This window comes from Allobosea sp. 05T422_2 (genome assembly GCF_056396265.1).
Genome location: NZ_JBFTLD010000007.1, coordinates 1 through 57,671, shown reverse-complemented (window position 1 = coordinate 57,671; position 57,671 = coordinate 1). Strand labels below are relative to the sequence as shown.

48 protein-coding genes and 1 tRNA gene (1 of these 49 running past the window's edge) are annotated in these 57,671 nt (G+C 65.1%); 27 read left to right on the top strand and 22 right to left on the bottom strand.

Going from position 1 to position 57,671, the window contains the following annotated elements; translation table 11 throughout:
* The 3 genes from AC1DJT_RS02710 to amaB all read right to left on the bottom strand — a co-directional run.
* Positions 1–1,007 carry the 5' portion of a CaiB/BaiF CoA transferase family protein gene (locus AC1DJT_RS02710; RefSeq protein WP_476833478.1) on the bottom strand. 181 nt of this gene lie to the left of the window's left edge, so only the first 1,007 of its 1,188 coding nucleotides appear in the window; it begins with the start codon at positions 1,005–1,007; the stop codon falls past the left edge of the window.
* Between the two features lie 114 nt (positions 1,008–1,121).
* On the bottom strand, positions 1,122–2,339 hold the full coding sequence (locus tag AC1DJT_RS02705; RefSeq protein ID WP_113515131.1) for an acyl-CoA dehydrogenase: 1,218 nt from the start codon (positions 2,337–2,339) through the stop codon (positions 1,122–1,124).
* An 18-nt stretch (positions 2,340–2,357) separates the two neighbouring features.
* Positions 2,358–3,878, bottom strand: a complete 1,521-nt coding sequence (gene amaB, locus AC1DJT_RS02700; protein ID WP_441490108.1) for an L-piperidine-6-carboxylate dehydrogenase — start codon at positions 3,876–3,878, stop codon at positions 2,358–2,360.
* 136 nt (positions 3,879–4,014) lie between these two features.
* Here amaB and AC1DJT_RS02695 point away from each other — a divergent pair, with 136 nt between their 5' ends.
* From AC1DJT_RS02695 to AC1DJT_RS02685, 3 genes are all read left to right on the top strand, one after another.
* Complete coding sequence (locus AC1DJT_RS02695) at positions 4,015–4,929, top strand: LysR family transcriptional regulator (protein WP_476833477.1); 915 nt, start codon at positions 4,015–4,017, stop codon at positions 4,927–4,929.
* Positions 4,930–5,022: 93 nt separating this feature from the next.
* Positions 5,023–6,243, top strand: a complete 1,221-nt coding sequence (locus AC1DJT_RS02690) for an NAD(P)/FAD-dependent oxidoreductase (RefSeq protein ID WP_476833476.1) — start codon at positions 5,023–5,025, stop codon at positions 6,241–6,243.
* A 10-nt stretch (positions 6,244–6,253) separates the two neighbouring features.
* The gene (locus AC1DJT_RS02685) at positions 6,254–6,760 is read left to right on the top strand and encodes a DinB family protein (RefSeq protein WP_441506052.1); all 507 of its coding nucleotides are present in this window, start codon (positions 6,254–6,256) and stop codon (positions 6,758–6,760) included.
* A gap of 13 nt (positions 6,761–6,773) precedes the next feature.
* Here the strand turns inward: AC1DJT_RS02685 and AC1DJT_RS02680 are convergent, their stop codons facing one another.
* On the bottom strand, positions 6,774–7,292 hold the full coding sequence (locus AC1DJT_RS02680) for a GNAT family acetyltransferase (RefSeq protein WP_476767877.1): 519 nt from the start codon (positions 7,290–7,292) through the stop codon (positions 6,774–6,776).
* Between the two features lie 131 nt (positions 7,293–7,423).
* On the opposite strand from AC1DJT_RS02680, the gene AC1DJT_RS02675 reads away from it, so the two are divergent.
* The 3 genes from AC1DJT_RS02675 (at position 7,424) to AC1DJT_RS02665 (ending at position 10,798) form a co-directional block, all read left to right on the top strand.
* The gene (locus AC1DJT_RS02675) at positions 7,424–8,056 is read left to right on the top strand and encodes a LysE family translocator (RefSeq protein WP_441490103.1); all 633 of its coding nucleotides are present in this window, start codon (positions 7,424–7,426) and stop codon (positions 8,054–8,056) included.
* A 101-nt stretch (positions 8,057–8,157) separates the two neighbouring features.
* Positions 8,158–9,333 carry a pyridoxal-phosphate-dependent aminotransferase family protein gene (locus AC1DJT_RS02670; protein ID WP_441490102.1) on the top strand — a complete coding sequence of 392 codons (1,176 nt, stop codon included), beginning with the start codon at positions 8,158–8,160 and terminating at the stop codon, positions 9,331–9,333.
* 256 nt (positions 9,334–9,589) lie between these two features.
* Positions 9,590–10,798, top strand: a complete 1,209-nt coding sequence (locus AC1DJT_RS02665) for a M20 family metallopeptidase (RefSeq protein ID WP_476833475.1) — start codon at positions 9,590–9,592, stop codon at positions 10,796–10,798.
* 154 nt (positions 10,799–10,952) lie between these two features.
* Here AC1DJT_RS02665 and AC1DJT_RS02660 read toward each other — a convergent pair whose 3' ends face one another.
* Together AC1DJT_RS02660 and otsB are read right to left on the bottom strand one after the other, a co-directional pair.
* The gene (locus AC1DJT_RS02660; protein WP_441490100.1) at positions 10,953–12,794 is read right to left on the bottom strand and encodes a glycoside hydrolase family 15 protein; all 1,842 of its coding nucleotides are present in this window, start codon (positions 12,792–12,794) and stop codon (positions 10,953–10,955) included.
* A 2-nt stretch (positions 12,795–12,796) separates the two neighbouring features.
* Positions 12,797–13,591: a trehalose-phosphatase gene (otsB, locus tag AC1DJT_RS02655; protein WP_476833474.1), complete on the bottom strand. Its 795-nt coding sequence runs from the start codon at positions 13,589–13,591 to the stop codon at positions 12,797–12,799.
* Positions 13,592–13,874: 283 nt separating this feature from the next.
* Here otsB and otsA point away from each other — a divergent pair, with 283 nt between their 5' ends.
* The 6 genes from otsA (at position 13,875) to AC1DJT_RS02625 (ending at position 21,661) form a co-directional block, all read left to right on the top strand.
* Entirely contained in the window at positions 13,875–15,434 is a 1,560-nt protein-coding gene (otsA, locus tag AC1DJT_RS02650) for an alpha,alpha-trehalose-phosphate synthase (UDP-forming) (protein ID WP_441506056.1), read from the top strand.
* 181 nt (positions 15,435–15,615) lie between these two features.
* Positions 15,616–17,883, top strand: coding sequence for a phosphoenolpyruvate--protein phosphotransferase (gene ptsP / locus AC1DJT_RS02645; protein ID WP_441506057.1), 2,268 nt, complete (start codon positions 15,616–15,618; stop codon positions 17,881–17,883).
* A gap of 51 nt (positions 17,884–17,934) precedes the next feature.
* Positions 17,935–19,020 (top strand): peptide chain release factor 1, encoded by a 1,086-nt coding sequence (prfA, locus tag AC1DJT_RS02640; RefSeq protein ID WP_441479668.1) that lies wholly within the window; start codon positions 17,935–17,937, stop codon positions 19,018–19,020.
* Between the two features lie 60 nt (positions 19,021–19,080).
* The gene (locus AC1DJT_RS02635; protein WP_441490096.1) at positions 19,081–19,326 is read left to right on the top strand and encodes a hypothetical protein; all 246 of its coding nucleotides are present in this window, start codon (positions 19,081–19,083) and stop codon (positions 19,324–19,326) included.
* Between the two features lie 82 nt (positions 19,327–19,408).
* Complete coding sequence (prmC, locus tag AC1DJT_RS02630; RefSeq protein ID WP_441506136.1) at positions 19,409–20,242, top strand: peptide chain release factor N(5)-glutamine methyltransferase; 834 nt, start codon at positions 19,409–19,411, stop codon at positions 20,240–20,242.
* A 402-nt stretch (positions 20,243–20,644) separates the two neighbouring features.
* The gene (locus AC1DJT_RS02625; protein ID WP_476833473.1) at positions 20,645–21,661 is read left to right on the top strand and encodes a DUF4167 domain-containing protein; all 1,017 of its coding nucleotides are present in this window, start codon (positions 20,645–20,647) and stop codon (positions 21,659–21,661) included.
* Between the two features lie 57 nt (positions 21,662–21,718).
* Here the strand turns inward: AC1DJT_RS02625 and AC1DJT_RS02620 are convergent, their stop codons facing one another.
* Together AC1DJT_RS02620 and AC1DJT_RS02615 are read right to left on the bottom strand one after the other, a co-directional pair.
* Positions 21,719–22,510, bottom strand: coding sequence for an MOSC domain-containing protein (locus AC1DJT_RS02620; RefSeq protein WP_441506059.1), 792 nt, complete (start codon positions 22,508–22,510; stop codon positions 21,719–21,721).
* A gap of 99 nt (positions 22,511–22,609) precedes the next feature.
* Positions 22,610–22,891, bottom strand: a complete 282-nt coding sequence (locus AC1DJT_RS02615) for a DUF2293 domain-containing protein (RefSeq protein ID WP_476833472.1) — start codon at positions 22,889–22,891, stop codon at positions 22,610–22,612.
* A gap of 212 nt (positions 22,892–23,103) precedes the next feature.
* Between AC1DJT_RS02615 and clpB the strand changes: the two genes are divergently transcribed.
* The gene (gene clpB, locus AC1DJT_RS02610; RefSeq protein ID WP_441506060.1) at positions 23,104–25,725 is read left to right on the top strand and encodes an ATP-dependent chaperone ClpB; all 2,622 of its coding nucleotides are present in this window, start codon (positions 23,104–23,106) and stop codon (positions 25,723–25,725) included.
* Positions 25,726–25,888: 163 nt separating this feature from the next.
* Here the strand turns inward: clpB and metW are convergent, their stop codons facing one another.
* Entirely contained in the window at positions 25,889–26,512 is a 624-nt protein-coding gene (metW, locus tag AC1DJT_RS02605; protein WP_441490093.1) for a methionine biosynthesis protein MetW, read from the bottom strand.
* A gap of 4 nt (positions 26,513–26,516) precedes the next feature.
* On the bottom strand, positions 26,517–27,686 hold the full coding sequence (gene metX / locus AC1DJT_RS02600) for a homoserine O-acetyltransferase MetX (RefSeq protein ID WP_476833471.1): 1,170 nt from the start codon (positions 27,684–27,686) through the stop codon (positions 26,517–26,519).
* A 179-nt stretch (positions 27,687–27,865) separates the two neighbouring features.
* Between metX and AC1DJT_RS02595 the strand changes: the two genes are divergently transcribed.
* From AC1DJT_RS02595 to AC1DJT_RS02580, 4 genes are all read left to right on the top strand, one after another.
* The gene (locus AC1DJT_RS02595; RefSeq protein WP_441490091.1) at positions 27,866–28,699 is read left to right on the top strand and encodes a chorismate mutase; all 834 of its coding nucleotides are present in this window, start codon (positions 27,866–27,868) and stop codon (positions 28,697–28,699) included.
* Between the two features lie 35 nt (positions 28,700–28,734).
* Complete coding sequence (locus AC1DJT_RS02590; protein WP_441506062.1) at positions 28,735–29,844, top strand: pyridoxal phosphate-dependent aminotransferase; 1,110 nt, start codon at positions 28,735–28,737, stop codon at positions 29,842–29,844.
* A complete protein-coding gene (locus AC1DJT_RS02585; protein WP_441506063.1) occupies positions 29,841–30,788 on the top strand; it encodes a prephenate/arogenate dehydrogenase family protein in 948 nt (315 codons plus the stop codon). Before AC1DJT_RS02590 ends, AC1DJT_RS02585 begins: the two co-directional genes overlap by 4 nt.
* A gap of 69 nt (positions 30,789–30,857) precedes the next feature.
* Positions 30,858–30,933, top strand: a tRNA-Thr gene (locus AC1DJT_RS02580).
* Positions 30,934–31,188: 255 nt separating this feature from the next.
* Here the strand turns inward: AC1DJT_RS02580 and AC1DJT_RS02575 are convergent.
* Positions 31,189–31,578, bottom strand: a complete 390-nt coding sequence (locus tag AC1DJT_RS02575; protein ID WP_476833470.1) for a hypothetical protein — start codon at positions 31,576–31,578, stop codon at positions 31,189–31,191.
* A 570-nt stretch (positions 31,579–32,148) separates the two neighbouring features.
* Between AC1DJT_RS02575 and AC1DJT_RS02570 the strand changes: the two genes are divergently transcribed.
* Positions 32,149–32,433: a hypothetical protein gene (locus tag AC1DJT_RS02570; RefSeq protein ID WP_441506065.1), complete on the top strand. Its 285-nt coding sequence runs from the start codon at positions 32,149–32,151 to the stop codon at positions 32,431–32,433.
* 90 nt (positions 32,434–32,523) lie between these two features.
* On the opposite strand, the gene AC1DJT_RS02565 is transcribed toward AC1DJT_RS02570, so the two are convergent.
* The gene (locus tag AC1DJT_RS02565) at positions 32,524–32,736 is read right to left on the bottom strand and encodes a hypothetical protein (RefSeq protein ID WP_476833469.1); all 213 of its coding nucleotides are present in this window, start codon (positions 32,734–32,736) and stop codon (positions 32,524–32,526) included.
* A 282-nt stretch (positions 32,737–33,018) separates the two neighbouring features.
* Between AC1DJT_RS02565 and AC1DJT_RS02560 the strand changes: the two genes are divergently transcribed.
* Together AC1DJT_RS02560 and AC1DJT_RS02555 are read left to right on the top strand one after the other, a co-directional pair.
* Positions 33,019–33,216: a hypothetical protein gene (locus tag AC1DJT_RS02560; protein WP_441490085.1), complete on the top strand. Its 198-nt coding sequence runs from the start codon at positions 33,019–33,021 to the stop codon at positions 33,214–33,216.
* A 295-nt stretch (positions 33,217–33,511) separates the two neighbouring features.
* Positions 33,512–33,925, top strand: a complete 414-nt coding sequence (locus AC1DJT_RS02555) for a hypothetical protein (RefSeq protein WP_476833468.1) — start codon at positions 33,512–33,514, stop codon at positions 33,923–33,925.
* Between the two features lie 76 nt (positions 33,926–34,001).
* On the opposite strand, the gene AC1DJT_RS02550 is transcribed toward AC1DJT_RS02555, so the two are convergent.
* Positions 34,002–35,252 carry an MgtC/SapB family protein gene (locus AC1DJT_RS02550; RefSeq protein ID WP_476833467.1) on the bottom strand — a complete coding sequence of 417 codons (1,251 nt, stop codon included), beginning with the start codon at positions 35,250–35,252 and terminating at the stop codon, positions 34,002–34,004.
* A gap of 193 nt (positions 35,253–35,445) precedes the next feature.
* On the opposite strand from AC1DJT_RS02550, the gene AC1DJT_RS02545 reads away from it, so the two are divergent.
* Positions 35,446–35,604 carry a hypothetical protein gene (locus tag AC1DJT_RS02545; protein ID WP_441490082.1) on the top strand — a complete coding sequence of 53 codons (159 nt, stop codon included), beginning with the start codon at positions 35,446–35,448 and terminating at the stop codon, positions 35,602–35,604.
* A gap of 197 nt (positions 35,605–35,801) precedes the next feature.
* Complete coding sequence (locus AC1DJT_RS02540; protein ID WP_441506069.1) at positions 35,802–37,040, top strand: MFS transporter; 1,239 nt, start codon at positions 35,802–35,804, stop codon at positions 37,038–37,040.
* Between the two features lie 170 nt (positions 37,041–37,210).
* On the opposite strand, the gene fabI is transcribed toward AC1DJT_RS02540, so the two are convergent.
* The 7 genes from fabI to AC1DJT_RS02505 all read right to left on the bottom strand — a co-directional run bounded on the left by fabI (position 37,211) and on the right by AC1DJT_RS02505 (position 47,526).
* Positions 37,211–37,987, bottom strand: coding sequence for an enoyl-ACP reductase FabI (gene fabI / locus AC1DJT_RS02535; RefSeq protein ID WP_441506070.1), 777 nt, complete (start codon positions 37,985–37,987; stop codon positions 37,211–37,213).
* A gap of 4 nt (positions 37,988–37,991) precedes the next feature.
* Positions 37,992–39,176, bottom strand: a complete 1,185-nt coding sequence (locus AC1DJT_RS02530) for an ABC transporter permease (RefSeq protein WP_441506071.1) — start codon at positions 39,174–39,176, stop codon at positions 37,992–37,994.
* A 1-nt stretch (position 39,177) separates the two neighbouring features.
* On the bottom strand, positions 39,178–41,916 hold the full coding sequence (rbbA, locus tag AC1DJT_RS02525) for a ribosome-associated ATPase/putative transporter RbbA (RefSeq protein WP_476833466.1): 2,739 nt from the start codon (positions 41,914–41,916) through the stop codon (positions 39,178–39,180).
* Positions 41,916–42,962, bottom strand: coding sequence for an HlyD family secretion protein (locus AC1DJT_RS02520; protein WP_441490077.1), 1,047 nt, complete (start codon positions 42,960–42,962; stop codon positions 41,916–41,918). Before AC1DJT_RS02520 ends, rbbA begins: the two co-directional genes overlap by 1 nt.
* 62 nt (positions 42,963–43,024) lie before the next feature.
* On the bottom strand, positions 43,025–44,239 hold the full coding sequence (locus AC1DJT_RS02515; RefSeq protein ID WP_441506073.1) for an acetate/propionate family kinase: 1,215 nt from the start codon (positions 44,237–44,239) through the stop codon (positions 43,025–43,027).
* Positions 44,240–44,242: 3 nt separating this feature from the next.
* The gene (locus AC1DJT_RS02510; RefSeq protein WP_441506074.1) at positions 44,243–45,217 is read right to left on the bottom strand and encodes a phosphate acetyltransferase; all 975 of its coding nucleotides are present in this window, start codon (positions 45,215–45,217) and stop codon (positions 44,243–44,245) included.
* An 8-nt stretch (positions 45,218–45,225) separates the two neighbouring features.
* Positions 45,226–47,526, bottom strand: a complete 2,301-nt coding sequence (locus AC1DJT_RS02505; RefSeq protein WP_441506075.1) for a DUF3141 domain-containing protein — start codon at positions 47,524–47,526, stop codon at positions 45,226–45,228.
* A gap of 253 nt (positions 47,527–47,779) precedes the next feature.
* On the opposite strand from AC1DJT_RS02505, the gene AC1DJT_RS02500 reads away from it, so the two are divergent.
* A complete protein-coding gene (locus tag AC1DJT_RS02500; RefSeq protein WP_441506076.1) occupies positions 47,780–48,361 on the top strand; it encodes a hypothetical protein in 582 nt (193 codons plus the stop codon).
* 181 nt (positions 48,362–48,542) lie between these two features.
* Here the strand turns inward: AC1DJT_RS02500 and AC1DJT_RS02495 are convergent, their stop codons facing one another.
* On the bottom strand, positions 48,543–50,534 hold the full coding sequence (locus AC1DJT_RS02495) for an acetyl/propionyl/methylcrotonyl-CoA carboxylase subunit alpha (protein ID WP_476833465.1): 1,992 nt from the start codon (positions 50,532–50,534) through the stop codon (positions 48,543–48,545).
* Between the two features lie 8 nt (positions 50,535–50,542).
* The gene (locus AC1DJT_RS02490; protein ID WP_476833464.1) at positions 50,543–52,126 is read right to left on the bottom strand and encodes an acyl-CoA carboxylase subunit beta; all 1,584 of its coding nucleotides are present in this window, start codon (positions 52,124–52,126) and stop codon (positions 50,543–50,545) included.
* Between the two features lie 106 nt (positions 52,127–52,232).
* On the opposite strand from AC1DJT_RS02490, the gene AC1DJT_RS02485 reads away from it, so the two are divergent.
* From AC1DJT_RS02485 to AC1DJT_RS02470, 4 genes are all read left to right on the top strand, one after another.
* A complete protein-coding gene (locus AC1DJT_RS02485; protein WP_476833463.1) occupies positions 52,233–53,420 on the top strand; it encodes an acyl-CoA dehydrogenase family protein in 1,188 nt (395 codons plus the stop codon).
* Positions 53,417–54,040, top strand: a complete 624-nt coding sequence (locus tag AC1DJT_RS02480) for a TetR/AcrR family transcriptional regulator (protein WP_441506079.1) — start codon at positions 53,417–53,419, stop codon at positions 54,038–54,040. The genes AC1DJT_RS02485 and AC1DJT_RS02480 overlap by 4 nt, the downstream gene beginning before the upstream one ends.
* 68 nt (positions 54,041–54,108) lie before the next feature.
* A complete protein-coding gene (locus AC1DJT_RS02475) occupies positions 54,109–56,445 on the top strand; it encodes a putative bifunctional diguanylate cyclase/phosphodiesterase (protein ID WP_476769003.1) in 2,337 nt (778 codons plus the stop codon).
* 91 nt (positions 56,446–56,536) lie between these two features.
* Positions 56,537–57,580, top strand: a complete 1,044-nt coding sequence (locus AC1DJT_RS02470; protein ID WP_441506081.1) for a histone deacetylase family protein — start codon at positions 56,537–56,539, stop codon at positions 57,578–57,580.
* Positions 57,581–57,671: the final 91 nt, after the last annotated feature.

Genomic DNA, 57,671 nt, shown 5'->3' with positions numbered 1-57,671 from the left:
GCCACCACCTGCGGATCGGCAAAGACCTCGTCGATCGTGTTGATCGGGCCGGCCGGAACGCCGGCTTCTTCCAGCGCAGCCAGAAGTTCGGCCTTGTGGCGGCGGGCGGTCAGCGAAGCCAGCATCGGGATCAGGATTGCGCGGTTGGCGACCCGGCCCTTGTTGTCGGCATAATCGGCATGACTGCCGAGATCGGAGCGGCCAAGCACGTCGCAAAGCCTGCGGTATTGCCCGTCATTGCCGGTCGCGATGATGATGTGCCCGTCTGCGACGGGGAAGACTTCGTAGGGCACGATATTGGGATGGGCGTTGCCGAGCCGGGCCGGGGCTTTTCCTGAGACCAGGTAGTTCAGCGCCTGGTTGCCGAGCACGGCGACCTGCGTGTCCATCAAGGCAAGGTCGAGCGTTGCGCCCTCGCCGGTGRCATCGCGTCGCCGCAGCGCCGCCAGGATGCCGACGGTCGCGTAGAGCCCGGTGAAGATGTCCGTCTTGGCATAGCCGGCCTTGGTCGGCTGGCCGTCGGGCTGGCCGGTGATCGACATCGAGCCGGCCATGCCCTGGATCAGGAAGTCGTACCCGGCGCGCTCGGCATAGGGACCGTCCTGTCCGAAGCCGGTGATCGAGCAATAGATCAGGTTCGGATGAAGCTTGCGCAGCGAGGCGGCGTCGAGCCCGTATTTGGCGAGCCCGCCGACCTTGAAGTTCTCGATCACCACATCGGCATGGCCGGCGAGCTTGCGCACCAGGGCGCGGCCCTCCTCCGTGCGGAAATCGGCCGTGATCGAGCGTTTGCCGCGGTTGGCGCTGTGGAAATAGGCCGCCGAGAGCGTGCCGCCGTCGGTCCCTTCGACGAAGGGAGGACCCMAGTTGCGGGTGTCGTCGCCTTCTGGGCTTTCGACCTTGACGACATCGGCGCCGAGATCGGCCAGCAACTGGCCGATCCAGGGGCCGGCAAGGATGCGCGCGAGTTCGAGGACGCGCAGGCCGGCAAGGGGAGGAGTCGTCATCAGGTCATTCCGGCTTCGAGGCTGCCGTCATGGCCGGGTTTGGCCCAGCCATCCCTTGAAGGGTGCGCGGCAAAAAGACATGCCTGGGGCAAGCCCCAGGCATGAGGTCGCGGCTCAGAAGAACGCCTGCAGCCCGGTGACGGCGCGCCCGAGGATCAGCGCATGAACGTCATGCGTGCCCTCATAGGTGTTGACCGTCTCCAGGTTCGCGGCATGGCGCATGACGTGGAACTCGATCGAGATGCCGTTGCCGCCATGCATGTCGCGGGCCTGGCGGGCGATGTCGAGCGCCTTGCCGCAATTGTTGCGCTTTACCAGCGAGATCATCTCGGGCGCCATCCTGCCGTCGTCGAGCAGGCGGCCGACGCGAAGCGAGCCCTGCAGGCCGAGCGTGATCTCGGTCAGCATGTCGGCGAGCTTCTTCTGGTAGAGCTGGGTCTGGGCCAGAGGCTTGTTGAACTGCTTGCGGTCGAGCCCGTACTGGCGGGCGCGGTGGAAGCAGTCCTCGGCGGCGCCCATCACGCCCCAGGAGATGCCGTAGCGGGCGCGGTTGAGGCAGCCAAACGGCCCCTTCAATCCAGAGACGTTCGGCAGCAGGTTCTCTTCCGGCACGATGACGCCGTCCATGACGACCTCGCCCGTGATCGAGGCGCGCAGGCTGAGCTTGCCGCCGATCTTCGGCGCGCTCAGGCCCTTCATGCCCTTCTCGAGGATGAAGCCGCGGATCTGGTTGTCATGCGCGGCCGACTTCGCCCAGATCACGAACACATCCGCGATCGGCGAATTCGAGATCCACATCTTCGAGCCGGTCAGCTTGTAGCCGTCGGCCACCTTCTCGGCGCGGGTCTTCATGCCGGCCGGGTCGGAGCCGGCGTCGGGCTCGGTCAGGCCGAAGCAGCCGATCCACTCGCCGGAGCCGAGCTTGGGCAGGTACTTCTTGCGCTGGTTCTCGTCGCCATAGGCGTAGATCGGATACATCACGAGCGAGGACTGCACGCTCATCATCGAGCGATAGCCGGAATCGACGCGCTCGACCTCGCGGGCCACCAGCCCATAGGAGACGTAGTTGGCGCCGGCGCAGCCATATTCCTCCGGCACCGTCACGCCGAGCAGGCCGAGTTCGCCCATCTCATTGAAGATGGAGCGGTCGGTCTTCTCCTCGAGATAGGCCTCCGAGACGCGCGGGAGCAGCTTCTCCTGCGCGTATTGGCGGGCCGTGTCGCGGATCAGGCGCTCGTCCTCGTTGAGCTGGTCGTCGAGCAGGAAGGCATCGTCCCACTGGAATTCCGCGAGCTTGTGGCTTGCGGAGTGGCTGCGTGCGGCTTCGGCCATGGTTTCTCTCCCGTTCGCTCAGGCGTCGACGTCGAAGCTGACGCCCTGCGCCAGCGGCAATGTCGTGCCGTAGTTCAGCGTATTGGTAGCGCGGCGCATATAGGCCTTCCACGCGTCCGAACCGGCCTCGCGGCCGCCGCCGGTCTCCTTCTCGCCGCCGAAGGCTCCGCCGATCTCGGCACCCGAAGGGCCGATATTGACGTTGGCGATGCCGCAATCCGAGCCTTCGCCGGAAACGAAGGTCTCGGCCTCGCGCATGTCGAGGGTGAAGATGGACGAGGAGAGACCGGCACCGACCGCGTTCTGCAGCGCGATCGCCTGGTCCAGCGTCTTGTACTTCATGACATAGAGGATCGGCGCAAAGGTCTCGCGCTCGACCGGGCCGGTCTGCTCGGGCATCTCGACCAGCGCCGGACGGACATAGAAGCCACCGCTGCCGACATCGACCTTCTCGCCGCCCTGGACCTTGCCGCCGGCAGCCTTGGCTTCGCCGAGCGCCTTCTGCATGCCCTCATAGGCAGCCTCGTCGATCAGCGGCCCGACCAGCACGCCGGCCTCGCGGGGATCGCCGATCTTGACCGAGCCATAGACCTTGATCAGGCGCGGGATCAGCGCGTCATAGACGCTCTCATGGACGATCAGGCGGCGCAGCGTGGTGCAGCGCTGGCCGGCCGTGCCCATCGCAGCAAAGGCGATGCCGCGGAGCGCGATATCGAGATCGGCGGAAGGCGCCACGATCGCGGCATTGTTGCCGCCGAGTTCGAGAATGGCGCGGGCGAAGCGGGCGGCGAGCTTCTGGCCGACTTCCTTGCCCATCCGGGTCGAGCCGGTGGCGGAGAGAACCGGCACGCGGTGATCCTGCACCAGTGCGTCGCCGATCTCGCGACCGCCGATCAGGACTTCCGACAGGCCGACCGGAGCCTCGGGGCCGAAGCGCTTCATGGTGCGCTCGACGATGGCCTGGACGGCGAGCGCCGTCAGCGGGGTCTTCTCGGAGGGCTTCCAGACGACGCTGTCGCCGCAGACGAATGCAAGCGCCGCATTCCAGGACCAGACGGCGACCGGGAAGTTGAAGGCCGAGATCACGCCGCAGACGCCGAGCGGATGCCAGGTCTCCATCATGCGGTGGCTCGGGCGCTCGGTGGCGATGGTCAGGCCGTAGAGCTGGCGCGAAAGACCGACCGCGAAATCGCAGATGTCGATCATCTCCTGGACTTCGCCGAGCCCCTCGGAGGTGACCTTGCCGGCTTCCAGCGTCACCAGCAGGCCGAGATCGGTCTTGGCGTTGCGCAGCTCCTCGCCGAGCAGGCGGACGAATTCACCACGGCGCGGGGCCGGGACCTTGCGCCAGGCCAGGAAGGCAGACTGCGCGCGGCCGATCGCCGCCTCGGTCTCCGCAACGCTCGTCTCGCGCAGCGTCGCCACCGTCTCGCCAGTGATGGGGGAGCGTGCTGCAAGGCCCGCGGACGCGAAGACGGTGTCCGGCACGCCGAGACGCTTGAGCAGCGCGAGCGCATCCTTCGGCAAAGATGAAGCCATGTCCTGGTTCCGACCTGTCGATTGCTAGTATGTCAAATGGCGCGGGAAAGAGCCGCCGCGCCGGAAGGGCGCAGAATGCCCTCTTCCGGTTGCGCTCGGCAACCGATATGTTCTCACGAGTTGATGAGAATAGCTCATGACCTTTGATCTCGTTCCCGGACGCCTTTCGGTGCCCTCCCTGTCGGCGCTCGCGGCCTTCGAGGCGGCTGCGCGCCATGGCAGTTTCACGCGCGCCGCCGAGGAACTGAACCTGACGCAAGGGGCGATCAGCCGCCAGGTCGCGCATCTCGAGCAGGTGCTCGGCGTCAGTCTGTTCCAGCGCGTCAAGAAACGCGTCAGCCTGACGCCGGCCGGGAGCGCCTATGCGACCKAGATCCGCGATGGGCTCTCGCGCCTTGCGGCCGCGACCGTCTCGGCCATGGCCTTTCGCGGCGCGGCCGGCGTGCTGCATCTCGGTATCCTGCCGACCTTCGGCACACGCTGGCTAATTCCGCGTCTGCCGCGCTTCATCGAGGCCCATCCCGGCGTCACCATCAACTTCACGACCAAGCTGGTGCCCTTTGATTTCGCGCGCGAGCCGATCGATGCCGCCGTGCATTTCGGCGATCCGGTCTGGCCTGGCGCTGTGCTTCATCGCTTGATGGGGGAGGAGGTCGTTCCCGTGGCGGCGCCCTCGCTGGTCGAGCGCCTGGGCTTGAAGGAGCCGGCGGATATGCTGCGCGCGCCGTTGCTGCAGCAGGCGACGCGACCCCGGGCCTGGGCGAACTGGCTGGAAAAACAGGGGCTGCCGCCGGAGCGGGCGCTGATGGGGCCGCGCTTCGAGCAATTTGCCATGGTCTCGCAGGCGGCCGTGGCTGGGTTGGGTCTTGCGATCGTGCCGCGCTTCCTGATCGAGGAGGAATTGCGCTCGGGCGCGCTCGTCGTTCCGGTCGACCGGCCGGTCAGCGGCACGGAGGGCTATTACCTGGTCTATCCCGAGACCCGGGCGGCGCTGCCGGCGGTGATCGCCTTTCGCGACTGGCTGCTCGGCGAATGCGGGCTCACGGCCTGAGCACTCGACAAGCCGGCGCAGTCGCGTCATTCATGCGTGAAATTCACCAACCCCGGCCACAGAGCGTCGTGGCCCGAACTGCGCAGGACTGACATGCCGTCCTTTTCCGAGACCGCCGATGTCGTGATCTGTGGAGGGGCCGCCATCGGTTCCTCCGTCGCCTATCATCTCGCCGCCGACCCAGGCTTCAAGGGCAAGGTGGTGGTCCTGGAGAAGGATCCGACCTACCGCTACTCCGCCTCGGCGCTCTCGGCGGCTTCGATCCGCCAGCAATTCTCGAGTTCGGTGAACATCCGTATCTCGCTCCACGGCATCGAATTTTTGCGCAATATCGGGACGCATCTCGCCGTCGATGGCGAGGTTCCGGCCATCGATCTGCATGAAGGCGGCTACCTCTATGTCGCGAGCGGCGAGGGAGCCCCGGTCCTCGCCTCGAACCAGAAACTGCAGCAGGACGAGGGCGCCGATATTGCGCTCTATGCTGCGGATATGTTGCGCAGCAAATYTAGCTGGCTCAATGTCGAGGATCTCGCCTGCGGCACCTATGGGGTCAGCGGGGAGGGCTGGTTCGACGGTTGGGCGCTGCTCCAGGCCTTTCGCAAGAAGGCGCGCGCGCTCGGTGTCGAGTACCGCCAGGGCGAAGCGGCGCGCTTTATCGTGGAAGGCGGTCGCGTCGTCGGCGTCGAGCTTGGCGATGGCAGCCGCATCGRCTGTGGCGCGGTCGTCAACGCCTCGGGCACGCATGGTGCGCGGCTGGCGGCAACGGCCGGCATCGCGATTCCCGTCAGGTCGATGAAGCGCTACGTCTTCAGCTTCACCTGCAAGGGCGAGGTCGATAACTGCCCGCTTCTGATCGATACCTCCGGTGCCTATTGCCGGCCCGAGGGCAAGCGCGGCAGCGAGGGGCAGATGTTCATTTGCGGCGCCTCCCCGCCGGCCGAACTCGATCGCGAATGGATCGAGACCGATGCCGATGTGGAGGATGTCGACTGGTCCTTTTTTGAGGAGCATGTCTGGGCGCCGCTCGCCCATCGTGTGCCCGCCTTCGAGGCGATCAAGCCCGGTCGCGCCTGGGCCGGCCCCTATGACATGAATGAACTCGACGGCAATGCCATCCTCGGCCCGGCCGTCGGCCTGCCGAATCTCTATCTCGCCAATGGTTTCTCGGGGCACGGCCTGCAGCAGTCCCCGGCTGTGGGAAGGGGGATTGCCGAGCAGATTGTGCATGGCGGCTATCGCACGCTCGATCTTGCCGATCTCGGTCACGAGCGCATCGTTGCGGGGCGGCCGCTGACGGAGGCCAATATCATCTGAGGAGGCACGCATGGTCGATCCGGCTTATGTTCAGACCATGGCGCGCTACAACGCCTGGCAGAACCGGAGCCTGTGCGATGCGGCCGATACGCTTGACGAGGAAGGTCGCCGTCGGGATCGCGGCGCCTTCTTCAAGTCGATCCACGGTACGCTGAACCATATCCTGTGGGCCGACGAAATCTGGCTCCACCGGCTGATCGGGACGCCCAAGCCGCCGATCAGCGGCCGCGATGCACCGATCTATGTCGATGACTGGGCCGAGTTCCGCCGTCGGCGTGCCGAGCGCGACGAGGCGATCCTGGCCTGGGCTGCTACCGTCGACGCCAACTGGCTGCGCGGGACCCTGATCTGGTATTCGGGGGCCGCCGGCCGCGAACTCGGCAAGCCGCGCGCCTTTGCGCTCATGCACATGTTCAACCACCAGACGCATCATCGCGGGCAGGTTCACGCCATGCTGACGGCGGCCGGCACCAGACCCGAGGATACCGATCTCCTCCTCGTCGACGAACCGCGCTGAACGGCCCTCCGGTTCAGGCCTGCTTGGTCCGTTTCGCCCGGGCCAGAGTCTTCACGGGGGCAGGCTTGTCGCTGTCTTCTTTCGCTTCAGGCACGGTTGCCGTCGTGTTCTGGCTCAGCTTCTGGAACAGGCCGAGCCCGACCATCGCCAGCACAGCGAGCAGGACCAGCAGGCCGGGATAGACGACGTCGCTCATCGTGGTCCGCGACGCCTTGGTGATCAGCACCAGCGATTCCAGGCTGAGCGCAATGATGATGATCGTCATGAATTTGGTCAGCGAGCCGCGCGCTTCTGCCGGGCGCCGCAATTCGCGATCGCTGATCACCTCTTCCTCGAACAGGAAGTTGCCGACATCCGCGACCGCGACCGCAATGATCACGAGGCCGATGCCGTCGAGCATGGTCTCAAGTGCGCCGTCGCCGGTTCGGAACCCGGTGAACGTCCGCCAGACCGCAACCACCATCAGCATCACCGAGGCGGCGAGCAGGGAACCCGCAATGGCGGTGTAGAGGATGCGACTGAAGAGCAACATGAGAGGCGCTGTCTGTCCGCAGAAATTCGGGCGGTTGGCGTGAGAAACGGGCATGGCGGCCCACTGTTCCATGCGGCTTGTCGATTGTTCCGGTTCGATGCAGGTTGCCGGCGCTGTTTCGGAGACCCGCCATGCCCGAGCTCTCGAGCCTGCTTGCCTTCGCCCTGATCGCGTTCGGCATGGTGCTGACGCCCGGTCCGAACATGATCTACCTGATCTCGCGCTCGATCTCGCAGGGACATGCTGCCGGGCTGATCTCGCTCATCGGCGTCGTGCTTGGCTTCGTCATCTACATGCTTTGCGCCACTTTCGGCATCACGGCGCTGCTCTTCGCCGTGCCTTATGCCTATGACGCGCTGCGCTTCGGTGGCGCGGCCTATCTCCTGTACCTCGCCTGGCAGGCGCTGCGGCCGGGCGGGCGCTCGCCCTTCCAGGTTCGCGAGCTGGTGCCTGACGGGCCGCGCAAGCTCTTTGCCATGGGCTTCCTGACCAGCCTGCTCAATCCCAAGATCGCGATGTTCTATCTCGCGCTGCTGCCGCAGTTCATCGATCCCGCGGCGGGTAATGTCCTGACGCAGTCGCTGGTGCTCGGCGCGATCCAGATCGTGATCAGCGGCAGCGTCAATGCGCTGATCATCTTTACCGCCGGCAGCATTGCCCTCTTCCTTCGCACACGGCCGTTCTGGGCGGTGGTGCAGCGCTGGCTGATGGGCACGGTGCTTGCCGGCCTCGCGGTGAAGATGGCGACGGAAGCGCAGCGCTAGCTCACATCCCCTTTCCGGATATCGTGCCGGACATCATGCGTCGTAGCCCCGGCCGCAACGGGCATGGACATGCGGCGCAGCAAGGCCAGCAGGAGTTTTTCATGAGTGTCGCCAACGGCCGGGCTTTGCTCGCAATCCCCGGCCCGACCAATATCCCCGATCGCGTGCTGCAGGCGATGATGCGGCCGGCCGAGGAACTCAGCTCCAAGCCGATCCTCGATCTGACCGAGACGCTCCTGACCGATTTCCGGAAGATCTTCCGCACCAAGGGCGAGACCTTCATCTATGCCGCCAACGGGCATGGCGGCTGGGAAGCGGCCCTGACCAATGTGCTCTCCCGCGGCGACAAGGTTCTCGTGCTGGCGAGCGGGCGCTTTGCCGTAGGCTGGGGCGAGATGGCCCGTTTCCTGGGGGCAGATGTCGAGGTCCTCGCCGGGTCATGGCGCGCAGCGGTCGATCCGGTGGCCGTCGAGGAACGCCTGCGGCGCGACACGAACCATGAGATCAAGGCCGTGCTCATGGTGCAGATCGATACGGCATCCGGCGTCGTCAACGACGTGCAGGCCGTGCGCAAGGCGATCGATGCCGCCGGCCACCCGGCCTTGTACATGATCGATGGCGTCGCCTCGCTCGGCTGCATGCGGTTCGAGATGGACGATTGGGGCGTCGACATTGCCATGTCTGCGTCGCAGAAGGGGCTGATGACGCCGCCCGGGCTGGCCTTCGTCGCGGCGAGCGGGAAGGCGCTGCACGCGCATCCGCACGCGACGATGCGGACGGCCTACTGGGACTGGACCTCACGGCTGAGCCCGCTCCTCTACATGAAGCATTTCGGCACTCCGCCCGAGCATCTGATGTTCGGCCTGCGCGCCGCGCTCGACATGATCCTCGAGGAGGGACTGGAGCCTGTCTGGCGCCGTCATGCCCTGCTTGCCGGGGCAACCCATGCTGCCATGTCGCGATGGGCCGAGGGCCAGGTCCTGACCTGCAATATCGAGGAACCATCGCAGCGGGCGCCCTCGGTCACGACAATCCTCGTTCAGGGCGATCCGAGTTCGATCACCGATTATGCGCGGACGGTCTGCGGCGTGACGCTCGGGCTCGCGATCGGCGATCTCGCCGGCAAGGCCTTTCGCATTGCCCATATGGGCCATGTCAATGCGCCGATGGTGCTTGGCAGCCTGAGCGCCGTCGAAATGGCCTTGCAGGCGCAGAATATCCCGCATGGTGCCGGTGGCGTTGCTGCAGCCATCACGCATCTCGCCCAAGGCGCGTAACCGGGCGGTTTGGGAATCGGCCCCAAGGGTGGATTGCAGCTTTCGGGGAAGCCGATGCAAGCACAGAAGGTCAGATCATCGGACCCGATACGATCCGCTGATCTGACGGCTGAGGCTCGCCGCAATGCGGCGGGCGCATTCTCGTGAAGAGGTCTGCTCGGCAAAAGCAGGGCTGTCCGGCGCAAATGCCCGTTCCCAGACTTCGCAGTCCTGCTCTAGCTTCGCGGTCCCATTCGGAACCAAGAGAGCGCAGGCCATGAGTGAGTTGACCCCGGACGAAGCCAAGGTGACGGCGTGGCTTGCCAGCCGCAAGGACGCGATGGTCGCGCTCCTGCGGGAGATGGTCGACACCGACTCCGGCTCCTATGACAAGCCGGGCGTCGACAGGGCAGGGCAGGTGCTCGCCCGGTTCCACGAAGCGAACGGGCTCAGCGTCGAGATCATCCCGGATGCTCGTTATGGCGATGCCGTCAAGGCGCGACTGCCGAATCCGGCCGCCAACGACCAGCGCCCGGTGCTGTTGCTGGGACATCGCGATACCGTCTTCCCGGAAGGCGAGCCGACGCGCCGGCCCTTCACCATCAAGGCCGGCCGGGCTTATGGTCCCGGTGTCGCCGACATGAAGGYTGGTCTCGTCATCGAGGCCTTCGTCGCCGCCGCCTTTGCCGAATGCGGTGGGCTTTCCGCTCCGCTCACCATGCTGACGACGAGCGACGAGGAGATCGCTTCCCCCTCTTCGCGCCCGATCATCGAGGCGGCGGCGCGTGAATCGCGCTGTGTCTTCAATGCCGAGCCGAGCCGGCTGCCGCCTGGCACCGAGTTCCTGCGCGATCACAAGCAGTCGATCACCAGCGGCCGCAAGGGTGGCGTCTTCATGCGTGCCGAATTCGTCGGCAAGGCCGCCCATTCCGGCGCAAATTACGAGAAGGGCGTCTCGGCCATTGTCGACCTCGGCCACAAGATCCCGAAGCTTCAGGGGCTGACCGATCTCGAGCGAGGCGTCACCGTCAATGTCGGGCTGATCGGCGGCGGCCAGACCGTCAATACGGTCGCTCCCCATGCCTGGTGCGAAATCGATCTGCGCTATGTCACGGCCGCGCAGCGCGATGAACTGGTCAGCGCGATCCGCGGCATCATCGAGACCCCCATCGTCGAAGGCTCGAGTGCGAAACTGACCATCAAGGGCGAGTTCGTGCCGCTGGAGAAAACCCCCGAGGCCGCTGCCCTCTACGATACCTATCGTGATGCCGCCGCGAGCTTCGGGATCAGCGTCAGCGCCGAGTTCACCGGTGGTTGTGCGGATTCCGGCTTCACTGCGGCGCAGGGTTGCCCGACGCTGTGCTCTGTCGGCCCGATCGGCGGAATGGCGCACACTCCCGACGAATTCCTCGAAGTCGAGAGCATCGTGCCGGCGGCGCAGGTGCTGGCGCTTGCCGTGATGCGCACGCCTGCGCGCATGGAGTGAGGTCCGGGCGCATTGCCCCGACGCGGATGCGCGGTCGCGCGCCGACCATCCGTCGGCCGAATCGCTGCTGACAGGGCGGCGACGCAAACTGCATCGATGCTCGCTCCCGGGGCGAGCGTCGATGGCGGGAATGGCCCCTTGTTTCAGTGGGCCCTCAGAACGCCTCTTCCCAATTTCGGCTGAGCCGCATCGCCGAATTGATGAGCCCGACCATGGAATAGGTCTGCGGAAAATTGCCCCAGAGCTCGCCGGTTTCGAGATCGGCATCCTCCGAAAGCAGGCCAAAGCTGTTGCGCCGTTTCAGGATGCGGCAGAACAGGTCCTTGGCTTCGTCGCGCCGGCCGATCGCATGCAGCGCGTCGACATACCAGAAGGCGCAGATCAAGAAGCCGGTATGCATGAAGCCGAAATCATCCTGCGTGCCGTAACGCAGCAGGAGGTCGCCGCGGCCGAGCTCGCGGCCGATGGTTTCGACGGTCGCAATATAGCGCGGATCCTCCGCCGTGACGAAGCCGAGCTCCGCAATCAGCAACAGGGTCGCGTCGAGATCGCTGCCGCCAAAGGTCGAGACGAAGGTGCCCTTCTCCTGGTTCCAGATCTGGTCGGTAATGACGCCCTTCAGACGTTTGGCCTCTCCACGCCAATAGTCCTTGCGGTCGGTGCGACCGAGCGTCCCGGCGATGCGTGCGAGCCGGTCGCAGGCCGCCCAGCACATCACGCTGGAGAAGGAATGCACGACCTGCTTCTCGCGCAGCTCCCACGGGCCGGCGTCGGGCTTGTCGAAGACTGCGATCGCGAGCTCGCCCATTCGCTCGAGCTGCCCGAAGAGCGCGTCCTTGCCGGGCTGGATCAGGCGGCGGTCGAAGAAGGAATGCGTCGCCGCGAGCACCACGGCGCCGTAGCCGTCATTCTGGATTTGCGTCGCTGCGCCGTTGCCGACACGCACGGGCTGGTGCCCGCGATAGCCTGACAGGTTTGGCACCTCGAATTCGGTCAGCACGCCGCCGCGCGTGATCGGGTAGAGTGGCGGCAGATGCTCCGCTCCGCTCTCGGAGAAGGTGTCGACGATATTGGTGATGAAGCCGAGGTAATCCTCCATCGTCCGCGTCGTGCCCAACCGATTGAGCGCATGCACCACGAAATAGGCGTCGCGCAGCCAGCAGAAGCGGTAGTCCCAGTTGCGCTGGGTGCCGGGAGCTTCCGGAATCGAGGTGGTCAGCGCGGCGACGATGGCGCCGCTCTCCTCGAAACTGCAAAGCTTCAGCGTGATCGAGGCGCGAATGACCTCCTGCTGCCACTCGAAGGGGATGGAGAGGGAGCGCACCCAGTCGCGCCAGTAATCCGTCGTCTTGTCCAGGAACTCGCGCGCGGTCGTCTCGATCTCGGCGCGCAATGCCTCGTCCGAGCCGATGAAGAAGGAGAAGGTCCGGTCGACCGCGAAAGGGACGCTGTCCATCACATAGGAGATCGGCGCATCCGTCGTCAGCCGGATCGTCTGGTCGGCGCCGACATAGCGGACATGGTTGGAGCCGCGCGTAATCTCGTCCGGCAATTCGCCGAGGCCGAGGCATGGCTTCAGCACGACCCGGATACGCGGCCGGCCAGAAAGCCGGCGCACGCGCCGCACCAGCAGCGGCGGCCGGAAAGAACGCTCGTAGCGCACGAAACGAGGCGCGAAATCGAGAATCTCGATGGCGTTGCCCTGGTCGTCGGACAGGACTGAGGAAAGGATCGCGGTGTTGTCGAGATAGCTTTGTTCGCATCGCGTCATGCCGACGAGTTCGATCGCGAACACGCCCTTCTCGGGCATGGCGTCGCCGTCATCGGGCTTGTTGTCGATCAGCGAACAGAAAACCGGGTCGCGGTCGAAGCGGGGAAAGCAGCCCCAGACGATATGGGCGCGCCGGTCGATCAGTGCGGCGATCGAGCAATTGCCGATCACGCCGAGATCGAGCGAGGCGGAATGCCGCGCCGTGGTGGAGGTTTCTACGGTCATGATCAGCCTTGGCAGAAAGCGTCAGTCGTCAGGCTGCCGCTTTCTGCGGCGGCGAGCAGGATGGTGCGGAGCGCTGTCGGGGAAGCAAGGCGCTGGCCGGCACAGGTTTCGCCCGCACCGATGCGGATCGACAGGCCGCCCAGCGCGTTCACCGTGGCAAAGCCCGCCTCGTCGGTAATGTCGTCGCCGATGAAGACCGGTGTCCGGCCGCTATAGGGTGCTTCCCGCATCAGCCAGGAAATGGCGTTGCCTTTGCTGGCCCCGGCTGGGACCAGCTMGGCGACCGATTTGCCTTCCTGCAAACGCACGGAGGGGCCCATCCCGGCTGCAAGCTTCCTGACCAGCGCGAGGGATTCATCCTGGAGTTGCGGCGCCAGGCGCCAGTGCAGAGCGGCCGAGATCCGTTTGTCCTCGACGAGGATGCCGACATGGCTGTTGGCGAAACGGATGAGCTCCCGCAGCGCCTCGCGCAGGGCTTCGGGAGCGTCCGCCTGGCTGCGGATGGTTCCGCCGAGGCGGATCTGTGCGCCATGAAGGCCGGCGATGTCGAAGTGATAGGGGGCGAGAAACCCGTCGAGGTCGGGGATAGGGCGCCCGGAGACAAGCGCCAGCGCTCCGCCCAGCGTAGAGCGCAGCGTATCGAGCGCCGGCGCGAGCTGCCTGTCGAGTTTGACCTCGTCGGGCATCGGCGCAATTTCGACCAGCGTTCCGTCAAAGTCGAGAAACAGAGCGACCTGCTTCGCCACCTTGGTGAAGTCGCGGGATTCGTTGGTAGATTCCGATTCGATCAGTTCCATCATCTCGTTCTGTTTGCGTGACGAAACGGGCGAAAGAACGACAGGTGAGCTGTCCAATGCCTGAGCGAGGGTTCTTGCATCATCCGCGCTATGGGCGGATGTTAGTGAACTTGCCACATTCTGCTTTCAGTTTGCCACAGTCATCATGATTTCAGCGCGAGCCTGACGCGGCTTCGCCATCTGACATCCGAAGCCCCTCGGAAACATTACGTGCGCCGGCGCGTTCTGTTCCCGCTTCCGGTGTCGAAATTCGGGCAGCCGGCTGATCGGAGTTTTCCCGGACATGCGTCTCGTCATCGTTTCCAATCGCGTCACCATTCCCGACCGCAGCGAGAAGGTCGCCGCCGGCGGTCTTGCCGTCGCGTTACGGGAGGCGTTGGAGAAACATGGCGGGCTCTGGTTCGGCTGGAGCGGGCATGTCAGCGAAGAGAAGACCCGTGCGGTGCGGACGCTCCAGCGCGGCAAGGTGACCTATGCGGTGACCGATCTGAGCGAGGAGGAGCGGCAGACCTATTATCTCGGCTTCTCGAACCGGGCCCTTTGGCCGAACATGCATTACCGGCTCGGTCTGACCGAGTTCTCGCGGGCCGACTATGCGGGCTATCTCGCCGTCAATCGCCGCTTTGCCAGGGCGCTCGTCGCGATGTTGCGGCCGGACGACCTGATCTGGGTTCACGATTACCACCTGATCCCCTTGGCTGCGGAACTTCGGCGGCTCGGGGTGAAGAACCGGATCGGCTATTTCCACCACATCCCCTGGCCGCCCTCCGAGGTCTTTGGCGCTCTGCCCTCGAGCATCACCCTGATGAAGACGGTCGGCGCCTATGACCTCGTTGGACTGCAGACCGAGATCGATGCGCGCAATGTGGTGAGCGGACTGGTCAATCTCTGCGGCGCAAAGGTCGATGGCGACGGGGTCCGCCTCGGTCGGCGTTCGATCCAGGTCAAATCTTTCCCGATCGGCATCGATGTCGAAGGCTTTCGCAAGCTTGCGACGAGTTCTGCGCGCACGACCGCGGTGTCGATCCGGCGCGCGACCGAGGCCTTTGGAGACCGCAAGCTGGTCATCGGCGTCGATCGCCTCGATTACTCCAAGGGAATCGTCCAACGCCTGGAGGCCTTCGAGCGCTTCCTGCTGGAAAATCCCGAGCAGCGCGGCCGTGTCGGTATGCTGCAAATCGCGCCACCCTCCCGCTCAGATGTTCCTGAATATGCGGAACTCGATCGCCAGTCGGACGAGACGGCCGGGCGGATCAACGCAGCGCTGGGCGAATTCGACTGGACGCCGATCCGCGTGGTCAAGAAGGCCTATTCCCGCAATGTCCTGGCCGGCTTCTATCGCCGTGCCCAAGTCGGGCTGGTGACGCCGATGCGCGACGGCATGAACCTGGTCGCCAAGGAATACATTGCGGCGCAGGATCCCGCCGATCCCGGCGTGCTGGTCCTTTCGCGCTTTGCCGGGGCGGCGCGCCAGATGAAGGACGCGCTGATCGTCAATCCCTACGATCTCTCGGAAATGTCGGAGGCGATCCAGCAGGCGCTGGTCATGCCGAAGCCGGAACGAATCCGGCGTTTCGAGAAGCTCTACGCCACCATCGCAGCAACCGATATCGGCTGGTGGACCGAGACCTATCTTGCCGCGCTCTCAGAGGGCGAAGCCGGGTTTCCGGTGACGCTCCCAGCGACCAAGAGAGCGGTTCGCGCCAAGCCGGCGACCGGAGCCAAGCAGCGACCGGCGACTTCGCGCGCTCCGGCCAAATCCGCAAGCGGCGCCGCAACKACCGTTCCGACATTGTCGGATCTGTCACAAATCGCGGCTGGAAACGGGCGCTTGCCACATTAATGAGAAGCGCTGCCGCCGATTTCACCTCGGGGTTGTAACGGCGGCCCTTGCCGAACACTCCTTTCGCTCGCTAGAAGGCGACAAGAACCGGGGCATGCTGCCGACTCATCCGGAGCCAGGTATCAGGTCTGCGAGCGGCATCGGCAACGATGTCTGAGGAGGCGGGCGGAGGGCCGATTTGATGCGAGGCGCTCTCGGAGGTCCGGGCGTTCTGCTGCGCCGTCTCCGCGAGGTCATGGCAGCGCCCGTCAGCCCGCAGGAGCGGCTGGATCGGCTTGTCGTCCTGATCGCCGGCAATCTGGTCGCGGAGGTGTGTTCGGTCTATGTCCTGCTCGAGGACGGTTCGCTTGAACTCTATGCGACCGAGGGCCTGAATCGCGAGGCGGTGCACCTGACCCGGATGCGCGCCGACGAAGGTCTCGTTGGCCTGATCGCGAGCGAAGCCGAGCCTGTAGCCCTGTCCGACGCGCAGTCGCACCCGGCCTTCTCCTATCGTCCGGAGACGGGCGAAGAGATTTATCATTCCTTCCTTGGCGTCCCGATCCTGCGCGGCGGTGCCGTGATGGGCGTCCTCGTCATCCAGAATCGCGCGTCGCGGCTCTACAACGAGGAAGAGATCGAGACACTGCAGACCACCGCCATGATCATGGCGGAGATGATCGCGGCCGGCGGGCTGAAATCGCTGGCGCCGCCCGGCAGCATGATTGGCCTCGACCGGCCGATTCACGGTGTCGGMGTCAAGCTGGCGGACGGTGTCGGGCTCGGCTACGCCGTTCTCCACGAACCCCGGGTCGCGATCACCAATCTGATTGCCGAGAATCCTGCCCGCGAGGTCAAGCGGCTCGAGGCCGCTATCGCCGAGATGCGCACCGCGATCGACGAACTGATCGAGCGTGGCGACGTGGCTCATACCGGCGAGCATCGTGACGTTCTCGAAACATTCCGCATGTTCGCCCATGACCAGGGCTGGCTCAGGCGGATGCGCGAGGTGGTGATGACCGGCCTCACCGCCGAGGCGGCGGTTGAGCGTGTGCAATCCGACACCCGCGCCAAAATGCTGCGCCAGACCGACCCTTATCTCAGGGAGCGCCTGCACGATCTCGACGATCTCGCCAATCGGCTGCTGCGGACCCTGATGGGCAAGGCGAATGGCGTTGCTCACGAGAAGCTGCCCGAGAACGCCATCCTGATCGCCCGCTCGATGGGGCCGGCGGCGCTGCTCGATTATGACCGCGTCCGTTTGCGTGGGCTTATCCTCGAGGAAGGCGGACCGACCAGCCACATCGCCATCGTGGCGCGGGCGCTTGGCATTCCGGCCGTCGGCGAGATCGTCAACGCAACCGCGCTGATCCAGTCCGGCGACGCCGTCATCGTCGATGGCCAGGCTGGCGAGGTGCAGATCCGTCCGCAGCCGGACGTCGAGAACGCCTACAAGGACAAGGCCCGCCTGCGCGCCCGCAAGCAGGAACAGTACCGCAAGCTCAAGGATCTGCCGGCCGTCACCAAGGACGGGGTCGAGATCAACCTCCAGATCAATGCCGGCCTTCTGGTCGACATGCACAGTCTCGATGAGACCGCCGCCGCAGGGATCGGGCTGTTCCGCACCGAACTGCAATTCATGGTCGCTCAGCACATGCCGACGACGACCGAACAGCAATCTCTCTACGGGGCCGTGCTCAAGGCGGCGCAGGGCCGGCCGGTTGTCTTCCGGACGCTCGATATCGGCGGCGACAAGGTGCTGCCCTATATGGAACGCGTCGAGGAGGAGAATCCGGCGCTCGGTTGGCGCGCGATCCGGATCGGCCTCGACAAGCCGCGCCTGCTGCGCGGCCAGATCAGGGCGATGCTGCGGGCCGGAGCCGGCCAGGACATGCGCATCATGCTGCCCATGGTCGCGACCGTGGACGAGTTCCTGCGCGCGCGCTTCATCGTGCGCCGCGAGCTCGCCATGATGGAGAAGCAGGAGCGTCCGGCGCCCACCAATCTCGAGCTCGGCGTCATGGTCGAAGTGCCATCGCTGCTGTTCGAACTGGCAGAAATCTCGCGCGAGGCCGACTTCCTGTCGATCGGCACGAATGATCTGATGCAGTTCCTGTTCGCAGCCGATCGTGAGAACCGCCGGGTGTCCGAGCGTTTCGATCCGCTTTGCGTTGCAGCGCTCCGCGCGCTGCGCACGATCGTTGAGGCTGCGGGCGAGGCAGGTTGCCCGGTCTCGGTCTGCGGTGAAATGGGTGGCAAGCCGCTGGAGACGATGGCGCTGATCGGCCTAGGCTATCGCTCCTTCTCGATGTCGGCGGCGTCGTTCGGGCCGGTCAAGGCGATGCTGCGTGCGCTTGACGTCAGGAAGCTGCGCGAGCGTATGGATTGGATGCTCGCCTCTTCCGATGGTGCATCGAGCCTGCGTTCGCAGCTTTCGGCATTGGCGACCGAATTGAAAGTGCCGGTCTAGCGACGCTGAAGCGCGCTTCGCCGGTCCCCAAACAGTGTTTCCGAGTTCCTGATGTCCCTTCAGCTTCCTCAAGACCGTCTCGACAGCATCGTCGCTCGCCACGCCGTTGCCACCGACGAGATCAATCGCTCGACCGATGCCGTGCGTACGGTAGAGCTTGCCAAGGAGCTGGCGGAGCTCGAACCCGTCGTTGCAGCGATTGCCTCCTGGCGCAATGCGCAGGCCTCTCTCGACGAGGCGCAGGGGCTGATCGACGATCCGGCGACCGACAGCGAATTCCGCGATCTCGCCTATGAGGAGCGGGACACCGCTCGAGCCGAGATCGACACGCGTGCCCACCAGATCCTGATCGCTCTCCTGCCCAAGGACGCTGCCGACGAACGCGGCGTCATTCTGGAAATCCGGGCCGGCACCGGCGGCGACGAGGCCTCGCTCTTCGCCGGAGACCTGCTGCGGATGTATCAGCGCTACGCCTCGCAGAAGGGCTGGAGCGTCGACATCATCTCGGAGAGCGAAGGCACGGTTGGGGGCTACAAGGAAGTCATCGCGGAGATCTCGGGCCGGGGCGTCTATGCCAAGCTCAAGTTTGAATCCGGGGTTCACCGCGTCCAGCGCGTGCCGGATACCGAGGCGAGCGGCCGCATTCACACCTCGGCCGCGACGGTGGCGATGCTGCCGTTGGCGACCGAGGTCGACGTCGCGCTCAATGACAACGATCTGCGCATCGACACGATGCGTGCCGGGGGCGCCGGCGGCCAGCACGTCAACAAAACCGAATCGGCCGTCCGCCTGACCCATATCCCGAGCGGGATCGTGGTCGTGGTCCAGGATGAGCGCTCGCAGCACAAGAACAAGGCGCGTGCCTTCGAGTTGATGCGCGCCCGGCTCTACGACATGGAGCGCATGAAGGCCGACGCCGAACGCGCGGCGGACCGACGCTCGCAGATCGGCTCCGGTGACCGGTCCGAGCGGATCCGCACCTACAATTTCCCGCAGGGCCGYGTGACCGACCATCGCATCAACCTGACGCTCTACAAGCTCGACGAGATGATGCAGGGGCTGGCGCTCGACGAGATCATCGATGCCCTTACGGCGGAGCACCAGGCGACGTTGCTTGCAGCGCAAAGCGGCGCGTGAAACCTTTTTACCGGACTGGCGTTGTTTCCATATCGACCTGAAAGCAGGCTGGAGGAAACCATGAAACTTGCATCAGTGATTGCGATGACCGGTCTGATGGCGCTGGCTACGGCAGGGACCGCTGAGGCGCAGACTCAGACTTTTGGCCGCGTCGTCCAGGGACAGGCCGTGCCGCTGCAGAATGCGATGACGCAGTCGCAGGCGCGCAAGGCGTGTTCGCAGGAAATGCACGGAGCGCGCGAGAGTAAATCTTCAATCAATCAGAAGATGAAGATTTGCATGGACCACAAGATGCAGGGCAATTGATGTCGATGCGAGCACCAACCCAGTGACGTCGCCACTGCAGAGCGGTGGCGACGCTCTAACGCCTTCGCCACAAGCTGTCGGTGTGCTGACCATTCGGGAGGCACGCCGGCAGCTTGCGGCGCGTCTGCGCGCTGCGGGGGGCGATACGCCGATACTTGATGCGCGCCTTCTTGTTGAAGCCGTGGCTGGGGCCGGCGGGGAGGACGACGCTCTGCTCGGTGAGCAGGCCGCCGCGGATCTGGATGGCTACGTCGCGCGGCGGCTGGCAGGCGAACCTGTCTGGCGCATCCTCGGCGAGCGTGAGTTCTGGGGACTGACCTTCAAGCTCTCGCCAGCGACGCTCGAGCCGCGCCCCGATACCGAGACGCTCGTCGAGGCCGCGGTCCATTCCCTTCGTGAGAGGCGCGGGGACGCGTTGTCGGTGCTGGACCTCGGGACTGGCACGGGCTGCCTGCTCATCGCGATCCTGAGTGAGTTCAGGCAGGCCAGGGGCCTGGGTATCGATCTGTCGGGAGAGGCCTGCAAGGTCGCAGCCGCAAATGCCCTTGCAAATGGCGTCGGTGACCGCGTGGCGTTTCGGGAAGGCGACTGGGTGAAGGACCTTGAGGGCCGCTTCGACCTGATCGTCTCCAATCCGCCCTATATTCCAGGCGATGAGATTCCCGGGTTGGATGTGGCTGTGCGCGCCTATGATCCGCTCCTGGCGCTGGATGGCGGGATCGACGGGCTCGTTCCGTATCGGCTCTTCGCGCGCGAGCTGACGCCGTTTCTGGCACCGGGTGGCATCGTTATTTTCGAGATCGGTGCCGGGCAGGAGCCGGATGTCTCTGCCTTGATGCGGGCCGAAGGCTTCCGGTATCACGGAGCGCGCAAGGACCTTGGTGGACACGAGCGCGCGCTGATCTTCTCCCGCTGAACCGGATACGCACAGAGATTGTGCKAATTTGCTTGGAACCGGACGCAAAAGCCGCTATGCAGATACCAGMCGAAGCTGGTGTCGTCAGCGCCGAGCCTAGGGCAACCTCCTCCTGATTGACGAGGATTTGCCTCCGGACACGTCCGAAGTTTGACGGAACTGACAAAGCAAGATCGGAATTCCGAAGGCATGGATGTGCCGTTCGGCTCATGGGGCGAGTTACCGCCTCTTTTGGAAACGAGCGCGTGAAGACCAAGAACGGCGCATTGCCCCTTCAGGTCGACTCCCTCCGGCACGGCGCCGCAACCCGCCGCGTGCCGGTACGCGTATGACAGTGACCCGGTTGCTTTGAACAGACAGAGCGCGAGATAGACGCGAATGAGACCAGGTCAGAACCGGCGTATGCGCGGCCGTAACAACAACAACAATAACAATAACAACAACGGCAATCGAAAGTCGCCCAACCCGTTGCAGCGCAGCTACGAGTCGAACGGCCCGGACGTCAAAGTTCGTGGTACCGCTCAGCATGTCGCGGAGAAGTACTTGCAGCTGGCGCGCGATGCCCAGTCGTCGGGTGATCCGGTCGCAGCTGAGAACTATTTCCAGCACGCTGAGCACTATTATCGCATCCTTCTCGCGGCGCAGGAGCAGATGGCCCAGCAATACGGCCATAGCTTCCCGCCGAATCGCGCCTTTGGTGAGGAGKGCGACGAGGGGGACGATGAGGGTGACGGCGATGAGAACGCTGCCTTCCCGCAGGGCTCGCCTCAGCCTGAGCTGCGGCATCAGGCTCAGGGAGGCGTGAACGGCAACGGCTATGGCCAGAATGCTGCCCCCCGTGGGGATGGCGAGGGCCAGGATGGCCAGCAGAACAACGGCCAACGCTTCGACCGCCCGCCCCGCACCGATCGCTTCAACGACCGCAACAACCGCCGTTTCGATCRCAATGATCGCCAGGACCGTGGCCCCGATCGTGGTGAACGCCGGTTCGACCGTCCCGAAGGCGGGCAGAACGGCCAGCCCGGGGGCTTCGCGCCGCGTTCCGAGCAGCCGGCTTCTACCGAGCAGGGCGAGAACGCCCCGGCGCAGAGCCAGGGCGAGCGTCGCTTCGAGCGYGGCGACCGGCCGGAGCGGGGGCCGCGTCCCGAGCGCGCCGAGCGTCGTCCGCGCCGGGAGGTCGAGCCTGAAGGCGAGGCGAACGATGTCGCTGCTTCGCTTCCGTCCTTCCTGACCAATCCGGTCCGGGTTCCGATCGCCGTCGCCGAGGAGCCCGTTGCGGCACCGGTCGAGGCTGCTGCTGCTCCTGCCGAAGCGCCGGCCGCCGAAGAGGCTGCCGCACCGAAGCGCACGCGCCGCCGCCGCTCGCCACGCGAAGTCATGGACGCGCTGGGTTCGGAAACCGATAGCGCTGCCGAGTAAGGCGCTCCGGTTTGACCAGATATGACAGGGGCCCGACGGGCCCCTGTTTTTTTTGGCTCAGGCGACGCCGAGGTCGAGCGTCGCTTGCGGGGCCTGGCTTTCGAGATGCATGCCAGCGGTCAGCGTGCCGCTACTCAGAATCTCGCAGTAGATTCCGCAGTCGACATGGCCATAGGTCTTCATCAACGCCTTCGGGATCTGGAGATCGCGGGCTCCGGTCTGCGGGTCGACATTGGTTGCCGCGCAGCGTTCGATTCGCTTGATCACACGCAGGCGCAGGCCCGACGGCGTGGACAGCTCCTGCCCGACCAGGTCGTTCTCCGCCCAGGCGGCCAGCCCCTCGACCATGACATTGCCGCGGAAGCGCAGCGGATCGAGCCGGGTGCCAAGGTGGTTGCCGAGATCCGCGACGCTGGCGAGGTTGATGATCGACATGAACCCCGAGCGTGAATCCATGAAGCGATAGCTTTGCGGGGCGGTGAGCAATTGCGGCTTGCCGCGCAGCTCGTCCGGCATGAAACCTTCAAAGAAGGCCGTCAGGGCCGCGTGGCCGTCCTGCGTCGTCATGTCGGCCCGCACGGTCTCGCGTCCATCCTGCCTGATGACAAGCGCGCGGCTTTCGTCGTCATAGCGCGTCTGCAGCCGTGCCAGCGATTCATTGCGCATCAGCATCAGATACTTGATCTTCGGCTGATGGACGGGCGCGGCCGGGTCGAAGCCGGAAGGGCCGTTCTCGATGGCGAAAAGCCGGTCTCCAGGGAAAAAGCCCCCCGTGCTCAGCGAAGCCGATTGCACGGGTTCGGGCGAGAGACCCTTGACGGGGTAGCGATAGAGCGAGGCGACACGCATGGAGTCTTTCAGTCCGCAGGCTGATCGGGCAGGGGTGATATAGCGGGTTCTACGAGGCGGGACCGATCAAATCCTTGCATCGGTTCGATCAGGTTGACTTCAAGCCTCCTCGGCCTCGGCCTCTTCGTTCTCCACGGAGCGCTGGCAGCCCCAGGCGGAGAGCACTGCATCGGTGTCMTCGACGACGAAAAAGCGCGCCGCGTCGCGGTCGTACCCTTCCGCCAGAAGCCGCTCGTAATCGGTATGGACGTGGCGGACATGGCTGCCGAGAGCGAGCCAGAGCGCCGTCGAGGGCGGCAGATCCTTCATGCGGCGGCGCTCGGCGAGCGCCAGGACCGCTTCGGCATCGGCAAGCGGAATGCCGGGGGCGAGCGCCCTCAACGCTTTGCGAATCGCCTGCTGTCGCCTTGTTCCCGCCATGGCCAAGGCTGAGCCTGTCGGAAGGGCGCCGTCAATCATTCGCAAGGGGCCCCCTTCCGTTGCGCGGATGTCACACTATCTTTGGTTGCGAAGGGTGTCCCTCGGGAGCCCTATCCTGATGAAAGGCAGCCGGATGCGTCGCCACGGGGCGTGCCGGCGGGCGGAGCGACAATATGAACATTGAGAAATACACCGACAGGGCAAAGGGTTTCCTGCAGGCGGCRCAGACGATTGCGCTGCGCGACGGACACCAGCAGTTTACGCCCGAACATCTTTTGAAAGCGCTGCTTGATGACAGCGAGGGCATGGCAGCCGGCCTGATCGATCGGTCGGGTGGCCAGTCGAAACTTGCCTTGCAACTGACCGATGCGGCGCTCGCAAAGCTGCCCAAGGTCAGCGGCGGTGGCGCCAGCGGCCTGCATCTGACGCCAGGCCTCGCCCGTGTCTTCGATACGGCGGAAAAGGCTGCGGACAAGGCCGGCGATTCCTTCGTCACGGTCGAGCGCCTTCTTCTGGCCCTCGCGGTCGAGAAGGAAACCGAGGCCGGCAAGGCGCTGGCCAAGGCCGGCGTGACGCCGCAGGCGCTGAATGCCGCGATCGAGGCGATCCGCAAGGGTCGCACCGCGGACTCAGCCTCTGCCGAGCAGGCCTATGACGCGCTGAAGAAATATGCGCGGGATCTCACCGCTGCTGCCCGCGAGGGCAAGCTCGACCCGGTCATTGGCCGCGACGAGGAGATCCGTCGCACCATCCAGGTGCTGAGCCGCCGCACCAAGAACAATCCCGTCCTGATCGGCGAGCCCGGCGTCGGCAAGACCGCCATCGCCGAGGGCCTTGCGTTGCGCATCGTCAATGGTGACGTGCCGGAGAGCCTGAAGGACAAGGAACTGCTTGCGCTCGACATGGGCTCGCTCATCGCGGGTGCGAAATATCGTGGCGAGTTCGAGGAGCGCCTGAAGGCGGTGCTCAACGAGGTCTCCAGCTCCGATGGTGGCGTCATCCTGTTCATCGACGAGATGCACACCCTGGTCGGTGCGGGCAAGACGGACGGCGCCATGGATGCCTCGAACCTGCTGAAGCCGGCGCTCGCGCGCGGCGAACTGCACTGCGTCGGCGCGACCACGCTCGACGAGTACCGCAAATATGTCGAGAAGGACGCCGCGCTTGCACGCCGCTTCCAGCCCGTCTTTGTCGACGAGCCGACGGTCGAGGATACGGTCTCGATCCTGCGCGGCCTCAAGGAGAAATACGAGCAGCATCACCGCGTTCGCATCACGGACTCGGCGCTTGTCTCGGCCGCGACCCTGTCGAACCGCTACATCACCGACCGCTTCCTGCCCGACAAGGCGATCGACCTTGTCGACGAGGCTTCGGCGCGCCTACGCATGCAGGTCGATTCGAAGCCCGAGGAGCTGGATTCGATCGACCGCGAGATCGTGCGCCTGCGCATCGAGCAGGAGGCTCTCAAGAAGGAGAGCGACAGCGGCTCGAAGGAGCGGTTGAAGCGGCTGGAATCCGAACTCGCCGATCTTGAAACGCGTTCGGCCACAATCACGGCCCGCTGGAAGGCGGAGAAGGACAAGCTCGGCCAGGCGGCCGAGATCAAGACCAAGCTCGACAATGCCCGCAACGAACTGGCCCAGGCGCAGCGCAAGGGCGAGTATCAGCGTGCAGGCGAGCTCGCCTATGGCGAGATCCCGCAATTGGAGAAGCAGCTCGCCGAGGTCGAGGCGATTGGCGATACCTCTGGCATGGTGGAAGAGGCGGTGACGCCTGACCATGTTGCGCAGGTCGTCAGCCGCTGGACCGGTGTGCCGGTCGACCGCATGCTTGAAGGCGAGAAGGACAAGCTGCTCCGGATGGAGGAGGTGCTGGCAGCGCGAGTCGTCGGCCAGCGTGAGGCGGTGGAGGCGGTCTCGACAGCCGTGCGGCGTGCCCGTGCCGGCCTGCAGGACCCGAACCGGCCGATCGGCTCCTTCATGTTCCTCGGACCCACGGGTGTCGGCAAGACCGAGCTTACCAAGGCGCTGGCGTCGTTCCTGTTCGACGACGATACGGCGATGGTGCGCCTCGACATGTCGGAATACATGGAGAAGCACTCGGTCTCGCGTCTCATCGGCGCGCCTCCCGGCTATGTCGGTTACGAAGAAGGTGGAGCACTGACCGAAGCCGTACGGCGCCGACCCTATCAGGTCGTCCTTTTCGACGAGGTCGAGAAGGCGCATCCGGACGTCTTCAACGTGCTCCTGCAGGTGCTCGACGATGGTCGTCTGACGGACGGTCAGGGCCGCACGGTCGATTTCCGCAACGTGCTGATCATCATGACCTCGAATCTCGGTTCGGAGTTCCTGGTGAACCAGCCCGAAGGGCAGGACAGCGACGCCGTGCGTGACGATGTCATGGGCGTGGTCAGGCAGGTTTTCCGGCCCGAGTTCCTGAACCGTATCGACGACATCATCCTGTTCCATCGCCTTAAGCGGGCGGATATGGGGGCGATCGTCGATATCCAGCTGGCACGCCTCGCCAGGCTGCTGACCGACCGCAAGATMGTGCTCGATCTCTCCGAAGACGCCCGCGCCTGGCTGGCCGACAAGGGCTACGATCCCGCCTATGGCGCACGTCCGCTGAAGCGGGTAATCCAGAAAACGGTGCAGGACCCGCTGGCGGAACTGCTGCTCGCCGGCAAGGTCACGGATGGCGAGACGGTGAAGGTCACCGTTGGGCCGACCGGGTTGATGCTGGGCGATGTCAGCGTCACCCGCGAAAGGCGGCCTGAGGGCGTGCCGCTGAACTAATAGGGACGGTACGACCTCGTTCTTCCCAACTGGGAAGGAGGCAGCGACCGCCGCGAGATGGATGAGGGAAGGGCCGCGCAAGCGGCCCTTTTCTCGTTTTAGGGCTGCGCTGCGCCGATCCGCCGACGCTTCGTCCGGCACTCGGTCTCGGGAGCGGGAGGGCTCAGCCTCGCTTCAGCAGGAACACCGCCTGCGCGCCGAACAGGTTCCAGAACCACCAGGGTGCGCTGACGCCAACCTTGCCGCCCGCCGCATCGAGCGCGACGGCGCGCTCCTTCTGTGCGCCGACGACATCGCACAGGGTGACGAAGTCGCGGATCGTGCAGAAATGGATGTTCGGGGTGTCCCACCAGGAATAGGGCAGGGCATCGGTCACCGGCATCTGGCCGCGGAAGAAGATCTGGCTGCGCATGCGCCAATGCCCGAAATTCGGGAAGGAGATGATGGCGCGACGGCCGATGCGCAGCATGTGCTCCAGAACCAGGCGCGGATTGCGCGTCGCCTGGATCGTCTGGGAGAGGATGACGTAGTCGAAGGAATCATCGGGATAGTCGGCGAGGTCGGTATCGGCGTCGCCCTGGATCACCGACAGCCCCCGCGCGACGCAGCCCGCGACACCCTCGCGAGACAGTTCGATGCCGCGTGCGTCGACCTGGCGCGTCTCGGCCAGCAGGGCCAGCAATGCGCCGTCGCCGCAGCCGACATCGAGCACGCGCGTGCCCGGCGTCACCATCTCGGCGACGAGCTTGAGGTCGATGCGATTGGTATAGGTCTCGCTCAGCGCCATGGCCTCACAACCCTCTTGCCCGAGCTGCCGCATTGATGAAGCCGCGCGTGGTCGCAAACAGGTTCGGTTCCTCCAGCAGGAAGGCGTCGTGGCCCTTGTCGCTTTCAAGCTCGACGAAGGAGACCGAAGCGCCGGCAGCATTGAGCGCATGAACGACGGCACGCGAATCCGCGGTCGGGAACAACCAGTCCGAGGTGAAGGAGGCGACGCAGAAGCGCGTCTTCGTGCCCGCGAAGGCCTTGGCGAGCACGCCGTCATGATCGGCGGCGATGTCGAAATAATCCATCGCGCGCGTCACATAGAGATAGGAATTGGCGTCGAAGCGTTCGACGAAGCTCAGGCCCTGGTGCCGCAGGTAGCTTTCGACCTGGAAATCGGCATCGAAGGAGAAGGTCGGCGCCTCGCGATCCTGCAGCTTGCGGCCGAATTTCCGGTGCAGAGCGGGTTCCGACAGATAGGTGATATGCGCACCCATGCGCGCCACGGAGAGGCCTTTGGACGGACGCGTGCCTTCTTCGAGATAGCGCCCGCCGCGCCAGTCAGGATCGGCCATCACCGCCTGGCGGCCGACTTCGTGGAAAGCGATGTTCTGGGCCGAGTGCTTGGCGGAGGTCGCAAGCGGCAGCGCCGAGAAGACGCGTGCGGGATAGCTCGCTGCCCATTCCAGCACCTGCATGCCGCCCATCGAGCCGCCGGCGACGCAGAACAGCGACTCGATGCCGAGCGCATCGACCAGATGCGCCTGTGCCCGCACCATGTCGCGGATCGTCACCATCGGGAAGCCGAGGCCCCAGGGCTTGCCGGTGTCCGGGTTGGTCGAGGCCGGCCCCGTCGTGCCGGTGCAGCCGCCGACGACATTGGCGCAGATCACGAAGAAGCGGTCGGTGTCGATCGGTTTGCCGGGGCCGATCATCGCCGCCCACCAGCCGCCCTTGCCGGTGATCGGGTTGCGGCTGGCGACATGCTGGTCGCCGGTCAGGGCATGACAGACGAGGACGGCATTCGACCGGGCCGCATTGAGTTCGCCATAGGTCTGGTAGGCGATCTGCCAGCTGTCGAGCGCCACGCCGCAATCCATCACCAGCGGCGTGGCTGCGTCGAACCGGACGAYCGGGCTCGAGGGATCGTTCGCTTCCTTCAGCGGGTCTGCAAGGCTCAGGATTTCGTCGCGCATCGTCGTCCGCTTTGACAGGCTGATTTGTCTTGCCGGTCGGCTCGTTCGAAAGATCGAACTTACCGATGGCGTGCCGCAGGCGCGCTGTCAACGCGGCCCCGCGCGAAGCTGGCTTTGCTAAGCGCGGGCTTGAGGTCTAAGAGACGCGCGTCCGTCGCCTCACGCGCCAAGATCACGCCATGACCGAAATCGCTCCGACCACCCTTGCCGATCTGCGCGGTGAGATCGACCGCATCGACAGCGAGATGCACGCGCTCTTGATGGAGCGCTCGCAGATCATCGAAACGCTGATCGCCGTGAAGAAGACGCAGGTGTCGGGTTCGGCATTCCGGCCCGGCCGCGAGGCCGACATGATGAAGCGGCTGGCGCTGCGTCATAAGGGCCTGCTGCCACTCGACACCGTCGAGGGCATCTGGCGCATCATCATCGCGACCTTCACCTATGTTCAGGCGAATTACGCCGTCCATGCCGATGTCTCGGGCGGCGACGCGGCGATGCGCGATTCCGCGCGGTTCCATTTCGGCTTCACCGTGCCCTTCGTTACCCACGAGCATGCGCGTGCGGTGATCGCTGCCGTTGCCGAATCCGCTGGGGATCTCGGCATCTTCCGCATGGACCTCGGCGCCAGCGCCGGTGTCTGGTGGCGCGATCTCATCGGCCCGGAGCGGCCGAAGATCATCGCGCGCCTGCCCTTCATCGAGCGGCCTGACCATCCCGCGGGCACACCGGTCTACTGCATCGCCAAGCCGCTTGCGGATGCGGCCGTGCGCGAGATCGTGCTTTATGCCGCCAGGGTTGAACGCTGGTCGGAGACGCTGCGTGCAGGTCTCGCCCAGCATCTCGCCGAGGTCTCCGCCAGCGCCGCCGACGGTTCGCATCTTTCGCTGCTGGTCGCTGCTTCGGGAGAAGTCGAGCAGAGCGCGATCCGTGCCGCGCTCGAACCTGCGGGCCTCAGCGAGTTCGCCGAAATCGGCAGCCACGCCGCCCGTTTTGCCGTCAAGCCAGTCCGCTGATCTCCATCTCATTCCCCTGACAAGGTCCACAAGCCATGGCCACGCCTGCTTCCCGCCCTGTTCCGCGTCCCGGTGTCCTCGATATCGAGGCCTATGTGCCCGGCAAGTCCACGGCTCCGGCGGGGGTGAAGCTGCATAAGCTTTCCTCGAACGAGACCCCGCTCGGCCCGAGCCCGAAGGCAATCGCCGCCTTTGACAGCCTCAAGGGCAAGCTCGAGCTCTATCCGGACGGCTCKGCCACCAAGCTGCGTGAGGCGATCGCGTCGCGCTACGGCCTCGACCCCGCACGCCTCGTGTGCGGCTCGGGATCCGACGAATTGCTGCAACTCGTCACCAAGACCTATCTCGGCGACGATGACGAGGGCATCTTCACCGAGCACGGATTCCTCGTTTACCGCATCGCCATCCTGGCGGCCGGCGGCAAGCCCGTGGTCGTGCCCGAGGCCAATCTCACCGCCGATGTCGACGCGATCCTGAAGGCGGTGACGCCACGGACGAAGATCGTCTTCCTCGCCAATCCCAACAACCCGACCGGCACCTATCTGCCCTTCGAGGAGGTCAAGCGCCTGCATGCCGGCCTGCCCTCCGATGTGCTGCTGGTGCTCGACGCCGCCTATGCCGAATATGTCCGTCGCAACGACTATGCGTCGGGGCTCGAACTGGTGGCGACCAACGAGAACGTCGTGATGGCGCGCACCTTCTCAAAGATCTACGGCCTCGCCAATCTGCGCCTCGGCTGGCTCTACGGGCCTGCCCATGTCATCGATGCGCTCAACCGCGTCCGCGGCCCGTTCAACGTCAACGGCGCGGCGATCGAGGCCGGCACCGCTGCGATCGCCGACGAAGCCCATGTCGCGGCCGCGCTCCAGCACAACGAGACCTGGCTCGCCTGGACGACGGCCGAGGTGGAAAGGCTCGGCCTGACCGTCACGCCGTCGGTCGGCAACTTCATCCTGATCCATTTCCCAAAAACCTCCGGCAAGACGGCGAAGGAGGCTGACGCCTTCCTGAGCCAGCGTGGGCTGATCCTGCGCAGCGTCGGGGCCTATGGCCTGCCGGACGCGCTGCGCATGACAATCGGCTCCGAGGAGGCGAACCGCCTCGTCGTTGCGGCGCTTGGCGACTTCCTGGCCGGCAAGCAATGACGGCGACGACCGAGAGCTTTGCTCCGCGGCGTGAGGAGCCGATCTTCGGCTGCCTCGCGATCATCGGCATCGGGCTGATCGGCTCGTCGATCGCCCATGCGGCCAAGGATCTCAATCTGGCCGGGCGCATCGTCCTGAGCGACCGGGACGAGGGCGTGCGGGCCCGCGCCCGCGAGCTCGATCTCGGCCATGAGGTGGCGGAGACCGTGCAGGCCGCCGTGGCCGATGCCGATCTGGTCATTCTCTGCGTGCCCGTCGGCGCCTGCGGTGCGGTCGCAGGTGAGATCGCGTCTGCCCTGAAGCAGGGCGCGATCGTCTCGGATGTCGGCTCGGTCAAGAACGCGGTGGTCGAGGCTGTCGCGCCGCATCTGCCAGCGGGCGTGCATTTCGTCCCGGCCCATCCGGTTGCGGGCACAGAGAATTCCGGCCCGGATGCGGGCTTTGCCAGCCTCTTCCTGAATCGCTGGTGCATCCTCACTCCGCCGGACGGCAGCGATGACGGCGCGGTTTCGCGCACCCGGCATTTCTGGGAGGGCATGGGCGCCCTGGTCGAGGTGATGAGTGCGCAGCATCATGATCTCGTGCTTGCCGTCACCAGCCATCTGCCGCACCTGATCGCCTACAATATCGTCGGCACGGCCGAGGATCTCGAGGCGGTGACCCAGTCCGAGGTGATCAAGTTCTCGGCCGGCGGCTTTCGCGATTTCACCCGCATCGCGGCATCCGACCCGACGATGTGGCGCGACGTCTTCCTGCACAACAAGGAAGCGGTTCTGGAGATGCTGGGGCGCTTCAGCGAAGACCTTTCGGTGCTGACCCGCGCCATTCGCTTCGGCGATGGCGAGACCCTGCACAAGCATTTCACCCGCACCCGCGCCATCCGCCGTGGCATCGTCGCGCTCGGCCAGGAAAAGCCCGAAACGGAAAAGCTGCGCAAATCGTGAGAAGACGGGGCATGTTCTGCTCCGTTCGTCTTGCCAAGATTGGGCAGGGCTGGTAGAGCCCCACCCGTCGCCGCAATAGCTCAGCTGGTAGAGCACCTCATTCGTAATGAGGGGGTCGGGGGTTCGAATCCCTCTTGCGGCACCATCCAACCCCTTGAGGTTGTCGATTTTCCTAGATAATTCCGGCCTGAAGTCGCGCAGACTTGGAAGTTTCGCTTGGCGAGATCGATCGCCACGGCTCCTCCTTCCAACGCGCCTTCATGGCGCTCGCGGGCACCTTACGGTGCCGGCCGGAGGGGGGCATCCACCCCATCAGTTCACAGTGCAGGCCGCCGCTCGAGACCAAGCGCCCACGGCTCCTAGGCTCGAACCAATTCTCTGCGGCCAATAAGTCAAGTAGTCAGTTCTGGGGCACAACGGTTAGCGGTCGGCCATACGGATTTCCTGCCCCGTAGGGGTTGTTGATGCTGTCAGACGAATACGGGCTGCCGTATCGTCCGTAAGGATTGCTCGTGCTGTCTGGATCGTATGGATTCGCGCTGAGGCGACCTCGATAGTTACCGTCTTGGTCATAGAGCTTCGGCGCGTTTGTTGCGTAAGGGTTCTTTGCTGACTCGTTGCTGTAAGGCGAGCCGTAGCGGCCGTAGGGGTTGTTCAAGCTGTCCGGATTGTACGGGTTACCGGCTCCATACGGATTGTTGATGCACCGGGAATCATAGGGGCAATTTTKGGCGGTGGCTGTACCACTGATGCCAATGACGGCAACTGCCGCGAACAATGCCTGTTTCATCGTGACCACCTGCCGTCGAGTCTCTTGCGTCATCCCGGCGCGAAGATAGCATTCGCGCCCATTTTTGCTAGACGTTGGGCAAGCGCCGTGAGGGGCGTATCGCCAGACTTGCTTCAAAACGCTTCCGCCTGTGGAAAGCTCACTTGGAGCGCCGCGGCGTTTTTGATTGTTGGCCTTATGGATACTTGAATTAGAAAAATATTTTAAATTTGAATGCCATATAGATTTCTTACGGTTCCCTCCTGCGCACCATTGTTTAGCTTGGTTTCACAAGCATTCCGGATCAGCCGTAGGGCCAATCTGGGGCAAAGAGCCGAGCGTTTCCTCGGTCTTATGCTGCTGATCACGAATCGCGAAGCATCACTTCCGAGTGGCGGCCTGCTTTGCATATGTCCGGTAGCAATGCGGGCAAGTCGGCTTCCCGCTCGCAAATGCCATGCTGTCAGGCTCTAGGCGCTGAACGATATGGGTGTGTGGCAGGCGGAAGGTACCTACTCGCGAGCTGCCTGAATGGCTCACACACGATCCGATCAGCAGCGAGTGCTCGCTRCGCCTGCAGGAGGAGATTTCATGTCCTATGTCGATGAACTCGAGCCGCTCATTCGGTTGGAGCAGGAGCTGCGGCAGACGATCGCGCTGAGCCTCGCGGAAGAGAGGGGCCAACCCCACGTCGGGGCCCCGACCGAGGAGCAATTGCTCGCTGCCGATGAGGCGATCGCGGCTTGGGCCGAGGAGGTCGATTTCGAGCAGGACATGCGCGCTTTCCGGCCGCTGACGCCTCTGCAGACGCTGCTCGCCCAACATCTCGGGATATGCGAGCGCATTTTCGACATCCGCGACAGGCGGCTGTCCTGACCAGGATAAGGTCAATCGGGAGCAAGGCCGGGACGCTCCCGCGCGAGCCGGAACGGCCCGAGCGACCCGGCTGCCCCATGTTTCGCAGGTCTAGCTGCCAGCCGTCTCCTCGGCCGTCGCCTTGTCGAGAATCTCGACCACCTCTTCCAGGCTCTCCCTCACGCCGAGCATGAAGTCCTTGCGGAAGCCGATGATGGTGTCCGGCGGGTTGCCCTTGAACGTATAGACCACGCTGACCTGCGMGGGATTGACGTAGACGGGCTTCCCATCGGAGGGCGAAGTGAACTTGCAGAGCTTAGGCATGATCTCTTCCGTCAATGGCGATTCGATGAGCAGAGCTATACGGCAAGGCGGCCGCTCGACGAAAACGCCGGGCGTTGGTGCCAGCCAGCTGATGAAGATCGGCGTCACAATTTGGCGTAGCGAGAGCCGTGTCCGACGACGGCGGAACGTCGCTTGGGCATGCCGTCCCGGACCCAGCATTCCCACTCGGGCATCCCTGCGTCACGCTAAGTGAGGTGCCTCACATATCCGACCGGCCGGAATGCGTAGTCTTTCACGCACTGACGAATGTCGGAGCGCACCATGAGCCCCACCTGTGACGAGAAGCTTGAGCAGTTCCGGCGCAGGGAGGTCGAACGCGCGCAGAAGGCAGGCCTGTCAGCCTATATCCTGAACGAAGACGGCAGCGTGATCCGCATCGCTCCCGACGGCAGGCTAGATCTGATTGTCGTTCAACTCGGTAGCCAACACGCACAGGCCCCCGGGGCTCGCTCTCGATAGCTCACGGCCCGACCTCGGGCAGTCGTACTGCTTGCCCCGGGGCAGTCCCCGAGCCCCGATGTTGGCGGATATCGCCTGGGCCGCTTGACGGTGTCATGCCGCGTCAGCTCGCTCGCCCGCCGCGTTCACAGGTCGATCGCAGCCTCGGTCAATGACGAGCGGCAGCCACCGGAGGCGCCGACTCGCGACTCGACACGGGCCTGCAACAGGTGTGATCTCGACAAGAGCGCCGAGGGCTGCGACGACGCAGGCCTTCCAAGCCGTGCAAGTGCTGGTTGTTCCGGGAGGTCTCACCATGACGCGCAGGTTCACCGCAGCTTTGTCCTTCATGCTCTCCCTGGTTCTGGCAGCGCCGGCCGGGGCGCAGATCGGCACGCCAGGGAACGCGCCGCTCACACCTGGTGGCCCCAGGCAAGGTCTTGGGCCCCCCTCGCTCAKCGACAGTGTGCCGGATATCCGATTGCATTCGAGTGGCGGCGGGATCCCGGGCGCAGGCCCGCCGATCGGCTATGGAGGCACGCAGCCGCTGGGCAACGCCGGCATCGGGGCCGGATATGGCATGGTCGATCGCCGCGCGGTCAGAACGACCGGCCGGCACTGCCAGACATCGAGCCGGATCTGCGTGCTGAAGGGCACGGCGCCTGTCAGGTCCGGGTGCTCATGCCGATTGTCCAATGGCAAACGCGCGCGGGGCCATGTCGTGCCGTGAGGCTGCCGAACGGAGGCCGTTGAGCCCGACGGGAGCCCGAGCCAACTACGCCTCGCGCCCCGCTGGAAGGCGCGACCTATCGAAACCCCGCCAGAAGCCCTGCTGCGACGGCGAGGCCGCTTACGCAGCCGACGCGCAAGCMAAGCGCCATGCCGCCCGTGGAGGCGGCGAGCCCGGCCTTGACCAACGTGTTGACGCCTGTCGCGAGCAGGATCGCATGGCCCGCGAGCGTCGGGTCAATGACGCCGAGCGCCATGCGCGACATCGAGATCACGACGGCATCGACATCAGCAATGCCGGACAGAGCGGCCGTGGCGAGCACGCCCGCATCGCCGAAATGCTGCTGCAGCAGGCGTGYGGCAAGCATCACCACCGCGATGAACGCTGCCATCTTCAGAGCGGAGCCGAGTTCCAGTGGATTCGAGATCTTCAGCTCCGGGCGCTCGGAGGAGCCGCCAGTGTTGATCAGCATGAGGCCGGCGCCTGCCGCCAGGACGCCGCCGGCGCAGGCAAGGGGCAGTGCAAGGAGCGGGATCAGGACCGGGTTCAATGCCATCGCGACCACAGCGACGCGCAGGACCATCACCACCCCGGCGATGAGGATGCCGGCGCTGAGCAGACGGCCGGAATCAGAATGCTGGCGCGCGAGCCCGGCCAGGGTCAGCGTTGTCGCGGTGGAGGAGGCGAGGCCGCCGGCGACCGCCGCCATGATCACGCCAAGGCGGTCGCCAAAGATCCGGACCGCGACATAGCCTCCGAAGGACACGGCCGCGATCAGGATGGCGAGCAGCCAGATCGAATAGGGATTGATCGATCCCCATGGGTCGATCGGGCGGTTCGGCAAAATCGGAAGCAACAGGAACGACATCGCGAGCAGGGTCAGGACCGAGCGGATTTCCTGCCAGCTCAGCGAGGCCACCCACCGGTGCAGCTGTTCGCGCAACGCCAGCAGCAAGGTCATCGCGACTGCGCCTGCAATCGCCGCAGTGAGATCGCCCACCACGGCGAGCGCGCCCAGCATGAAGGTCAGCATCCCGGCGATGACTGAGGTCGCACTGACATTCTGCTCGGCGCGCGCCTCCAGCCAGTGGAAGGCGCCGAAAGCCGCACTGTATCCGAGAAAGACCAGGCCGATCGCGATGCCCCCGAGCTGCTGGCCGATGGCTCCGGTCACGCCGCCGAGCAGCCCGGACAGCGCGAAGGTGCGCAGGCCCGCGGCGCGCTGGTGGTCATCCTCGTCGCGCGTGCGCCAGCCACGTTCGAGACCGACCACGAGCCCGATGGCGAGGGAAACGGCGAGGCGGCTCAGGAGGGCGTGTTCATCCATATCGGTCTGCGGCTTGGCTCGGGCGTGGCGATCGTTCGACGAGCATATCGGAAGCGGCCGGTTCGGATAGCGCCCAGGGCGCATCCCATGTGGCACCCGCGGCTGTCATCTGCAGGTCATGCAGGCGGTCTTTAGACCAGCCCATGTCGTCATCGCGGGCGGCCTGGCCCGTCTTATGCTTGGTGAGTTGGTCATGAATCGGCTGGTCATTATCTACTCGGAAGAGGACTACGCCTGCGCTTGCGAGCGCCTCGAGGAACTGCGCACCAGGCCGGATTGCCGGGCGAAGGACGAGGAACTCGACGCGATCCATGATGCCATGCTCGCCTGGGAGCTGAGGCAGGACGACTGACATCCAGCGGATGGTTCTGCTGCTCGCCCGTCGCGAACTGGCAGGCACCCGAGTCCATGTTGCGACGCACTCAGCCCACATTCTCACGCTAGCCACCCTGGACCGCCCGAAGAATCTCCGGGGCGGACGTCGCATTCCTGCGGGCGCGCGACACTCTGGCCGGCATCTCTCGGCCGCTAGCGAAAGGAGCCTGGCCGATGCTCGTGCAGATCGGAACTCTCATCGCCGCGACGAGCCTCATTCAGCTCGCGAACGGCTTCTTCAACACCTTCCTGTCCCTGCGGCTGACGATCGAGGATTTCGGTTCCACGCTGAACGGCGTCGTGCTCAGCGCCTATTTCATCGGCTTCACCATCGGGGCGGTCGGGTCCGGGCAGGTGATCCAGCGCATCGGCCATATCCGCGCCTATGCCGCATTCGCGGGCATGGTGGTGGTTGCGACAGCCACGATGCCGCTTCTTGTCTCGCCATTGGCCTGGATCGTTTGCCGCGCCGTCATCGGCATGGGCTGCGTCGGCCTGTTCATCACCACGGAGAGCTGGCTGAACGCCAAGGCGCAGGCGGATCAGCGCGGGCGGGTGTTCTCGATCTACATGGTCGGCACGTTCCTGGCGCTGGCGCTCGGCCAGTTGCTGATCGGCAAACTCGCCATTCACTCCATGACGCCCTTCAACATCATCGCCGTGCTCTTTGCACTTGCCCTGGTGATGGTCAGCACGACGCGCGCCGAGGCGCCGGGGATCGCACCGGAGGCGACGCTGCGCTATGGCGAGTTGACCCGGCAGGCGCCGGTGGCCGTGGTCGGCTGCGTCATCAGTGGCATGATCAGCAGCGCCTTCTACGCGCTCGTACCGGCCTGGATGCTGAGCAATGGCGTGCCGCAGCAGACGATCGCGCTCTTCATGCTGGTCGCGGTGCTGGGCGGTCTGGCGCTTCAGGTTCCGGTTGGGCGCCTGTCTGATCGTGGCGACCGCCGGCTGGTTCTGGCCGGCCTCGCGCTCGGCTTTGCGGCGGCGGCGCTGCTGCTGGTCATGTTGCCCCCGAAGCTTGCAGCGGTGCTGCCCGTGGCGGCGGTGCTCGGCGGCTTCATGTCGACGCTCTATCCGGTCTGCGTCGCCCATGCGCTCGATCGCATGCCCTCAGATCGCGTCGTTGCCGTCAGCGGCAGGTTGATCCTGGTCAGCGGCTTCGGCTCGGCCCTGGGGCCGATGCTCGGCGCCGCCGTCATGTCGCGCTTCGATATTGGCGGGCTGCTCTATTTCATGGCGGCCGCGACCATCCTGCTCGCCGCGGTCTCCGGCCTGCGCGTGCTCGTCAAGGCGCCGCCTGTCCGGGTCGAGCGTCCCTTCGAGATCATCGACCCATTGACGGCACCGATCTCGCAGGAGCCGGAAGCGACGGATCCGGACGGAACGCCGCGCGCTGTCCCCGCCTGAAGCGTGCGGCGGGCAGCCTCAGGCATCGGCCCGAAAAGTGGATTACGGTTTTCGGGAAAGCCGATGCAAGCACAGAGAATCATCGGCTCGAAAAGTGGATGACGGTTTTCGGGAGGGCCGATGCAAACGCAGAAGATCACCGGCCGGGATACGATGTCCGGTCCGATGACCTAACCCATGATGTGATAGCCGGCATCGACATAGATCGTGTTGCCGGTCATGCCGGTGGCGGCATCGCTGATCAGGAAAGCGGCGACCTGCCCGACCTCGTCGATGGTGACGACGCGCCCTTGCGGAGCCCGCGCCGCGGCTTGGGACAGAAGCTCGTCGAAACCGGCGATGCCGCCGGCGGCGCGTGTCTTCAACGGGCCCGGCGAGAGCGCGTGCAGGCGGATGCCCTTCTGGCCGAGTTCATGGGCGAGATAGCGGGTCGTGCTCTCGAGCGCAGCCTTCACCGGTCCCATGATGTTGTAATTGTCGAGCACCTTCTCGGCGCCGTAATAGCTCATGGTCAGGATCGCGCCGCCCGCGCTCATCAGCGGCTCGGCCTTGCGGGCCATTTCGATCAGCGAATAGCAGGAGACGCGCATTGCCTGCTCGAAGCCGTCCCGCGTCACATCGACGACCCGGCCATGCAGGTCGTCGCGCGGTGCAAACGCGATCGAGTGGATGACGAAGTCGAGCTTGCCCCAGCGCCTTGTGATTTCCTCGAACACGGCGTCGAGCTGCCCGGGCATCTCGACATCGAGCGGCATGATGATCGGGCTGCCGAGTTCCTCCGCGAGCGGGCGCACCCATTTCTCGGCCTTGGCGTTCAGATAGGTTATGGCCAGCTCCGCGCCGAGCCGGTGCAGGACCCTGCCGCATCCGAAGGCGATGCTGTCCTCGTTGGCGATGCCGACGATCAGGCCCTTCTTGCCGCGGACGATGTCGTCGATCGTGCCCATCTGGCTAGTCTCCGAAGATCACGCGGCGGAAACGGCTGAGCGCATAGGTGAAGTATACACTGCCGATGACGACGAGCGCGACGAGCTGCAGCCAGACCACGGAGAGGCCCGCGCCGCGATAGAGCACGGCCTGCGAGAACCCCACGAAATGCGGTGTCGGACTGATGATCTGCATCACATATTGCAGCCAGACGGGCATGCTCTCCATCGGCGTGCTGGAACCCGACAGGAGCTGCATGATCACCAGGATCGGAATGGCGAGCAGCCCGAACTGGCCCATCGAGGTGGCGAGCGTGCCGAGCATGATGCCGAGCGCCGCGACCGTGAAGGCGTAGAGCGCCGCACCCGCCAGGAAGAGCGTCAGCGAGCCGGCGATCGGCACCTGCAGCCACCATTGCACGACGACCGCGAGCGACAGCCCGGCCGCGACCAGGATGACGAGCCCGTTGGCGATGATCTTCGCCAGCATGATCTCGGCCGGCACGACCGGCATCACCAGCAGATGCTCGACCGTGCCCTGTTCGCGTTCGCGGATCAGCGCCGCGCCGGTCAGGATCACTGTCAGCAACGTGACATTGTTGATCACCTGCATCACCGAGGTGAACCAGGCCGAATTCAGGTTCGGATTGAACTTGGAGCGGATGACGACATTGATGGGGGCGCTGGTCACGGTTTCCCGGCCGGCCAGGAAATTCGTCACCTCTTGCGCGATGATCGACTGGATATAGACCGAGCCGTTTCCGGCCTGGGTCATCGCGGTGGCATCGACATTGAGCTGCACGGATGCCCGCCGGCCGGAGAGAAGATCGGCCTGGAAGGAGGGCGGGATTTCCAGCACGAAGACCAGCCGGCCGTGATCCATCTCCTCGTCGATGTCGCGTGCGCTGATCGTCAGCGCGCTCTTGAACAGCGGTGGGTTCAGTGCGTTCTGGATCTGGCGCGAGAGATCGGAGCGGTCCTCGTCGACAATGCCGACGGTCAGGTTCTTCGCCTCGGTCGAGGCACCGGTCGCCACCGTGTAGACGGCGATGCTGAAAGCATAGACCACGAGGATGAGCATGACAGGGTCAGCCCGAATGCTGCGCAGTTCCTTGATGACGAGCTGGTAGATATTGGCCAGATGCAGCCGAAGGCCCGTTGGCCCTTGCTGCGCTGGTTCCGTCGTGGCGCTGGTTCTCTCCGGCGACATCTCAGAGCTCCTGTTTGCGCAGGAGAAGCTGCGAGACGACGAGGAAAAGGACTGCGAAGCCAGCGAGCATGATGAGGTTGAACGACAGGTCGTCGAACCCCAGGCCCTTTGTGAAGGCGCCGACGCTGACCGGCTGATACCAGGCCGTCGGGAAGCCGAGCCCGATCATCCGTGCTCCGCCCGACAGCGAGGCGACCGGAACGAGCAGGCCCGAGAAGTTCACTGCCGGTATGATCGACAGGATCGCGGTGGCGAATACGGCGGAGACCTGTGTCCTGGTGAAGGTCGAGATCAACTGGCCGAAGCCCGTCGTCGCGATCACGTAGAGCAGGGTGCCGAGCACCAGCATCGCGATCGAGCCCTTGATCGGCACCCCGAAGAGGATGATCGCAAGCAGCACCAGCAGCACGAAGCTGATCATCGCGATCGCGATATAGGGCAGCTGCTTGCCGAACAGGAACTCGAACTTGGTGATAGGCGTCGACTGGAAATTGGCGATCGAGCCGGTCTCCTTCTCCCTCACCACCGCAATGGCGGACATGACGGCCGGGATCAGGATCAGCATCAGCATGATCACGCTCGGCACCATCGCATTGACGCTCTTGAAGGCCTGGTTGTAGCGGAAACGGGTCTCGACATTGACGAGACTGGCCGCGCTCGTGCCGGCACTGTTCTGGGCGAGCCATTCCTTGGCGTATTGCGCGGCAAGCCCGGTGACGTAGCCCTTCGTCGTCTCGGCGCGGAACGGCATGGCGCCGTCGAGCCAGACCGCGACCTCCGGCTTCCTGCCGGATTGCAGGTCGCGCCCGAAGCCGGGCGGGATCTCGATCGCGAGCTGCAACTCGCCGTTCCTCAGCCGCTGGTCGAGCTCTTCGGCCGTCCTGATCGGCGCACGCTCGTCGAAATAGCGCGAGCCGGAAAAGGCCTCGATCAGCTGGCGGCTTTCGGGGGTATTATCCTGGTCGAGCGCCGAGAAGCGCAGGTTCTCGACATCAAAGGAAATGCCGAAGCCGAAGGCGATCATCAGGACGAGCGGGCCCAGGAAGGCGAAGGCGAGCCGGATCGGATCGCGCAGCAGCTCCATCGTCTCGCGCCGCGAATAGGCCCAGAGCCGCTTCGGGTCGAAGCGGCGCGGGGCCCGGATGGGTTCCGGTGRCGGGAGTACCGCGTTCGGGTCAGGCGCCTCCGATTTCGCTTCGCGATCGATCCCTGCGGCCTCGGCGAGATAGTCGACGAAGGTGTCCTCCAGCGAGGAGCTTCCACGTTCCCTGACCAGTTCCTCCGGTGTGCCGACTGCGAGCACCTTGCCGGCATGCATCAGGGAGATGCGGTCGCAGCGCTCGGCCTCGTTCATGAAATGCGTCGAGAGGAAAATCGTCACGCCGTCATCGCGCGAGAGATCGATCAGCGTGCGCCAGAAGGCGTCGCGCGCGATCGGGTCGACGCCGGAGGTCGGCTCATCGAGAATGAGCATGGCCGGCCGATGGAGTACGGCGACCGCAAGCTGCAGGCGCTGCTTGATGCCGAGGGGCAGGCTGTCGGGCCGAGAGTCCACCACATCCCTGAGGTCGAAGCGCTCGAGCAGCTCCGCGATGCGACCTTCGATCTCATCGTTCGGCAGGTGATAGAGCTTTGCGTGGAGTTCGAGATTCTGCCGGACCGTGAGTTCGGTATAGAGCGAGAAGGCCTGCGACATGTAGCCGACATTCCGGCGCGTCTCCATGTCGTTGGAGCCCATCGGCTTGCCGAACAGCTTGGCCCAGCCCTCGGTCGCCGGCAGCAGGCCGGTGAGCATCTTCATCGTCGTCGATTTGCCGCAGCCGTTCGAGCCGAGGAAGCCGAAGATCTCGCCGCGCTCGATCCGGAAGCTGACATGGTCGACGGCCGTGAAATCGCCGAAGCGTCGGGTCAATCCTTCGGCCTCGATCGCCGGCACGGCGCTGTCGCTGGCCGGGCGCGGGCGTACGATGACCTCCTGGTGCTGCGCCCGCTTCGCCTCCGGGAGCAGCGCGATGAAGGCGGCTTCCAGCGATGTCTGGCCTGTCTTCCCCAGGATCTCGGAGATCGGCCCCGAGGCGATCACCTTGCCGTCATCCATGGCGGCCAGCCAGTCGAAGCGTTCGGCCTCGTCCATATAGGCGGTGGCGACGATCACGCTCATTTGCGGCCGCCGGCCACGGATGGTGTTGATCAGGTCCCAGAACTGGCCGCGCGACAGCGGGTCGACACCGGTGGTCGGCTCGTCGAGGATGAGGAGGTCCGGGTCGTGGATCAGGGCGCAGCACAGGCTGAGTTTCTGCTTCATGCCACCCGACAGCTTGCCGGCCGGGCGGCCTTCGAACGGGTCGAGACCCGTCGCCTTCAGCAACTCGTCGATCCGCCGCCTGCGCTCAGCTTCGCCCTGGCCGAAGAGCCGGCCATGGAAGTCGATATTCTCGAAGACGCTCAGCGTCGGATAGAGATTGCGGCCTAGGCCCTGCGGCATATAGGCGATGCGGGCGCCCTGCTTCTCGCGATGGGCCTTGTCGGCCATGTCGCCACCGAAGACCGTGACATGTCCGGTCTGGATTTCCCTGACGCCGGCAATCAGGGCGAGCAACGCAGATTTGCCGACGCCGTCGGGACCGATCACCCCCACCATGCGGCGGGAGGGGAAGTCGATCGAGACATCGTCGAGCGCAACCGTTTTGCCGTACCGGTGCGAGACATGCTCGACCTTGGCAATGACGCCGTCGTTCATCAGGGGAGCTTCACGGTGAGATCTTCGGGCCACTGGATCGACGGGCTGGTCCGGACGAAGCCCATGCCGCGCACCCCTGTCTTGGCCTGGCGGTGATATTTCTTCAGGACGCGCGGATCGATCTGCAGCTTGACGCGGAACATCAGCTTCTCCCGCTCGTCGGCCGTCTCGACGCTCTTCGGCGTGAACTGGGCGTCCGCCGCGACGAAGCCGACATTGGCCGGGATGACATATTGGGGCAGCGGATCGACGGTGATCCGGGCCTCGTCGCCAAGGGCGAGCAGCCCGGCCTGTGCGGCCGGGAGATAGATCGTCATGTAGACATCGCTGAGATCGAGCAGCGTCAGGATGCGCGCGCCTGCGCCGACGACCTCGCCCGCGCGTGCGAGCTGGTACTGAACCCGGCCGCTGCGGGGCGCGACGAGCGTCATGTCGACGAGAACCGCCTCGATGCGGTCGACCTCGGCTTCGGCGCTCTTGATCGCGAACTGCGCCTGGTCGCGCTGGGCCTCGGCTGCGACGAGCGCGGCCTTGGCGGTATCCGCCTTGGCGACGCGCTGGTCGAAGGTCTGCCTGGTCAGATAGCCCTTGTCGACGAGCTGCTGGCCACGCTCCAGCTCAGCCTGGCTGAGGGTGATCTCGCTCTTGCGCTGGACGATCAGCGCATTGGCTTCCGCCAGCCCATGCTTGGCCTTGAGAACCTGGGATTGGGCGCCGCGAAGCTGGGCTTCGTATTCCGGCGACGAAATGCGCGCGACCACTTGCCCGGCGGTGACGTCGTCGCCTTCATTGACGAGCACTTGCGACAGGCGGCCGGCATATTTGGCGGAGATATCGATCTGCGTCGCCTCGATACGGCCGTTCGACTTGGCAATCCCGCTGGGCATCGAGCCGCTGCGCAAGCGCTGGAGGAACGCCTGGATCTTCGACTGGGCCTGGGCCGGCGCCGTGATCGAGAGGTCGCGCGAGACCGGGGCGAGCACGCTGCCGACGGTCAGGAGCGCCACCGCCAGGGCTGTCGCTGCGGGTAGACGGACCACTATCATCATCACTCTCCGAGCTCGGCGGTTGCGCTTGCGGCGAGAAYCGGCTGCTTCCTGATCCTGTGTTATGACCGCGCGGGCTCTCGCGCAGCCACTCCGGTGCTCCGAAGCAGCCGCAGCGTATGCTGCGCGATCATGCGTTCCTCGTCCGTCGCGACGACGAAAATCTGCGTCCGGCTGCCTTCGGCATCGATGCGCCTGTCATTGCGCCGGTTGGCCTCGGCCTTGAGCGACAGTCCTGCCCAGTGCAGGCGATCAACCACGTTCTGTCTGACCTGCCAGGCGTTCTCGCCGACGCCGGCCGTGAAGACGATGCCGTCGAGCCCACCGAGCGTGACCGACAGGCTGGCGATGGCTTGCGCGACGCGGAGGCTGAAGAAGTCGATCGCCATTGCGGCCTCGGGCCTCTCGCTCTCCTGCAGTTCGCGCACATCGTTGCTGATGCCGGACAGCCCGAGCAGGCCGCTTTCGTGATAGAGCATCTGGCCGACTGCGGCCGGGCTCATGCCCTTCTGCTCGATCAGATGCAGGACGACACCGGGATCGAGCGAACCCGAGCGCGTTCCCATCGGCAGTCCGTCCAGCGCGGTGAAGCCCATCGTCGTCTCGATGCTGCGGCCGCCCTGCAAGGCGCAGACGGAAGCCCCGGAGCCGAGATGGGCGATGATCACCCGCTTGTCTGCAATCTCCGGTGCGATGCCGTACAGCGCCTTCGAAACATATTCATAGGACAGGCCATGGAAGCCGTAGCGCCGGACGCCCTCGTCATAGAGCGCACGCGGCAGGGCGAAACGGTCTGAGAGTTCGGGATGGCCGCGATGGAAGGCCGTGTCGAAGCAGGCGACCTGCGGCAGGTCGGGCCGGCGTTGGCGCAGCACGCGGATCGGGTCGAGATTGCTGAGCTGATGCAGTGGCGCGAGCGGGATGAAGGTTTCGAGCGTCTTCATTACCGCGTCGTCGACCAGCACCGGTGCCGAATAGACCGGGCCGCCATGGACGACGCGATGGCCGATGCCGATGATGGCCATGTCCCGGATCTCGCCGACGACCCAGTCGGCAACGACCTGTTGCGCCTGCGCCGAGTTCGCAACCTCCGCGACGGTGAAGCTGCGCTCGATCAGCGACGTTCCGTCATGGCTCTTTGCCTTGAGCCGCGGACGGGTTCCGATCCCGTCCACKGCGCCGCCGAACATCAGCTCGATATCGTCGCCTGCGACGCAGTAGAGCTTGAACTTGATGCTCGAGCTGCCGGCATTGACGACGAACAGGACCTCGGTCACCGGCTAGGCTCCGATTGGCTTGGCCTGCAGCAACGCATGGGCATAGAGCCCGGCAACGGCGCAGGAGGCGAGGCGGGTCCGGACATTGTCGGCGCGGCTGGTCAGAATGATCGGCACGCGCGCGCCGAGTACGATGCCTGCGGCATCGGCCCCGGACAGGAAGGTCAGGTTCTTCGCCAGCATGTTGCCGGCTTCGAGGTCGGGCACCACCAGGATCTGCGCTCGGCCTGCTACCGGCGAGACGATGCCCTTGATGCTGGCCGCCTCCGGGCTGATCGCATTGTCCAGCGCCAGTGGCCCATCGAGCAGGCCTCCGGTGATCTGGCCGCGATCGGCCATTTTGCAGAGCGCTGCCGCCTCGATCGTGCTGGGGATCTTGGTGGTCACGGTCTCCACGGCCGAGAGGATCGCGACCCTCGGGGCTCCCAGGCCGAGCCCGACATGCAGATCGATGGCGTTCTGGATGATGTCGCGCTTGGCTTCGAGGTCAGGAAAGATGTTCACGGCCGCGTCGGTGATGAAGAGCGGCTCGGCATAGGACGGCACGTCCATGATGAAGACATGGCTGATACGCCGGCCGGTGCGCAGGCCTGTCTCCTTATTGGTTACCTCGGCGAGCAGCTCATCGCTATGCAGACTGCCCTTCATCAGGAGGGCCGCCTTGCCGCTGCGGACGAGTTCCACGGCCTTGGCCGCGGAAGCGACGCTATGCGGCGTATCGACGATCTCGAAGCCCGCGATGTCGAGCCCGGCAGCCTTGGCGGTCGCGATGATCCGGGCGGTGGGTCCAACGAGGATCGGTTTGATCAGACCCTGCGCTGCTGCGTCGAGCGCACCCCTGAGAGAGGACTCGTCGCAGGGATGCGCCACCGCCGTCATGACCGGCGCAAATTCGCGCGCCTTCGCGATCAGGCGCTCATATTTGTCGTGAGCATGACCTGATCGGGCGCTCGCGACAGCTTGGGAAGGCTGAGACATTCTGCGCTTCACTTCCGGGGCGATGAACTGCGGTGGGGCGCTGCCTTCGAGGCAGTGTCGAGGGCTGTCTCCTTGCGTGCAACCGACCGGCTCGCCAAGCGATGCAGATTGTCGGCGGTCGCACGCGTTTCGTGAACCGGCGACTGATCGGGAAACATCCGGCTGATCCGCTCGAAACGGACAAGCGCTTCGCCTTCGAGCGGCCCTGCAGCGGTCAGAATGTCGTGAAATTCCTCGAGCGATAGATGGGGGGTCTCGGTTTGCAACACCGTGGCGATCGCTGCGACCGCCGCTTCGCCGTCGAAGCGCAGCATGAAGAACTGTTCGCGGACGTTGAGCTTGAACTGCTGGAGCGTCATGCCGTCGAGCTTTTGATGCTTGCTGTGCAGGCGACGCAGTACGGCAAAGATCCGTTCGTCGATGCCGCCGCGTGCCGCTAGGACGTACATCACCGCACGCAGGATCGCGATCTTTGCGCTGACGCGTCCGACCCGTTGGGCCAGGTCGGAACGGCCTGCTTCGAGCGCCGCGACGCCGCGGTCGCGATCCGCTGGCCACGGGCGCGCCGTCTCGTCGGTGACGCCGAGCGCCGCCTGCAAGGCAGGCGCGCCGTAAATCTGTTTGAAGACGAGTTCGGTCGTGGAATCCCGGATGTCGCGGAACAGGTCGAGCGAGGCGACGATGTTCTGCGAGATGATCTCCTGCCAGGCCAGGAATGGATTGTCCTGGGCCGCGGGGCGGCGGTGTTCCCGAACGAGTTCCGCCCAGCCGCTGACGCCGCGCATGAAGGGGTTGTTGTGCGAAAAGATCTCGAACTGTGAGCGCAGCGGATTGAGCCGGCGTTCCAGCTCTGCAGCGGGCGCCGTGGCGGCAGCCTGCACGAATGGGCGCAGCCAGGTCTTGTAGAAACTGGCATTGATCTCGGAGACCTTGGCGACTGTCGCGAACCGACGGTCATCCTCCGCCGTGTTCAGTCCCAGGGCCCGAATGTCGTCGAGGCTGCGCGCCTCGAAGCGCAGGATATTGTCGCCGGTCACAAGATCGGCGTAGTCTTGGCCGGGCTCGCGCGGTGTGATCACCGCCTCCCACAGCCCGGGTGGCAGGATGTCGATCAGATCCATGTTCTCCGTGAGCTCGGTATGCTCCTTCTTCGCCACGGAGCTTGAAACGAAGACGCCGAGATGTCCGGCCTGCGGGTGGATGGAGTAGACGATCGTCTGCTCGGCTGCGATCAGCGCGAGGTCGCTTCCATAGAGATCGGTGATCCAGCCGAGTGCCTGCTGCGGCGGCGTGATGTTGTCGCCCCAGGAGCAGAACACGACGATCGGCGAGGCGACTTCGCGCAGGTCGATCCGCTTGCCGGAAGAGAGCGTCAGTTCCCCCTTGGTCAGCTTGTTGCCGACGAAGAGCTGTTCGACGATGAACTCGATCTCCTCTCGGTTGAGCAGCACATGCCCGCCCCACCATTTCTCAAAGGAGAGAAAGCGTTCGGCTTCGGTATCGACCTTCGACCAGACATCGTAGAGCTTGCTCCACCACGTATTGGCCGGGTTCAGCTTCTCGAAATTCTGAACGAGATAAGCGCCGTCGAAGATTCCGGCGCCGAGATCGCCGGTCAGCGAGGTGAGCCAGGAGCCGCCGAGCATGCCGCCGGAATAGCGCATCGGGTTGAGCCCATCCTTGCCGTTCCAATAAGCCAGCGGTGCGCCCGCGGCCATGATCGGCCCCATCAGCTCGGGCCGGGCGGCGGCGAGCCCGAGCACGGCCCAGCCGGCCTGGCAGTTTCCGATGACGCAAGGCTTGCCGGAGTAACCGGGATGACGCCTGGTGACGGCCTCGATGAAGGCAGCCTCGGCGCAGCCCACATCCTCGATCGTCTGGCCTCTCACCGGATCCGGCAGGAAGCCGATGAAATAGCAGGGATGTCCGGCAGCGAGCGCTGCGCCGATTTCGCTGTCGGGTTTCATGCCGCCAATGCCCGGACCATGGCCGGCACGCGGATCGACGACGATGAAGGGGCGTGAGGACTCGTCCGTGACGACGCCTTCGGGTGCAATGATCCGGACCAGGCCGTAATTGACCGGACGGGGCAGGCTACGGCCGCTCATGACGATCTCGAAGCCAAATCCGAGGACATTGGGAGCCGCCATCGCCAGATGGTCGAGGTAATTGTCGCCCCGCCGGCGCAACACATCGAGCATCAGCACGTTGCGCTGTGCGACGTCGACCAGATACGCGGCGAGGTCGGAGCCGGCATGGGCCATCGCAGCGGTCGCGCCAGGCGACGTCACGGAATATGCGCTCACCATATCGTTGTCCTCATATGGCCGGGGGGCCGATACGTCAGAAACTTCACGATGATCTTTCGCACTGCAATATCACCAGACTGAGACGCCCGCGCAACCTATGCAAGAGGGGCTTGTCATATGCGGCATTCGCCGGCGCGGGGAATTGACTTCAATCAAGTCGGCTCGCCGGCAGGATGTTCAGGATTCAATGCAATATCCTTAGCCGGAATATGGGGGTAGCTCTTGGCGCGATCATGGGAAATGGCGGTGACTGATGGCTGACAATGCAGCTCCGGGCTTGCGGAGTGCGAGCACGATTGAGTTGAGCCTGACCGATGGTGCACAGTTGTTCAACACGCTCGATCCGTTTCCCTTCCGCCAGCGCGACCTGTCGGGGGATGCCGAGCAGTACATCGTCGAATGGGCCGAGGAGCTGCCCAAGGATCGCGCCATTGAAATCCTCATCGACATCGCGGCGGACGGCGAATCCGGCGGCGCGGCGCCCGATCTTGCTGCGGCCATCGGCAATTGGTTCGACGGGCGTGCGCGATCTGAGACAAAGGCGATGCGGCAGCTGTTTCGGGACGGTCGCTTGGCCTTCCTGATCGGCCTCATCGTCCTGAGCGCCTGTCTCTTCATCGGCTGGTGGCTGTCGGAGCGTATCGAAGGCCCGTTCGCGCGCGTGCTTCAGGAGAGCTTCGTGATCATCGGCTGGGTCGTGATCTGGAGGCCGGCCGAGATGTTCCTCTACGACTGGYTGCCCATGCTTCGCCGGCGGACGCTCTATAGGCGCCTCGCCTCGGCACGGGTTACGGTGAGGAAGACGTCCGCGCCGACGAAGGCGGTGGGCACCTAGAGCATGCTGCGAAAGAGTGGCAACGGTTTTTCGCATTGAGAATGCTCTAAATTATGAGAGTCGATCGCACCGGATCCTGTCCGGTCCGAAGATCTAACTTTCGGTGTTTGCATCGGCTTTCCCGAGGGCCTCAATCCACTGTTCGGGCCGATACGCGAGGCGATCGGCACCGCGCTCGCGCTCAGACCGGCTCGATCGCGACCAGAATGTCGCCGGCTGCCACCGTCGATCCGGCCCTCGGACCGATCCGTTGAACCGTTCCGCCGGCGGGGCTCTTCAACTCCATGAAGAGCTTCATCGATTCCAGCACGGCCACGATCTGCCCGGCCTCGACGGTGTCGCCCGCGGCGACATGCAACGCCGCAAGTGTTCCTGGCATCGGTGCCCGCACGGTGCTGCCGGAATCGCCGCCCGCATCGCGGCGCGCTGCTGCGGCCTCGATCGCGAACGCGATCTCGATCCGGCCTTCGAAGCCGCCGAGGCGCAGGRGCAGACCCTGGGTGTCGCAGACGGCGTATGCCATCTGGCTCGCCCCGCTCATGGCCACCACCCACTCGGCGTCCGAGCCACCGCGACGGAGCGCGATATCATGTTGGCCACCGGCTGACGCGACGCGCAGGAAGCCATCATGGGTTTCGATAGTGAGCCGCGTCGCATCTGCGCCGGCTCCGATGGCCAGATGCGTCGTCGCCGGCCTTCCGGCAGGCGCGAGAAGGCGAAAACCCTTGAGCGCATGCCATGGCGTGCCGTCGGGCTCGGTCCCGCGCGCCGTGAGCCAGAGGGCCGCCGCCACCGCATTGAGCAGGTCCTGCGGCACGGCTTGCGGCTTCCAGCCTCCCGGGAAATTCTCGCTCAGGAACAGGGTTGTGGCCTCGCCCCTCGTGAAGCTCGGAGTTCTCAGGGCATCCGCCAGGAACGCACGGGTGGTCGCCGGCCCGAGCATCACCATCCCATCCAGCCCTCTGGCGAGCCGCTGGGCCGCGCTCGTGCGATCGGGCGCATGGGCGATGACCTTGGCGAGCAGGGAATCGTAATGCGGCGTGACCTCGCTGCCGGCTGCGATGCCGCTGTCGACGCGCGCCGCCTGCGGTTCCCGCCACAGCCTGATCACACCGGTATCGGGCCGGAAGCCGTGGTCCGCCCGCTCTGCCGTCAGCCTGGCTTCGATGGCGTGGCCCGAGCAGCGGATCTCGCCCTGGGCCAGCGGCAGGGGCTCGCCTGCCGCGATGCGGATCTGCCATTCCACCAGATCGAGCCCGGTGATCGCTTCGGTGACCGGGTGCTCGACCTGCAGTCGGGTGTTCATCTCGAGGAAGAACACCTCCTGCGTCACGGCATCGACAAGGAATTCGACGGTCCCGAGATTGTCGTAGGAAATCGCGCGCGACAACCTCAAGGCGTAGTCATGCAGGGCCGCGCGTGTCTCATCCCGCAGGTTCGGGGCTGGCGCTTCCTCGATCAGTTTCTGGTTGGAGCGCTGCACCGAGCAATCGCGCTCGAAGAGATGGACGATGGCGCCGTGCCTGTCGCCCGCGACCTGGACCTCGACATGGCGCGGGCGCGTCACGAATTTCTCGATCAGCAGGCGCCCGTCTMCGAATGCGGCTTGTGCCTCGCTGCCCGCCGCGGAGATGGCGGCATCGAGATCCTCCTCCCGTTCGACCTTGCGGATGCCCTTGCCGCCGCCACCGGCAGAGGCCTTGACCATGACAGGCAGACCGACGCGCAACGCCTCCCGCTTCAGCACGTCGCGGGACTGGTCGGCCCCGTCATATCCGGGCACGCCCGGCACGCCGGCCTCGCGCGCGATCTGCTTGGAGCGGATCTTGTCGCCCATGGCAGCGATGGCGGTGGCCGAAGGGCCGATGAAGGCGATGCCTGMCTTTTCGCAGGCGGCGATCAGGTCGAGCCGTTCCGAGAGAAAGCCATAGCCGGGATGGATCGCCTGCGCGCCTGTCGCCAGTGCAGCCTCGATGATCCGGTCGGCTCGCAGATAGCTGTCGCGCGCGGGGGCCGGGCCGATGGAAATGGCCTCGTCCGCGAGGCGCACATGCAGCGCGTCACGGTCCGCATCGGAATGGACTGCAATGGCGCGGATGCCGAGACGGCGGCAGGTCTTGATGATGCGGCAGGCGATCTCGCCGCGATTGGCAATCAGGATGCTCTCGAACATGGCGGCGGTCACATCCGGTAGACGGGGCGAGGGGAGGTGTCGCGCGCTTCGCCTGCGGCAAGCGAGAGACACAGGCCGAGCACGTCGCGCGTCTGCGCCGGCTCGATGATCCCGTCATCCCAGAGCCGTGCAGTCGCATAATACGGGTCGCTCTGCTCCTCGAACTGGGCCCGCGTCCTGCGATCGAGCTCGGCGATCGTTGCCTCGTCGGCCGCGCCCTTCAGGCTCTGGCGGCGCAGTTCCGTGACGACCGTGGCTGCAACCTCGGGGCTCATCGTGGCGATACGGGCATTCGGCCAGGAGAACAGGAAACGTGGCCGGAAGCCGCGCCCGCACATGCCGTAATTCCCGGCGCCATAGGAGCCGCCGATCAGCACGGTGTATTTGGGAACGCGCGCATTCGAGACGGCATAGACCAGCTTGGCGGAATGCTTGGCGATGCCCCCGCGTTCGGCTGCGGTGCCGACCATGAAGCCGGTGATGTTCTGCAGGAAGATCAGGGGGATCTGGCGCTGGTCGCAGAGCTCGATGAAATGGGCGCCCTTCAGCGCCGATTCTGAGAAGAGCACGCCATTATTGGCGATGATCCCGACGGGGTAACCGTGGATGCGGGCGAAGCCGGTGACGAGCGTTGCGCCATAATCGGGCTTGAAGACATTGAAGCTGCTGTCGTCGACGACGCKGGCGATCACCTCGCGCACGTCATAGGATCTGCGTAGGTCGGTCGGGACGATGTGCTCGAGTTCGGCCGCATCGAGCCGCGGTGGCACGGACGGGTAGGGCGCTGCGCCCAGCCTGCCGATTTCGCCGAGCGAGCCGACGATCTCGCGGAGCTTGGCGAGGCCCTCCATTTCCGTTTCGACCAGATGGTCGCTGACGCCCGAGACTTGGGTGTGCATCTCGGCCCCGCCCAGGGTCTCGCCATCGACGATCTCGTGGATCGCAGCCTTCACGATCGGAGGGCCGCCGAGATGGATGCGCCCRGTGCCCCTGACCATGATCACTTCGTCGGACAGCGCTGGAATATAAGCGCCGCCGGCGGTGCAGCCGCCGAAGACGAGCGAGATCTGGGGAATGCCGGCCGCCGACATCCGGCATTGGTTGTAGAAGGAACCGCCGAAATGGTCGCGGTCCGGAAAGACCCGGTCCTGTTCCGGCAGGAAGGCCCCGCCGCAATCGACCAGGTAGAGGCAGGGCAGGCGATGTTCCTCGGCAATCTCCTGCGCCCTGAGATGCTTGCGCACTGTCTCGGCGAAGAACGAGCCGCCCTTCACCGTCGCGTCATTGGCGATCAGCATGCAGGCACGGCCGGAGACGGTGCCGATGCCGGTGACGATGCCGGCGCCGGGCACCTCGTTGCCGTAGAGCCCCCAGGCTGCCAGCGGCGAGAGTTCGAGGAAGGGGGATTGGGCGTCGAGCAGCAGGTCGATGCGCTCGCGCACCATGATCTTGCCGCGCGTTTCGTGCCGCTCGCGCATTCTGGGGCCGCCGCCATTGGCGACGAGGGCATGGCGCTCGCGCAGGGTGGCGAGCATCTCGGTGAGAGGCGGGGGCACGTTTGCGCGCGCTTCGCTCGTGGAGCCTGCAGACATGGTTCCTCCCGCCTCGGCGCTCGCCCTTGATCTCGTTGATCAAGTCACCTACCGTCCGTTAGGTAGGCGACTTTGCGCCGAGAGGTCAAGCAGCGGGGAGAGTGCGATGACGGCGGTGGACAGACTGGGGCCCAGGACCGACGAAGAGCTGCGCCGCTCGCCTTACTTCACCGAGGAGCACGAGGCGCTGCGCGATCAATTGCGCCGCTTCGTCGAGACCGAGATCAAGCCGCATGCGCTCGCCTGGGAGGAGGCCGGTTTCGTGCCGCGGGAGGTGCTGCGTCGGATGGGCGAGCTCGGTTTCTTCGGCATCCGCTACCCCGCCGAATTCGGCGGCTCGGAGATGGATACGCTGGCGACCGTGATCCTGGCCGAGGAGCTTGGTCGCTCGACTTTCTCCGGCGTTGCTATCACCGCGTTGGTCCATACCGACATGGCCTCTGTCCATGTCTTCAATGCCGGCAGCAAGGCGCAGCATGACCGCTACATGCCGGACATCATCRCCGGCAAGACGATCTGCGCGGTGGCGGTGACCGAGCCTGACGCGGGTTCGGATGTGAAGGGCATCCGCACCACGGCACGGCGCGAGGGCGAAACCTATGTCCTGAACGGCGCCAAGATGTTCATCACCAACGGTGTCCATGCCGATCTCTACTGCGTCGCCGCCAAGACCGATCTCTCGGCCAGGCCCTCGCAATCGGTCTCGATCTTCCTGGTCGAGAAGGGAACGCCCGGTTTCCGGGTCTCACGCGCACTCGACAAACACGGCTGGCGCTCTTCCGACACCGCCGAGCTCGTCTTCGAGGACTGCCGCATCCCGGCCGCGAACCTGCTCGGCCAGGAGGGGCGCGGCTTCTACGCGATCATGCGCAACTTCCAGAATGAGCGCACGGTCATCGGCGCGATGGCGATGGGCGAGGCGCAGGCTGCGCTCGATCTCACGCTGGATTATGTCCGCACCCGCAAAGCMTTCGGGGCTCCACTCTGGGAAAAGCAGGCCATCCGCCAGAAGCTCGCCATGCTCTCCGCCAAGGTCGAGGCGGGGCGCCAGCTCGTCTATCACGCCGCCTGGCTCGACGCCCGTGGCGCTGAGGCAACGCGCGAGGTCTCTATGGTCAAGGCGTATTGCGGCGAACTGGTCAACGAGGTGATGTATGCCTGCCTGCAGTTCCATGGCGGCATGGGGTTCATGCGCGAAAGCGCCATTGAACGCCTGACGCGGGATGCGCGGGTCCAGTCGATTGGCGGCGGGGCCACCGAAGTCATGCTGGAAGAGGTGGCGAAGCGGTTGTGAGCATTCAGACGACGAAAGCGGAGCGCGGTGCCGTAGAAGGGGGCGCGCGCCGGCTGATCCTCGACACGGCTGCACGCCTGCTGCGCCAGGGTGGCTATCACCAGACCACCCTGCGCGAGATCGCCGAGGCGGTCGGTATCCGCAAGGCCAGCCTCTACTATCACTTCGCGTCGAAGGAGGAGATCGTCGAGGCCGTCGTCAATGACGGCGTTCGCTTCGTTCAGGAGGCGGTGGTTGCCGCTTTGCAGGGATCCGAGGGGGCCGAGCCACGTGCCCGGCTGGAATGCGCGATTCACGCACATCTGACGGCGCTGCATGGCCATGGCGATTACACCTCGGCGAGCATCAAGGCCTTTGCCTTCGGCGCGATGTCGGTGCCGGACAGCGTGCGCAGGGTTCGCCGCGCTTATGAGGACGTCTGGCGTCTCCTGATCGCCGAGCTTCAGGCCGCCGATGTGATCGCCGCAGAGCGTTCGCCGGAGGCGCTGCGCCTCTTCCTGCTCGGCGCCCTCAACGGCTCCACCGACTGGTACCGCCCCGGGCGCTTCGACATCCCGGAACTGGCACGCGAATTCGCCGCTCTGATTGCGCCGCGAGCCGGGCTTGCCACGCCCGATTGACGCATTGCGCTGCAACAAGTTCCGGCTGCCTTAACGCGGTTTTGACCTTCGCATCGTAACGATGCGGCATGCAACGCGACAGTTTGTTCCGATTTGGTGGAGAATTCCGCGATTCCGACCGGGAGGAGATCTTCCAGGCGGCCCGGTTGCCGGAGACCCTCCGGCAGTGCCGACTGATCTTCCTGATCTCGGCGCTGCTGAACACGTTCTTCCTCGTCAGCGACTGGCGCTTCTTCGGGACGCCGCATTTCCTCGTCGCGGTGTCAGCACGCCTCTCCGTCGTGGCGGTGTCGGTTCTCTGTGCGATCCTGATCCGCAGGGCTACCCGCTTCAAGCAGGCCGAGGCCGTGACCGTCCTGTGGGAGGTCGGCTGCGCCGTGGCGGTCGCCTTCCTGGTCAGCTCGCGCAGCGATCTGGCGCTTTTCGTCGTGTTGCTGCTGCCCTCCATCTTCTATCTGGTGGCGCCGATATCCTTCCGCTGGACCTTCATCCTCGGCGTCTGCACCAGCCTGCTCATGCTGCTCGGCTATCTCGGTTCGGGCCCCTATCCCAGCACCTTCGTCGGGCTGGTGCTCGTGCTGGCGATGCTGAACTTCGCGCTCGGCCTGGTCGTGATCCACGCCAACCGCCTGAGGCGGCTGGAATGGACTGCGACCCAATCAGAGCGGGCTGCAAAGGAGGAGCTCGACGAGAGCCGCGCCATGATCGAGCGCCTCTTCATGGCCGTGCCGATCCCGCTCGTCGTCGCATCGGTGGCGGATGGGCGCTTCGTGCGGGCCAATGACGCGGCGCTGCGCTTCTTCGGCAAGGGAGCGGGAGGCGATCTGCGCGAGGTGGCTGTGCCGGATGTCTTCGTCGATGCTGAAAGCCGGCGCAGCCTGACCCGGCAATTGCTTCGCGGCGCGCATGTCGGCGAGTTCGAGGCCGAGATCCGTGACGGATCCGGCACGAGCCGCGACGCATTGATCACCGCGACCTCTTTGTCGATGGGCCAGTCCTCGACGATCGTCGCCGGCATTGTCGACATCACCGAGCGCAAGGCCGCCGAAGCGCATGTTCGCTGGCAGGCGACGCATGACGCTCTGACGGGCCTGCCGAACCGCCTGCTCTTCCAGGAGCGTCTGCAGGAAGCCCTGGCGGATCTCGGCGATGGCGAGACCGTGAGCCTGTTCCTGGTCGATCTCGACGACTTCAAATCGGTCAACGACACGCTTGGGCACGATGCCGGAGATGCCCTGCTGAACGAAGCGGCCGCGCGCCTCCTGCGCCATACGGCCCCCGGAGATCTCGTCGCGCGACTGGGCGGCGACGAATTCGTGGTGCTCTCGACCGAGACGATGGACGTGCCCGAGGCTCAGGCCAAGGCGGAACGGCTGCTGACGGCGCTGCGTGGCCCGCTCAGCCATCTCGGACACGCGATTTCCTCTCGCGCCAGTCTCGGCATCGCGCTTGCGCCACAGCATGATAGCGCTCCGATCGAGCTGATGAAGGATGCCGATCTCGCGCTCTATCGCGCCAAGGCCTTGGGCCGGAACATGGCGGTGGTCTATGACAGCGGCATGCGCGAGGCGATGAACGCGCGCGTCGCCATTTGCCGCGAATTGGCCGAGGCGTTGGCGCAGGACCGCATCCTGCCCTTCTATCAGCCGCAGGTTTCACTGGTCACTGGCGCCATCGATGGCCTTGAGGCGCTGGCACGTTGGCGCCATCCGGAACGCGGGATCGTACCGGCAGCCGCGTTCGTCCATGGGTTGGAAGATCCGGAGACCGCTTCTGCGATCGGCGATGTCATCCTGCGCAAGGCGATTGCCGATCTGAGCAACTGGCTGGCAACGGGGATMACGGTCCCGCGGGTCTGGGTCAATCTCGCGCCAGCGGTGTTCCGCGATCCGCAGTTTTCGGAGAAGCTGCTGGCCCAGCTGGCAGAGGCGGGCGTCCCGACATCCTGCTTTGGCGTCGAAGTCACCGAGACGGTGCTCCTGGCCCGCGCGGCCGGGGATGCCGAGCGCGCGCTGAAGACGCTTCGCCAGCGCGGGGTCTCCGTCGCGCTGGACGATTTCGGCACCGGCTATGCGTCGCTGACCCATCTCAGGCGCTTCCCCGTCGATGTCATCAAGATTGATCGCGGATTTGTCCGCCATCTCGACGAGGGTGGGGAGGATGCTGCCATCGTGCGCGCGATCATCAACCTCGCGGCCGACCTGAAGCTGGATCTGATCGCGGAGGGCGTCGAGACACGGAAGCAGGAGGCCTTCCTGCGCCAGTGCGGCTGCAGCTTCGCGCAAGGCTATCGCTATTCCCGTCCGGTCCCGGCGCATCGGGTGCCGTGGCTGAGCCAGCAGTCAGGCTTGCAGCCGGCCGAACCCGCCATGGATGCAGACCGGGGCGGCGTGGCTGCGGCCTGACCACGCGCCCGGCGCTTGCTAAGCATGTCATTGCAAGCTCGCGCACCGTCGAGGGGATGGTGCAGATCAACAATCCGAGGACCGTTTCCGCATGCGCGCCTTCTATCACCCGGACCAGTCGCTTCACGATCCGCAGCAATACATGCGCTTCGGCCGCGTTGTCGCGCCGAAGGATCTGCCGGAACGCACGGAGCAATTGCTGGGCGCGCTCGCCCGCCATGGCATCACGCCGGAGCGCCCCGGCGCTCACGGCGTCGACCCGATCCTGGCCGTGCACAGCGAGGAATTCGTCCGCTTCCTCGAGACGCTGTGGGAGCGCTGGGTCCAACTGCCAGAGCGTGGCCCCGAAGCGTGGCCCAACACTTTCCCCTATTGGAGCGGCAGGGTCGATGAGGACATGCGTTCGCCTTGTCGGCCAACCGGCCTGATGGGCCAGCTCGGCTGGTTCCTCGGCGATCTCTCCGTGCCGGTCGGCGAGCACTGCTGGACCTCGACACTGCGCTCGGCCGAGACGGCGGTCTCAGGTGCTGACGCCATCCTGGCCGGCGAGCACGCGGTCTATGCGCTTTGCCGCCCGTCCGGCCACCATGCCCGTGCCGATCGCGCCACCGGTTTCTGCTACATCAACAATACGGCGGTTGCGGCCCAGCGCCTGCGCTCCAAGTTCGGCAAGGTCGCGATCCTTGATGTCGATGCGCATCATGGCGACGGCACGCAGCAGATCTTCTACCGCCGCTCGGATGTGCTGACGATCTCGGTCCATGCCGACCCGGTGAACTATTATCCCTTCTTCACCGGGTATGCGGACGAGCGCGGCAACGGTGCGGGCGAGGGCTTCAATATCAACCTGCCGCTCGCCCATGGCGCGGGCGGCGCCGAAATGGAAGCCGCCGTCGATCGTGCCGGCAAGGCCATCCGTGACTTCGGCGCCGAGGCGCTGGTCATCGCGCTCGGCTATGACGCGCACAAGGACGACCCGATCGGTGTGCTCAAGCTCGAGGCTTGCGATTTCGGAACGATCGGGCGGCAGGTGAAGGCCATGGGATTGCCGACCCTGGTGGTGCAGGAAGGGGGCTATGCGATCGAGGCGATCGGCGGCTGCCTCGACGGCTTCCTGACCGGCTTTGGCGCCTGAAGACGGCGCCCTCGTGATGTCCGGCCCTGGGCCGGGCATCACGCCTTGAAGCCACAATCGATCAACGAGGGCGCGGAGGCCGGGGCAAGCC

What these genes read in the sequence shown, in the direction of transcription:
- AC1DJT_RS02680 (WP_476767877.1), bottom strand. Translation starts at nt 7,292, where the DNA reads ATGTTGCTCTTCAGTCGCATCCTCTACACCGCCATTGCGGGTTCCCTG.
- AC1DJT_RS02670 (WP_441490102.1), top strand. Translation starts at nt 8,158, where the DNA reads ATGAGTGTCGCCAACGGCCGGGCTTTGCTCGCAATCCCCGGCCCGACC.
- AC1DJT_RS02635 (WP_441490096.1), top strand. Translation starts at nt 19,081, where the DNA reads ATGAAACTTGCATCAGTGATTGCGATGACCGGTCTGATGGCGCTGGCT.
- AC1DJT_RS02510 (WP_441506074.1), bottom strand. Translation starts at nt 45,217, where the DNA reads ATGTCTCAGCCTTCCCAAGCTGTCGCGAGCGCCCGATCAGGTCATGCT.
- fabI (WP_441506070.1), bottom strand. Translation starts at nt 37,987, where the DNA reads ATGGGCACGATCGACGACATCGTCCGCGGCAAGAAGGGCCTGATCGTC.
- AC1DJT_RS02675 (WP_441490103.1), top strand. Translation starts at nt 7,424, where the DNA reads ATGCCCGAGCTCTCGAGCCTGCTTGCCTTCGCCCTGATCGCGTTCGGC.
- AC1DJT_RS02505 (WP_441506075.1), bottom strand. Translation starts at nt 47,526, where the DNA reads ATGGTGAGCGCATATTCCGTGACGTCGCCTGGCGCGACCGCTGCGATG.
- AC1DJT_RS02560 (WP_441490085.1), top strand. Translation starts at nt 33,019, where the DNA reads ATGAGCCCCACCTGTGACGAGAAGCTTGAGCAGTTCCGGCGCAGGGAG.
- AC1DJT_RS02540 (WP_441506069.1), top strand. Translation starts at nt 35,802, where the DNA reads ATGCTCGTGCAGATCGGAACTCTCATCGCCGCGACGAGCCTCATTCAG.
- AC1DJT_RS02685 (WP_441506052.1), top strand. Translation starts at nt 6,254, where the DNA reads ATGGTCGATCCGGCTTATGTTCAGACCATGGCGCGCTACAACGCCTGG.
- AC1DJT_RS02530 (WP_441506071.1), bottom strand. Translation starts at nt 39,176, where the DNA reads ATGTCGCCGGAGAGAACCAGCGCCACGACGGAACCAGCGCAGCAAGGG.
- AC1DJT_RS02595 (WP_441490091.1), top strand. Translation starts at nt 27,866, where the DNA reads ATGACCGAAATCGCTCCGACCACCCTTGCCGATCTGCGCGGTGAGATC.
- AC1DJT_RS02620 (WP_441506059.1), bottom strand. Translation starts at nt 22,510, where the DNA reads ATGCGTGTCGCCTCGCTCTATCGCTACCCCGTCAAGGGTCTCTCGCCC.
- AC1DJT_RS02585 (WP_441506063.1), top strand. Translation starts at nt 29,841, where the DNA reads ATGACGGCGACGACCGAGAGCTTTGCTCCGCGGCGTGAGGAGCCGATC.
- AC1DJT_RS02660 (WP_441490100.1), bottom strand. Translation starts at nt 12,794, where the DNA reads ATGACCGTAGAAACCTCCACCACGGCGCGGCATTCCGCCTCGCTCGAT.
- amaB (WP_441490108.1), bottom strand. Translation starts at nt 3,878, where the DNA reads ATGGCTTCATCTTTGCCGAAGGATGCGCTCGCGCTGCTCAAGCGTCTC.
- AC1DJT_RS02570 (WP_441506065.1), top strand. Translation starts at nt 32,149, where the DNA reads ATGTCCTATGTCGATGAACTCGAGCCGCTCATTCGGTTGGAGCAGGAG.
- AC1DJT_RS02545 (WP_441490082.1), top strand. Translation starts at nt 35,446, where the DNA reads ATGAATCGGCTGGTCATTATCTACTCGGAAGAGGACTACGCCTGCGCT.
- AC1DJT_RS02520 (WP_441490077.1), bottom strand. Translation starts at nt 42,962, where the DNA reads ATGATAGTGGTCCGTCTACCCGCAGCGACAGCCCTGGCGGTGGCGCTC.
- AC1DJT_RS02470 (WP_441506081.1), top strand. Translation starts at nt 56,537, where the DNA reads ATGCGCGCCTTCTATCACCCGGACCAGTCGCTTCACGATCCGCAGCAA.
- AC1DJT_RS02705 (WP_113515131.1), bottom strand. Translation starts at nt 2,339, where the DNA reads ATGGCCGAAGCCGCACGCAGCCACTCCGCAAGCCACAAGCTCGCGGAA.
- metW (WP_441490093.1), bottom strand. Translation starts at nt 26,512, where the DNA reads ATGGCGCTGAGCGAGACCTATACCAATCGCATCGACCTCAAGCTCGTC.